The following is a 50,235-nucleotide window of genomic DNA, read 5'->3' on the forward strand; positions in this document are numbered from 1 at the left end:
ATCGGACTCTGGCTCAACGTGCGGCTGCTGGTCTTCTGCGCGCTCGCGGTGGACCCGGTCCGGGACGCCGGCGCTGACCCGGTACGCGATCGACCAGCTCGCGCACGGTGTGGTGCTCGATATCGGCCGGGCGCTCGCGCAGGGATGGCGCCCACGCCGGTCCTTCACGGATTTCCTCCCGCTCCTGCGTGGATCTCCCGTGGCGGACGGGTAGGACCGCCGGCGGCACTCGCGTCCGCGCGGGTAGCTCACCTTCGCCCGGTTCCCGCCGCCCGCGTGACGCCGTAGAGTTGGCACTGCGTTGCTCTGCGCCGGAACGGGGGACGGATGTCCCGACGCTCGACCGCCACCGCCGCACTCCTCATCGCCCTGGTCGCGCTCGCCTGTGACGGCGCCGCCCGTCCCGGACGCCCCCGGCCGTCGCCGCCGCCCCGTGGTGACCTGCCGTCGTCCATGGCCGCACTCGGCGATTCGATCACGGCCGGGTTCGGGTCGTGCCTCGCGCTCGCCACCTGCCAGCGAAACTCCTGGTCGACGGGGGACGGCGTGCGGGTGGAGAGCCACTACCGGCGCATCGTCGGGGTCAACCCGGGGATGCGGGGCAACGCGCACAACCACGCCGCGCCGGGTGCGCGGGCCGCCGACCTGTCCGGCCAGGCCACCGCCGCCGTAAGGTCCAAAGTGGAGTACGTGACGGTGCTGATCGGGGCGAACGACGCCTGCCGGGGACGGATCGAGGAGATGACCGGCGTCCCCGCCTTCCGCGCCGAGGTCGACCGGGCGCTCGGTGTGCTGCGCACCGGCCTGCCGCGCGCCCGCGTGCTGGTGGTCAGCATCCCCGATCTGCACCGGCTGTGGCAGATCGGCCGTACCAATGATCGGGCGGTCCGTGCCTGGTCGCACGGGGTCTGTCCGGCACTGCTCGGCAACCCGACGTCGACCGCGGCCGCCGACAGCGGGCGCCGGTAAACGTTCCGGGCCCGCGTCACCGCGTACAACACCCAACTCGCCGCCGCCTGCCGCGCGTACGGCGCGCGCTGCCGGTACGACGGTGGGGCGGCGCACCGGGTGCGGTTCAGCCTGGACATGGTCAACCCGCTGGACTACTTCCACCCGGACCGGGACGGTCAGAACAAGCTCGCCGAGGTGACGTATCCGCTCGCCCGGCTCGCCCGGTGACCCTCGCCCGCGCACGGACCGGGTGTGGATACGCCTTCGGTCCGGCTGCCGGAGCAGTCGGACCGAAGGGTGGCCGGCGGCGACCAGAGGGGTGGTCGCCGCCGGACCGGTCGTGGCGTTCGGATCAACCGGGAACGCGCGTCAGACAGCGGGGTTCTTCGCCGACAGGATCTCGTTGACCACCGTCTCCGCGTTGCCCTCGTGCTTCGCGTAGTGGTACGGGAACGCGGAGACCTGCACCCGCTGCGCGGCGTCGGTCAGCGCCATCTGCTCCCAACCGGGCACCGTGACCAGCACCTTGTAGAACTGCTTCGCGGCGAACTTCGGGTCCATCAGATCCTTGACCGGACCCCAGCCGGTGCTGCTGCGCTGCTGGAAGAGCCCCACCGAGTCGTGGTCCCAGCCGGTGCCCTGGTGCGGGACCTCCGTCGATTCCGCGAGCACGCCGCTGGCGAGGTTGCGCAGGGTGGATTCCTGCATCGCGGTGGCCACCGCGATGACCATTCCGCGACGCGGCACGCCGAGTTCCTGGCCGGCCTCGACGATGGCGGTGGCGTTCTCCATCTGCTGCTGGTCGAGCCCGGCCACCGGGCGCGGCTGTCGCGGCTCGGGCTTCTGCTCCGCCGGCTTCTGCTCCGCCGGCTTCTGGTCTGCCGGCTTCTGGTCTGCCGGCTTCTGGTCGGCGGGTGCGCCCTGCCGTGCCCCTTCGGTCACGGGTTGACGGTCGAAGGAACGGGTGGCGGCCTGGTCGGAGCGGTCGCGTCCGGGGATCTCCGTCTGCGCGACGCTGTTGAACCCGCCGGACTGACCGGGGCCGTCCAGCCCGGCGCCGCCGTACACGGCGAAGCCCATGGCGGCGATGACACCGCTGGCGACGATGAGCTTCGACCGGCTCCCCTTGCCGGACAAATCCTTGATCTGCGGAAGTGACCGCAGCTTCGTGAGTCGCGATAGCGAAAGGGCCCGCAGGTCCATGAGTTGATTTTGCGACAGGGTCCCCAGGCCCCTGAGTTGATTCCACATACGCCCAGATGTGCGGCGCTCGCCGTCAACCCGCTCGTCCGGCGTCGTATCGGCCGAACGGCTACCCGGGATTGCGGCGCCGTCCTCATGCTCAAGTGTGTGGTCGTCTCGCATTGCACGAGGCTAGGCAGACGGAACGGCCGCTACCCACCGTGATTTAGTGACGCTCACCACAGTGGGCTACTGAGTAACCGGTCAGTCAGTCTCAGGCGTAAACGCCCTGGTCGAAGCCGGGCAAGACGGGTCCGACGGCGTTGCTTCACATTCCGTCCCAGGCGGGCATTTACCTTCTAATCGTCGACCACAAAGAGTGACGTCGAGCATGTCAACCTTTCGGCCGATCCGGCATGGTCCCTCGGGTCGACCGAGCCTGCCACCACGGTCATCGGCGGCCATGAAGCGGTAACAACAAGTAGTAGTAATTGGACACTTCGGAGTCATCCTTCGGCGCCCGGTCTGACCGCCGCACGCCCCGCCCGGGCGACGGGGCGCGGTCGTGCGCCACCATGGGAGCGGGCGCGGGCGGTCGCCCGCCCCTCCATCGACGTTCCGCCGCCGACGCAACCGGACGGACCGGGCCGGGATGGAATGGAATGGCCGATCCCGGCGTTCGACCTTCGGGGCGAAGCCCCCGAACGGACATCATGAGGAGGTTGCGACCGGTGCTCGACCCGCACGAGCTCTACGAGCTCACCGACGACCTGCCCGATCTGGGCCAGCCGGTCTTGATCCAGGCGCTCACCGGCTTCGTCGACGCCGGCAGCGCGAGCCGAATCGCCCGCGAACACCTGCTCGCCAACCTGCCGGCCCGGACGATCGCGACTTTCGATCTCGACCAACTGCTCGACTACCGGTCCCGCCGCCCCACGATGATGTTCATGGAGGACCACTGGGCGGACTACGAGGAGCCACGGCTGGAGCTGCACCTGCTGCACGACGACGCGGGCGTCCCGTTCCTCCTGCTCAGTGGACCTGAGCCGGATCTGCAGTGGGAACGGTTCACCGCAGCCGTGACCGCCCTGATCCAGCGCCTGAACGTCCGGCTGACGGTGGGGCTCAACGCGATCCCGATGGCCGTGCCGCACACCCGGCCCGCCGGCGTCACCGCCCACGCCACCCGGCCCGAGCTGATCGCCGGCCACGAGCCGTGGCTGCAGCGCGTACAGGTTCCCGGCAGCGCCGGGCACCTGTTGGAATACCGCCTCGGGCGGGAGGGGCGCGACGCGCTCGGCTTCGCGGTGCACGTGCCGCACTACGTCGCGCAGACCGAATACCCCGCGGCGGCCGAGCTGCTGCTCTCCTCGGTGTCCCGCAGCACCGGGCTGCTGCTGCCGACCGACGCGCTGCGCTCCGCGGCCGAGACCGTCCGCGGCGACATCGACCGGCAGGTGGCGCAGACCGACGAGGCGAACGCCCTGGTCCACGCGCTGGAGGAGCAGTACGACGCCTTCACCCGCGGCCGGCGCGGCACCAACCTGCTCGCCGACGCGAACGAGGCTCTGCCCACCGCCGACGAGCTCGCCGCAGAGCTCGAACGCTTCCTCGCGGAGCAGGGCCGCCCCGGAGACGTGCCGGGGATCTGACGAACGTCCAGCCGCCCCCGCCTCCGCGGGGGCGGCTACGACCCGTCGCGGCGCGCCGAGACCAGCACGTCGATGCCGTCCAGCACCCGCCGCAGGCCGAACTCGAAGGCGTGTTCGGGCGCCGCCGGAGCGTTGTGCGCCTCCCCCGCCGCCGCGCCGACCCGCGCCGCGATCGGGTAGCGCTCGACGTCGAAGACCTTTTCCAGCAGCGGCGCCTGCTCGGCCCACCACTGCTCGTCGCTCATCCCGGTCTGCCGCTCCGCCTGGGCGGCGTCCACCGCACCCCGGGCCGCCCCGTGGACGTACCCGGAGATCAGCGCGATCACCGAGTCCATCTCCACGTCGGTCAGGCCCAGCCCGTCGACGGCGCGCAGCTCGTACTCGTACTTGGCCATCACGTTCGGCCCCATCGGCGGACGGTGGGCGGCGACCTGCAGGAGCCACGGGTGCCGGCGGTAGAGCGTCCAGTTCTCCCGCGCGATCCGCTCCAGCCGCCCCCGCCACCCGCCGGCGACCTCCTCCGGCCGGGCCTGCTCACCGAGGACCGTGTCGAGCATGACGTCGAGGAGCTCCGCCTTGCCCGGCACGTACGTGTAGAGCGACATCGCGCCGACGCCGAGCTGCTCGGCGACGCGCCGCATGGAGAGCGCGGCGAGCCCTTCGGCGTCGGCGACCTCGATCGCGGCCCGGACGATCTGCGGCACGGTCAGCCGGGGCTTCGGTCCACGCCGGGGCCGTTCCTGCATCCCCCAGAGCAGCTCCATGCTGCGCTTCGGATCTCCGCTGCCGCTGTACTCGGTGGTCACGGCGTCATTCTCCACATCCCCAATCCCGTACACCGTACGTTATTGTTTCCGTACGCCGTACCGACCGGATCGAGCTCACCGTCGCCGAGCGCGCGGCGCTCGGCGACGACCTGCGCCGGGCGGCGGACCTCGACGAACTGCTGCGCTGACCGCCCGCCGACGGAGTCCTTGTCGGTCCCGGATGGCACCCTGAGGAGATGCGCCTCGCGACCTGGAACGTCAACTCCGTGAAGGCCCGGCTCCCCCGGCTGCTCGCCTGGCTGGCCGACAGCGCCCCCGACGTCCTCTGCCTGCAGGAGACGAAATGCGCGGCGGACGCGTTTCCGGTCGACGAGGTCGCCGAGCTCGGCTACGCGACCGCCGTGCACGGCGACGGTCGGTGGAACGGCGTCGCGCTGCTCTCCCGGGTCGGCCTCGACGACGTGGTGACCGGGTTCCCCGACGAGCCGGGCTTTCCCGAGCCGGAGGCCCGCGCGATCTCTGCGACCTGTGGCGGCGTACGCGTCTGGTCGATCTACGTGCCCAACGGCCGCACCCCGGACTCGCCGCACTACACCTACAAGCTGGCGTGGCTGCGCGGGCTGCGCGACGCGCTCGCCGCGGAGCTGGGCGACGGTCGACAGCTCGCCGTCTGCGGCGACTTCAACGTCGCCCCCACCGACGCCGACGTGTGGGACCCGACGCTCTTCGTCGGCTCGACCCACGTGACGGCCCCGGAGCGGCAGGCGCTGACCGAGCTGCGCGATCTGGGCCTGCTCGACGTGGTGCCGCAGCCGATGAAGGGCCCCAACCCCTTCACCTACTGGGACTACCGCGCCGGGATGTTCCACCAGGACAAGGGGATGCGCATCGACCTGGTCTACGCGAGCGCCCCGTTCAGCGACCGGATCCGCACCGCCTACATCGACCGCGAGGCGCGCAAGGGGAAGACCCCGTCGGATCACGCGCCGATCGTCGTCGACGCGGACTAGACCCGCCTGCCCGGGCGCGTGCGCGCGCGGCCGTAGGGTGGAGCCATGGCAGTCGTCAAGATCAACGCTATCGAGGCGCCCGAGGGCGCGGGACCGGAACTCGAGCGGCGCTTCGCCGCCAGGCAGGGCGCGGTGGAGAAGGCCCCCGGCTTCCTGGGCTTCGAACTGCTCCGCCCGGTCGCCGGCGAGACCCGGTACTTCGTCTACACGAAGTGGGAGACCGAGGAGGCGTTCCAGGCCTGGTCCGGCGGACCGGCGCGGGAGGCCCATGCCGGCGAGCGCGCCAAGCCGGTGGCGACCGGAGCGAGCCTGCTCGAGTTCGAGGTCGTGCAGCAGGCTCCGCCGGCCGCGGGCTGACGGCGTCACGGGTCCCGGGTGCCGATCAGGGACGCGAAGACGACGACGTTGTCGGCGTAGCCGATGCCGCCGCCGACCCACTGCCCACCGCAGGTGATCAACCGCAGGCCGGGTCGGGTGAAGTCGCCGTAGACCCGCTCGATCGGCAGCTCGGCCTTGCCGAAACGCTCCACCGAGTTCACCTCGAAAACCGCGACCACCCGGTCGCGCCGGGTCACCTCGACGCGGGCGCCGGGCCACAGCCCGGCCAGGTCGTGGAAGATCGACGGTCCGGTACGCGTGTCGGCGTGCCCGACGATCACCGCCGGCCCGAACTGGCCGGGGGTGGGGCTGCGCTCGAACCAGCCCGCCTCGTGGTGCCGGCGCAGCGGGGGCACGGCGATCGAGCCGTCGTCGGCGAGCCCGAGGGCGTGCACCGGGGCGCGCACGTCGAGCGACGGGATCGCGATCCGGATCGGCCGGCTCGGCTCGAGCACCGGAAACTCCCGCGGCGGCGGGCGGCTCCCGCCGGCCAGCCCCGGCCAGCCACCCGATCCGGCAAGGCCGGCCGCGGTGGCGAGCACGCCGACCAGCACCAGGACCACGGCCAGTTTTCGGGTCGGCTCGCGGCCCACGCGGACCATGGCGACCCGTCAGGCCCGGCGCCGGCGCCGGGTCAGCAGCCCCAGCGCGAGCCCGGCGACGATGGCGGTCAGCCCGCCGGTGACGAGCAGCCCGCCGGAGCCGTCGTCGGCGCTGCCGCCGAAACCGGTGGCGGGTCCACGGCTGGGGCGGACGGCCGTGACCACGTGCAGCATCGTCGTCGCCGCACGGCCGTCCGGGCAGGCGAGCCGTACCCGGTAGCTGCGGGCCCGCGTACCCTCCGGCACGGTGGCCGCGGCGGTCAACAGGTCGTACTGCGGGCGCACGGTGACCGTGCCGAAGGCGTCCGACTCGACCGTGGCCGGGGCGCTGTTCGCCGTGCAGCTCGCCCGGATTCCGACCAGGTAGCCGGCCTCGACCGTGCTCGGGTTGACCTCGACGAAGACGTCGTCGGCCCGGGCGGGCAGCGCCGGCGCCAGCAGCGCGACGACGGCCACGGCCACGGACGCGAGCAGCGTGCCGGTGCGGCGACGGGTGCGGCTCATGCGCGCCTCCTGCCGTCGGGCGGTGGCGGGGCGGGGACGCCCGACGGGAGGATTTTCTCACCCATCGCCGCAGATCACACCCCGTGAATTGGGGGCGACGCTCCGCACCGACGTACGCTTTTCTCCCTGTGACCCTCATCGACGCGCCCCGGGCCGCCGCACTCCCGGCCGACAGGCCCCTGGCCGACACCGCCGCCGACGGCACCACGCCGGACGGGGCGACCCCGCCGATCCGCACCTTCCACCGGCGCGGCGGCCGGATGAGCGCGCGGCACGTCGACGCCCTCGACCACCTCTGGCCGGTGTACGGACTACTCATCCCCGAGCAGCCGGGGACGCTTCTCGACCCGGCCGCGCTCTTCGGTCGCCGGGCGCCCCTGGTGCTGGAGATCGGCTCGGGCATGGGCGACACCACCGCGGAGATGGCCGCCGCCGACCCGGGGCGCGACTATCTCGCCGTCGAGGTGCACACGCCCGGCATCGCCAACCTGCTGACGCTGATCGAGGAACAGGGTCTGACGAACGTCCGGGTGGGCAGCGGCGACGCGATGGACCTGGTCCGGGGGATGCTGCCGGCCGACAGCCTCGACGCCGTACACGTCTTTTTCCCGGACCCGTGGCCGAAGTCCAAGCACCACAAGCGGCGGCTGATCCAACCGGCACACGTCGCGCTGCTCCGCTCCCGCCTCACGCCCGGTGCCACGCTGCACTGCGCGACCGACTGGGCCGAGTACGCCGAGGCGATGCTCGCCACACTGAGCGCCGATCCGGGGCTGGTCAACACCGCCGACGGCTTCGCGCCGCGGCCGACCCACCGGCCGGTCACCAAGTTCGAGCGCCGCGGCGTACGGGCCCACCGGAGCATCTACGACCTGGTGTTCCGCCGCCGCTGACGGCTCCCCGTCGCGGCGGCCGCCGGCACGCCCCATGATCGTCCAGACTGGCGGTCGCGGCCCGATCCGGGCACCATGGACCAGCGATGACCCTCACCGACCAGCTGCCGCGCAGCGCCGACCCCGATTCCCTCTTCGACGCGTTCGCCGGCTGGGCCAAGGAGCAGGGACTTTCCCTCTACCCGCACCAGGAAGACGCCCTCATCGAGATCGTCTCCGGCGCCAACGTGATCCTCAGCACGCCGACCGGCTCCGGCAAAAGCCTCGTCGCCACGGGCGCGCACTTCGCCGCCCTCGCCGCCGACAAGGTCACCTTCTACACCGCGCCGATCAAGGCACTGGTCTCGGAGAAGTTCTTCGCGCTCTGCGACATCTTCGGCCCGGAGAACGTCGGCATGCTGACCGGAGACGCGAGCGTCAACGAGACAGCGCCGATCATCTGCTGCACCGCCGAGATCCTGGCCAACATCGCGCTCCGCGACGGCGAACGCGCCGACGTGGGCCAGGTCATCATGGACGAGTTCCACTTCTACGCCGAGCCCGACCGGGGCTGGGCCTGGCAGGTGCCGCTGATCGAGCTGCCCCAGGCGCAGTTCGTGCTCATGTCGGCCACCCTCGGCGACGTCACCCGCTTCGTCGACGACCTGTCGCGGCGCACCGGCCGTCCGACAGCGGTGGTCAAGTCGGTCGAGCGGCCGGTGCCGCTGATGTTCTCGTACGCCGTGACGCCAATGCACGAGACGCTCGAAGAGCTGCTCAGCACCCGTCAGGCGCCGATCTACGTCGTGCACTTCACCCAGGCCGCCGCGTTGGAGCGGGCCCAGTCGCTGATGAGCATCAACGTCTGCACCCGCGCGGAGAAGGACGCCATCGCCGCGGCGATCGGCAACTTCCGGTTCACCGCCGGCTTCGGCCGCACGCTGTCCCGGCTGGTCCGGCACGGCATCGGCGTGCACCACGCGGGCATGCTCCCCAAATACCGGCGCCTGGTGGAGACCCTCGCCCAGGCCGGGCTGCTCAAGGTCATCTGCGGCACCGACACCCTCGGCGTCGGCATCAACGTGCCGATCCGCACCGTGCTCTTCACCGGTTTGAGCAAGTACGACGGGGTGAAGACGCGACTGCTCAAGGTGCGCGAGTTCCACCAGATCGCCGGCCGGGCCGGGCGGGCCGGCTACGACACCATCGGCACGGTGGTGGTGCAGGCGCCCGAGCACGTCATCGACAACGAGAAGGCGCTCGCCAAGGCGGGGGACGACCCGAAGAAGCGCCGCAAGGTGGTCCGCAAAAAGCCGCCGGAGGGCTCCATCGGCTGGGGCAAGCCCACCTTCGAACGCCTCATCGAATCCGAGCCGGAGGCGCTGACCTCCAGCTTCGCGGTCAGCCACTCGATGCTGCTCAACGTGATCAGCCGACCCGGCGACGCGTTCGCCGCCATGCGGCACCTGCTCGAGGACAACCACGAGGACCGGCCGGCCCAGCGCAAACACATCCGCCGGGCCATCGCCATCTACCGGGCCCTGCTCGCCGGCGGCGTCGTGGAACGGAACCCCGAAGACGGCTCCGTCCGGCTCACCCAGGACCTGCAGCTGCACTTCGCGCTCAACCAGCCGCTGTCGCCATTCGCACTGGCCGCGATCGAGTTGCTCGACATGGAGTCGCCGACGTACCCGCTCGATGTCCTGTCGGTCATCGAAGCCACCCTCGACGACCCGCGGCAGATCCTCTCAGCCCAGCAGTTCAAGGCGCGCGGCGAGGCCGTCGCGCAGATGAAGGCCGACGGCATCGAGTACGAGGCCCGGCTGGAGCTGCTCGACTCGGTCACCCATCCCAAGCCGCTCGTCGAACTCCTCGACGCCGCCTACGAGATGTACCGCCGCGGCCACCCCTGGGTCGCCGATCACCAGCTCGCGCCCAAGTCCGTGGTCCGCGACATGTACGAGCGGGCGATGACCTTCGTCGAGTACGTCGGCTTCTACGGGCTCACCCGCTCCGAGGGGCTCGTCCTGCGCTACCTGGCCGACGCCTACAAGGCGCTGCGCCAGACCGTCCCCGAGGACGCCAAGACCGAGGAGCTCATCGACCTGGAGGAGTGGCTCGGCGAGCTGGTCCGCCAGGTCGACTCCAGCCTGATCGACGAGTGGGAGCGACTGCGCAACCCCACCGACGAGACCGAGGTGGTGATCGACGACCGACCGCCGGCGGTCACCGGCAACGTCCGGGCCTTCCGGGTCCTGGTCCGCAACGCCCTGTTCCGTCGGGTGGAGCTCGCGGCGCTGCGCCGTTACGACGAGCTGGGCGCGCTCGACGGCGAATCGGGCTGGGGCGCCGACGACTGGGCCGAGGCGCTGGAGCCGTACTTCGCCGAGCACGGTTCGCTCGGCACCGGGCCGGACGCGCGCGGACCGGCACTGCTGATGATCGAGCAGGGACGGGAGCGCTGGACCGTACGCCAGATCTTCGACGACCCGGCCGGAGACCACGACTGGGGGATCAGCGCGGAGATCGACCTGGCGGCCTCGGACGAGGCCGGCGCGGCGGTCGTGCGGATCCTGGAGGTCGGACAGCTGTAGCCCGGCTGACGCAGTTGGCGGACCGGCGGCGCATGGCGCGGCCGGTCCGCTTTTTGCTGGGCGAAATCGCGGCGGTCGATTAGAATGTATGTACGAAACACGCCGCTGACCTGGGAGGGAAAGCCGTGACGCCCGCCTCCGCCACCCAGTCCGCCTCCGCCGCCCCGCTCCCCTACGCCACCCTGCTCGCCTTCACCCGCTACGTCGGCCGCACCGGCCCGGCCAAGGCCACCTTCGTCGGCGGGCTGCGCCGCCAGCGGGAGAGCCGCTCCGGCTTCAACCCGCACGGGCAGCTCGTCAAGGCGCTCAAGGCCGACATCCGGTTCCGCACCGGCGGGACCCATCTCGCGCAGGTCGTCAACGTCGTCAAGCCGCGCTGGCGGCCGCTCTACACGGCGCTCGCGCCCGGTGCGACCGCCTACCTCGCCTCGCTCGGCGATCCGCACAGCGTCGAGCTCGCCCGCACCCGTGACGCGCTCGGCATGGTCGGCGCCCTGCCCGTGAAGATCAACCCCCACCTCGGGTTGCGCTACGACGACGGCCGCGTCGAGGCGGTCCGGCTGCACCTCGACGAGGAGCCGCCGGGCGAGGAGGCGCTGCTCGCCACCCTGCATCTGATGGCGCGGCACATGGAGCAGGTCCTCTCCGGCGCCGAGCCGGTGCTGGTCGACGTCCGTCGCGGTCACGTGCACCGCGCCGACCCGAAAGCCCGGCCCGACCAGATCGAACGCTGGCTCGCCGGTGAGGCGGCCGCCTTCTCCGCCATCTGGACCACCGCGGCGTAACGCACCCCGTCCCGCCCACCGCACAAGATCGCGCTATTCCGGCATGTAGTGGCTTCCCGCGACGTCGAGACCACTATTTCCCCGCGGTAGCGCGATCTTGCGGGGGCGCGCGGGGGAAACCGATGGGGGCCGACGGGGGGACGCGCCTATCCTTGGCGACGATATGCACACGCCGCCACCCTCCCCGTCCGTCGCTGACCTGCAGGCCCGCCTGCCCGAGCTGATGTTGCGCGACGAACGCCGCCTGCAGCGCCGCATCGACGGCGTCCGTAAGCTGCGTGACCCCGACGCCCGGCGCGGCGCGCTCGACCAGATCGCCGCCGAGATCGACGCCGCCGCTCAGCGCCTGGAGCGGCGCCGCGATGGCGTCCCGACGATCACCTACCCGCCCGCGCTGCCGGTCAGCGAGAAGAAGGACGAGATCCTCGCCGCGATCCGCGACCACCAGGTCGTGATCGTCGCGGGCGAGACGGGTTCGGGCAAGACGACCCAGCTGCCGAAGATCTGCCTGGAGCTGGGGCGGGGGGTGCGCGGGCTGATCGGGCACACCCAGCCGCGCCGGCTCGCCGCCCGGACGGTGGCCGACCGGATCGCCGAGGAGCTCGGCACGGAGCTGGGCGGCGCGGTCGGCTACAAGGTCCGTTTCCACGACCAGGTGGGCGACGGCACGCTGGTGAAGCTGATGACCGACGGCATCCTGCTGGCGGAGATCCAGCAGGACCGGATGCTGCGGCAGTACGACACGCTGATCATCGACGAGGCGCACGAGCGCAGCCTGAACATCGACTTCATCCTCGGGTACCTCAAGCAGCTCCTCCCCCGTCGCCCCGACCTCAAGGTCATCATCACCTCGGCCACCATCGACCCGCAGCGCTTCGCCCGGCACTTCGGGACGCCGAACAGCGAGCAGAGCGGCGGCCCCGAGCAGGCGGCGCCGATCGTGGAGGTCTCCGGCCGGACCTATCCGGTGGAGGTGCGCTACCGACCGCTGGTGCTGGAGGCCGAGGAGGAAGAGGACGACGGCGAGGACGTCGTCCGCGACCAGACGCAGGCGATCTGCGAGGCGGTCGAGGAGCTCTGCGGCGAGGGGCCGGGCGACATCCTGGTCTTCCTCAGCGGTGAGCGGGAGATCCGGGACACGGCCGACGCGCTCGGCAAGGTGGAGCTGCGCAACACCGAGATCGTGCCCCTCTACGCCCGGCTGTCGACGGCCGAGCAGCACCGGGTCTTCCAGCCGCATCCCGGCCGTCGGGTGGTGCTGGCGACCAACGTCGCGGAGACGTCGCTGACCGTGCCGGGCATCAAGTACGTCATCGACCCCGGCACCGCGCGGATCTCCCGCTACAGCCACCGCCTGAAGGTGCAGCGGCTCCCGATCGAGCCGGTGTCGCAGGCTTCGGCCAACCAGCGCAAGGGGCGGTGCGGACGCACCTCGGACGGCATCTGCATCCGCCTCTACGACGAGCAGGATTTCGCCTCCCGGCCGGAGTTCACCGACCCGGAGATCCTGCGTACCAACCTCGCCTCGGTCATCCTGCAGATGACCTCGCTGGGCCTGGGCGACCTGGCCGCGTTCCCGTTCCTCGACCCGCCGGACCGGCGCAACATCAAGGACGGCTTCGATCTCCTGCACGAGCTGGGGGCGATCGATCCGGCGCAGGACGATCCGCGCAAGCGGCTCACGCCGCTGGGGCGCAAGCTCGCGCAGTTGCCGGTCGACCCGCGGCTCGCGCGGATGGTGCTCGAAGCGGAAGGCAACGGCGCGGTCACCGAGGTGATGGTGATCGCGGCCGCACTCTCCATCCAGGACCCTCGGGAGCGCCCGGCCGACAAGCAGCAGGCCGCCGACCAGATGCACGCCCGCTTCGCCGACAAGGAGTCCGACTTCCTCGCCTTCCTGCATCTGTGGGAGTACCTGCGGGAGCAGCAGAAGGCGCTCTCCTCCAGCGGGTTCCGCCGCATGTGCAAGGCGGAGTTCCTCAACTACCTGCGGGTGCGGGAGTGGCAGGACATCTACAGCCAGCTGCGGCAGGTGGTCCGGGCGCTCGGCGTGACGCCGGGCGAGAACCCGCCGGAGCCGACCGCGATCCATCAGTCCCTGTTGGCCGGACTGCTGTCGCACGTCGGGCTGAAGGACAGCGCCAAGCACGAGTATCTGGGGGCGCGCGGGGCGAAGTTCGCGGTCTTCCCGGGGTCGGCGCTGTTCAAGAAGCCGCCGCGCTGGGTGATGGCGGCGGAGTTGGTGGAGACGTCCCGGCTCTGGGCGCGGGTGGCCGCGCGGATCGAGCCGGAGTGGGTGGAGGCGCTCGCCGGGCACCTGGTCAAGCGCAGCTACAGCGAGCCGCACTGGGAGAAGAAGCAGGGCGCGGTGATGGCGTACGAGAAGGTCACGCTCTACGGCGTACCGCTCGTGACGTCACGCAAGGTCAACTATGGCCGGATCGATCCGGCGCTCAGCCGCGAGCTGTTCATCCGGCACGCCCTGGTGGAGGGTGACTGGCACACCCACCACACGTTCTGGCAGGAGAACCAGCGGCTGCGCGACGAGGTCGAGGAGCTGGAGCACCGGGCGCGGCGGCGCGACATCCTGGTCGACGACGAGGCCATCTTCGACTTCTACGACCAGCGGATCGGGCCCGACGTGGTCTCCGCGCGGCACTTCGACAGCTGGTGGAAGCAGGTCCGGCGGGAGCAGCCGGAGCTGCTCAGCTTCGACCGGGCGATGCTGGTCAACCAGGGGCGGGGCGGCATCGACGAGGCCGACTATCCCGATGCCTGGCAGCAGGGCGAACTGCGGCTGCCGCTGACCTACCAGTTCGAGCCCGGCGCCGCCACCGACGGGGTCACGGTGGACATTCCCCTGCCGATGCTCAACCAGGTGACCGCGGAGAGCTTCGACTGGCAGGTGCCGGGGCTGCGTGACGAGGTGGTCGTGGCCTTGATCCGCTCGCTCCCCAAGGCTATCCGGACCAACTTCGTCCCGGTGCCGGACTTCGCCCGCGCCGTGCTGGCCCGGATCACGCCGGGGCAGGAGTCACTGGTCGACGCGGTGGCGCGGGAACTGCGCCGGATGACCGGCGTGACCATCCCGCGCGACGCCTGGGACCAGAGCCGCATCCCGGACCACCTGCGACCGACCTACCGGATCGTCGGCGAGGACGACCGCCCGGTCGCGGAGGGCAAGGACCTGCCCGCGCTGCAGCAGGAGCTCAAGGCGGAGGTACGGGAAACGGTCGCCGCGGCCGCGCACGGGCTGGAGCGGCAGGGGCTGCGCGAGTGGAGCTTCGGCGAACTGCCCCGGACCGTCGAGCAGCGCCGGGCCGGTTACGTGGTGACCGCCTATCCCGCGCTCGTCGACGAGGGCGACAGCGTCGCGATCCGGGTCTTCGACTCGGAAGCGGACCAGCGCAACGCGATGTGGGCGGGAACCCGCCGGCTGCTGCGGCTCACCGTCGCCTCGCCGGCGAAGTTCCTGCAGGGGCGCCTGTCGAACGAGGCGAAGCTGGCGCTGAGCCGCAACCCGCACCGCAGTGTGCTGGACCTGCTCGATGACGCCGCGGGCGCTGCGATCGACAAGCTGATGGCCGAGGCGGGCGGGCCGGCGTGGGACGCCGATGGGTTCGCGGCGCTGCGCGACCGCGTGCGGGCCGACCTCGTCGACACGGTGGTCGAGGTGGTCGACCGGGTGCAGCGCATCCTGGGCGCGGCGCACGCGGTGGAGCAGCGGCTGACGCGTACGTCCAGCCTCGCGCTGGTGGCGACGCTGGCCGACATCCGCGGCCAGCTCTCGGGTCTGGTCTACCGCGGCTTCGTCACCGACGCCGGTTGGGGCCGGCTCCCGGACCTGGTCCGCTACCTGACCGGGATCGAGCGTCGGCTCGACAAGGCGCCGCAGAATCCGCAGCGCGACCGCGAGCAGCTCAACCGGATCGAGCAGGTGCAGCGCGAATACCGCGACATGCTCGCCGCGCTGCCGCCGGCGCGACGGGCGGACGAGGCGGTGCGGGAGATCCGGTGGCTGATCGAGGAGTTGCGGGTCAACGTCTTCGCCCAGGCGGTGGGGACCCCGTACCCCATTTCGGAACAGCGGATCTACCGGGCGATGGATCTGGCGGAGGGGCGCTGACCGAACGCGGTGGATCCGGTGGCGGGCACGACGGAGGACACGCTGTGCCCGCCGTCTGGCCCGCCCGGGCCGGCGGCCGCGGTGGTGGCGCTGTCGCGTAGCGCGGTGAAGAGGAGCGTGGCGGCCAGCACGGCCACGACGATCACCATGACGAAGAGCGCCATCACCACGGCGAGCAGCCGGACGTTCCCGGCGAGCGAGCGGGGCGGGTCGAGCGGCGGATACGGCGGCGCGGCCGGGGTCACCGGGGTCGCGTCGTCCCACCAGGACGGATCCGGGTCGCCGCTCGCCGGATCGGGGGTGCCCGGGTCGGCCATGAACGGCGGTGCGGTGACCGGCTCGACCTCCGCCGGGACGGCGGGCTCGGGGTCGGCTGCCGGCGCCGCGGCTTGTGGCGAGTCGGTAGCGGCTGCCGGCGAGTCGGGCCCGGCTGCCGGCACGGCGGGTTCCGCCGGCTCGGCCGCTGCGAGCTCGATCGTCCCGCCCGTCTGCTGGGTGGTTCGTGCTCCGTCCATCCACTGCCTCCTCGGCGAACGTCGCACCGTCTCTGGCGGCGCGTCCACCAACGGGTACGGATCCCGCGCCGCTGCGGATCGGTGCCGCCCCATCGCCCGAAACGTCGTTGACGGTGATCATCGACCGGGATAGCGTGCGGTTTGACCGGGAAGAGCGTTTTTCGACGCGAGGTGGCCGGATGAGCGATCCGCAGACCGTGCCGCTTCCGGGCGGGGTCGGGCTGTCGCGCCTCTGCGTCTACGACACCGTCGCGCCGGATGGCGCGGTCGGGGGCACCCCGCACATGCACCTGTGCTGCGCGGAGGGGTACGTGGTGCGGGGCGGGTCGGGCCTGGTGCAGACGCTGACCCTCTCCGGCTACCGGGAGACCCCGCTGGTCCCCGGCGCCGTCGTCTGGTTCGCGCCGGGCACCATCCACCGGCTCGTCAACCACGGCGGGCTGGAGCTTCTCGTCCTGATGCAGAACAGCGGCCTGCCGGAGGCGGGCGATGCCGTGCTGACCCTCCCGCCGGAGGTGCTCGCCGACCCGCGGTCGTACACGGCGGCCGTCGCCCTCCCGCTCGGCGGCGCACCCGGCACCGACCTCACCGCGGCGTACGCGCGACGCGATCTCGCGGTCGAGGGGTTCGGGCGGCTGTGCCGGAGCGCGCAGGACGGGGACCTGACGCCGCTGCGCGAGTTCCACCGCGCGGCGGTGCGGTTGGTCCGCCCGCAGATCGAGCGGTGGCGGGCGCGGTGGGCGGCGGGGGCGTTGCGCGCGGCGGAGGAGACCGGTGAGCAGCTCGACGCCCTGGAGCGGGGCGAGGCGCCCCACCTGTCCCGCGCGGAGGTCTACGCGTTCGCCGAACCGGACGAACGGGGGCGCCAGGGGATGTGTGGGCTGCTGGACACGTACCCGGTGCGCTGACGCGCCGGATCACCGGCACCATCGCCGGCTTACTGGCGAGGGTAGCGGTTTATCACATCTTGGCAACGTGCCCGTGCGACACGAAGATCGAGACGGGAAAGCCCTTGCCTATGTGACGCAGATCCTTCTAGTGTCCCGAGAAAGCGCTTGCCAGACGCCTCCGCGAAACGGCACCGAAACATGGGAGGAGGCACGATGCCCAGCTCCGACCAGACCGCGGCCGCCACCCCGCCGGGACAGCCGCACACCTCGACGGCGCCGTCCTCGCCGCCGGCGCGAACCCGACCGCACGAAGGAGTGGCCGTGTCCGAACACGCCGTCGACCAGGACGTGACCAGCGGTACGGCAGCGACCGGCGGCGCCGCGGCGCCGGCCCGATCCGGGCGCCCGGCGCAGTCCGGCGGGCCGACGCGACGCGGTCGCCCGAGCCTGACCACCCGACTCACCCGGCTCGCCGACGCGCTGTGGCGTCCGGCGCTCGTGCTGGTGGCCATCTTCGCCGCCTGGTGGTTCGTCGCGGACCGGGAATACATCGCCAACTACCTCATCCCCACGCCGGGGCAGGTGTGGGAGAAGCTGACCTCCGAGTGGGACTTCCTGCTCGAGAACACCATGATCACGCTGTACGAGACGGTGCTCGGCTTCGTGCTGGCGACCGTGATCGGCATCGCCTCGGCCGTGCTCATCACCTACTCGTCCACCATGGAGCGCTCGCTCTACCCGATCGTGCTCTTCGCCCAGGTCATTCCGAAGATCGCCATCGCGCCCCTGCTCGGGGTCCTGCTCGGCACCGGGATGGCGCCGAAGATCGTGCTCGCGGTGCTGATCGCCTTCTTCCCCGTGGTCGTCTCCGGCGTGTCGGGGCTGCGCTCGACCGACCCGGAGCTGATCGACCTCTCCGCGACGATGGGCGCGGGGCCGTGGAAGACGTTCCGCAAGATCCGCTTCCCGAACGCGCTGCCGCATCTGATGTCCGGCATGAAGGTCGCCGTGACGCTCGCCGTCACCGGCGCCGTCGTCGGCGAATTCGTCGGCGCCAGCGAGGGGCTCGGCTACGTGCTGCTCCTGGCGAGCGGCAACCTCGACTCGGCGCTGCTCTTCGCCGACCTGATCCTGATGTCGATCATCGGCATCGTGCTCTTCGTTCTCGTCGAGATCGCCGAGGCGCTCCTCATCCCCTGGCACGCCAGCCGGCGCTCCGGCGTCCCGCTGACCACCGCCTGATCCACCCCGTTCCGATCCACCCCGTTCCGGTCCACGCCATTCCGATCCACCAGGTCACTTTCGCCCAAGGAGGCGCACCACCTATGAGACGTCTCGCAATCGCGGCCAGCGCGGCCGTCCTGCTGCTCGGATCGCTCGCCGCATGTGGCGACTCCGACGAAAAGTCCGGCGGCGACGCCGGCGGCAAGAAGAAGGTCAGCCTGACCCTCAACTGGGTCCCCTACGGCGAGCACGCGCCCTTCTACTACGGCATCAAGAAGGGCTTCTACGAGGCCGAGGGCATCGAGCTGACCGTCAAGCCCGGCGGTGGCTCGGGTAAGACGCTGCAGGCCGTCGCGCAGGACCAGACCGACTTCGGCTGGTCGGACACGCCGCCGCTGCTCAAGGCCGTCGCCACGGGCATGAAGGTGAAGAGCGTCGGCGTGTTCCTGCAGAAGGGCCCGACGTCGATCGAGTTCCTCGCCGACAAGAACATCACCAAGCTCTCCGACCTCAAGGGCAAGACCGTCGGCGGCACGCCGGGCGACGCGCTCTACGCCACCTTCCCCGCGCTGCTCAAGGCGAACGGCATGGCGCCGACCGACGTCAAGGTCGTCAACGTCGACGCCGCCGGCAAGATCGCGGCGCTCGCCGAGGGCAAGGTCGACGCCATCATGGGCTTCTTCCACGACCAGGCCCCGACGATCGAGGCGAAGACCGGCAAGAAGACGTCGTACCTGCTCTACGCCGACTGGGGCATGAACATGCTCGGCACGGGTCTGGTCGCCAACGAGGCGACGCTGAAGAAGGACCCGGAGATGGTGAAGGCATTCATCCGGGCCACCCAGAAGTCGTGGGCCGAGGCGGCGAAGGACATCCCCGGCGCGACCGACGCGATGGCCGAGCTGGCCGACAACGAGCCGGCCAAGGAGGTCCTGGTGAAGCAGCTCACCCTCGCGGTGCCGCTGCTGAAGCTCGACGCGGGGGCGCCCGGCGTCAACGACACCCAGGCCTGGACCGAGACGATCGACCTGATGTCGAAGTACGGCGACCTCAAGGACGCCGGCTCGCCCGAGAAGTACTGGGACAACACGTTCACCAGCAAGGGGTGACCTCGCAATGACCACTGCCCCATCAACCGTCGCCGCCACGCGCACGGCCGGACCCGCCGTCGAGATGACGGACCTGTCCGTGCAGTTCCGGTCGAAGCGGTCGCACACCGTCGCGCTCACCGACGTCAGCATGCGGATCGAACCCGGCGAGTTCGTGTCGATCCTCGGGCCGTCCGGCTGCGGTAAGTCAACACTGCTCAAGATCGTGGCGGGGCTGGTCAAGCCCACCACCGGTACGGCGTCGTTGATGGGGCAGCAGGTCACGCGGCCGCAGAAGAACATCGGCTTCATCTTCCAGCGCGCCGCACTGCTCGAATGGCGCGGCGTGCGCAAGAACATCCTGTTGCAGGCGGAGATGCGCGGCCTGGACCGCAAGGCGGCCACCCGTCGCGCGGACGAGCTGATGGAGATGACCGGCCTGACCGGCTTCGAGGACGCGCTGCCGCACGAGCTCTCCGGTGGCATGCAGCAGCGCGTGTCCCTGTGCCGCGCGCTGCTGCACCAGCCGCCCGTGCTGCTCATGGACGAGCCTTTCGGAGCGCTGGACGCGCTGACCCGGGAGACGCTCAACACCGAGCTCAACCGGATCTGGCGGGAGACCGGCACGACGATCCTGCTCGTCACCCACTCCATCGCGGAGGCCGTCTTCCTCGGCACCCGCGTCGAGGTGATGAGCGCCCGCCCCGGCCGGATCATCCGCACCCTCCCGGTCGACCTGCCGGCGGAGCGCAACTACGCCGACGTCATGGCCGACGAGCGGTTCGACCGTCTCGCGGCCGAGCTGCGCGGCCTGCTCGGCTCCGGAGCCAACCACTGAGCACTCCCGACGCCCGCGGCGGTGGACCGCCGTTGCGGGCGCGTGGCTCGGGCTGGGGGACGCCCCCGCCGCGCTGATCCTCGGCACCGGGATGGCGGACCGGCACGGCGGCGCGGTGCCGCTGGTGGGGCTCCTCCGCCGGGACCGTACCCAATTGCTCCACCGACCCCTGCGTCTTCCAGGGAAGCAGAGCGAAGGTCCGTGCTCGGTTGGGCGGGCCGGGGGGGGAGGCCCGTGCTCGCGTCCGCGACGCTATCGCAGGTCCAGCTCGACTCCGGCCGGCAACTCCCCGGCCTGCGCCGAGGCGCGCAGGTGGGTGAAGAGGGTCTCGCGCAGCGCCTGCGCGGCGTGGCTGGGAACGATCTCGCGCCGCTGGGCGAGCGCGATGGTGCGCTGCACGCCGGGTCGGGTGAGCGGAGTGGCCCGAAGCCGGGGCCGCCCCGCGAGGACCACGCTGGGCACCAGCGCCACGCCGAGGCCCGCCTCGACGAGGCCGAGCACGGCGTCCATCTCGCCCCCCTCGACCGCGAACGACGGCGTGAAGCCGGCCCGCCTGCACGCCTCCAGGGTGGCGTCGCGGAGGTCGTAGCCGGTGCGGAACATGACGAGCGGGTGATTGTGCAGGTCGGTGAGGTGCAACTCGCCGCCGGAGGTGGTCGCGGCGAGCGGCTCGACCGAGGCGACCACGAGGTGCTCACGCAGCACGGGTTCGGCGCGCAGCGCCGGGTCGGTGCCCTGTTCGGGCAGGACGATCAGCGCCAGGTCCAGCTCGCCGCGGGTGAGGTTGCGGACCAGGTCCTGCGAGCCGCTCTCCTCGATGTGCAGGTCGACGCCGGGATAGGCGTCGCGGAACCGGCGCAGCACGCGTGGCACGAGCGAGGCGCAGAGGCTGGGGGTGGCGCCGAGGCGTACCCGGCCCCGACGGAGTCCGACGAGCTCATGCACCTCGCGGCGGGCGGTGTCGACGTCGGAGACGATCCGCTGGGCGAGCGGCAGCAGCGCCTCCCCGGCGGCGGTGAGGGCGATGTCACCACGGACGCGCTCGAAGAGCGGCGCGCCGAGATCGGCCTCCAGGTTGTGAATCTGCTTACTCAACGACGGTTGCGAGATGCCCACATGACCGGCAGCTTGGGTGAAATGTCGTAATTCAGCCACCGCGACGAAGGACCTGAGCTGATGGATCTGCACCTCGATAGCGTATAGCTATTGAGACTGCTGCCGCGATGCATTGGACGACTGATCACTTCGCTTCTAACGTCGTCCGACGTGGCTGTAGCGACCGCGTCGCCGATGCGCTCCACCGTCGGCAAGAAGGCTCTCATGGCGGTGACGGGCATCCTTTTGGTGCTCTTCCTCGTACTGCACATGGTGGGCAACCTCAAGATCTTCTTTGGGGCCAACTCCTTCGACCACTACGCCCACTGGCTGCGCAGCATCGGCAACCCGCTGCTGCCCGAGGCGTGGTTCCTGTGGATCCAGCGGGGGGTGCTCACCTTCGCCGTGCTGGGGCACATCTGGGCCGCCACGTCGCTCGCGCTGCGCGCGCGGGCCGCCCGGCCGGTCCGGTACGCCCACCGCGGCAAGGTGCAGGGCAGCTACGCCGCCCGCACCATGCGCTGGGGCGGCGTGATCATCCTGCTCTTCGTGATCTACCACATCCTCGACCTCACCACCGGGCACCTCAACCCGAACGGTGACCCGGCGCACCCGTACGCCAACGTGGTCGCCGACTTCGCGCCCGAGCGCTGGTACGTCACTCTCTTCTACACGCTGGCGATCCTCGCCGTCGGCTTCCACCTGCGGCACGGCATCTACAGCGCGGTCCGCACCCTCGGACAGCAGACCCGACGCGGCGAACGGCGGGCCCGGGCCATCGCGCTCGGCATCGCCGTCGTGCTCTGCGTGGGCTACCTGTCCGTGCCCTTTGCCGTTCTCACCGGATTGGTGGGCTGAACATGCTCTACACCGAGGGCGACCCGGTCGCCGACACCAAGGCCCCCGACGGCCCCGTCGAGACGCGCTGGGAGCGGCGCCGGTTCTCCGCCAAGCTGGTCAACCCCGCCAACAAGCGGAAGCTCAGCGTCATCGTGGTCGGCACCGGCCTGGCCGGCGGCTCGGCCGCCGCCACCCTCGGCGAGCTCGGCTACCGGGTCCGCTCCTACTGCTACCAGGACAGCCCGCGGCGGGCGCACTCGATCGCCGCGCAGGGCGGCATCAACGCGGCGAAGAACTACCGCAACGACGGCGACTCCGTCCACCGGCTCTTCTACGACACCGTCAAGGGTGGCGACTTCCGCTCGCGCGAGTCGAACGTGCACCGCCTGGCCGAGATCTCCGTCGAGATCATCGACCAGTGCGTGGCGCAGGGCGTGCCCTTCGCCCGCGAGTACGGCGGCCTGCTCGACACGCGCTCGTTCGGTGGCGCCCAGGTGTCCCGCACGTTCTACGCGCGGGGCCAGACGGGCCAGCAGCTCCTGCTCGGCGCGTACCAGGCGCTGGAGCGGCAGATCGCGGCCGGCAACGTGGAGATGAACGCCCGGCACGAGATGCTGGAGCTGATCATCGTCGACGGGCGGGCCCGCGGCATCGTGGTCCGCGACCTGGTCACCGGCGAGATCACCACCGACTTCGCCGACGCCGTCGTGCTCGCCTCGGGCGGCTACGGCAACGTCTTCTTCCTCTCCACCAACGCCAAGGGCTGCAACGTCACCGCGACGTGGCGGGCCCACCGCAAGGGCGCGCTCTTCGCGAACCCCTGCTACACGCAGATCCACCCGACCTGCATCCCGGTCTCCGGCGACCACCAGTCGAAGCTGACCCTGATGAGCGAGTCGCTGCGTAACGACGGCCGGGTGTGGGTGCCGAAGAAGGGCGGCGACGACCGCGCCCCCGGCGACATCCCGGAGGACGAGCGGGACTACTACCTCGAGCGCATCTACCCCGCGTTCGGCAACCTGGTCCCCCGCGACATCGCCTCCCGCGCCGCGAAGAACGTCTGCGACGAGGGGCGCGGCGTCGGTCCGGGTGGGCTCGGCGTCTACCTGGACTTCGCCGACGCGATCAAACGGCTCGGCCGCTCGGCGGTCGCCGCGAAGTACGGCAACCTCTTCGAGATGTACGAGCGGATCACCGGCGAGGACCCGTACCAGGTGCCGATGCGCATCTACCCCGCCGTGCACTACACGATGGGTGGCCTCTGGGTCGACTACGACCTGCAGTCGACCATCCCGGGTCTGTTCGTGATCGGTGAGGCGAACTTCTCCGACCACGGCGCCAACCGGCTCGGTGCCTCGGCGCTGATGCAGGGCCTGGCGGACGGCTACTTCGTGCTCCCGAACACGATCGGCGACTACCTCGCCGCCGGCCCGTTCGAGAAGCTCGACGAGAGCCACCCCGAGGTGGTCGAGGCGCGTAGCCAGGTCGAGGACCGGGTCGCCCGGCTGCTCGCGATCGACGGCGACCGTACGGTCGACTCGTTCCACCGTGAGCTCGGCCGGATCATGTGGGAATACTGCGGCATGGAGCGCACCGACGAGGGACTGCGCAAGGCGATCGAGCTGATTCGCGGCCTCCGCGACGAGTTCTGGCGCCGGGTGAAGGTGCCGGGTGAGGGCGAGGGCCTGAACCAGGCGCTGGAGCGGGCCGGCCGGGTCGCCGACTTCTTCGAGCTCGCCGAGCTGATGTGCATCGACGCGCTGCACCGCACCGAGTCGTGCGGCGGTCACTTCCGGGCCGAGAGCCAGACGCCCGACGGTGAGGCCGCTCGCGACGACGAGCAGTTCAGCTACGTCGCCGCCTGGGAGTTCACGGCTGCCGGCGAAGCGCCGGTGCTGCACAAGGAAGACCTGAATTTCGAGTACGTCCACCCCACCCAGCGGAGCTACAAGTGAACCTGAACCTGCGCATCTGGCGCCAGCAGGGCCCGCAGGACAAGGGCCGGATGGTGACCTACCAGGTAACGGACGTCTCGCCCGACATGTCGTTCCTGGAGATGCTCGACGTGCTCAACGAGCGGCTGACGCTCGAGGGCGAGGAGCCGGTGGCGTTCGACCACGACTGCCGCGAGGGCATCTGCGGCGCGTGCAGCATGGTCATCAACGGCGCCCCGCACGGTCCGCAGAAGTTCACCACCACGTGCCAACTGCACATGCGGACCTTCTCCGACGGCGACACGATCGACATCGAGCCGTGGCGGGCGCGGGCGTTCCCGGTCGTCAAGGACCTGGTGGTCGACCGGACCGCGTTCGACACGATCATCCAGGCCGGTGGCTACATCTCGGCCCCGACCGGCAGCGCCCCGGACGCCCACGCGGCCCCGATTCCGAAGGTCGACGCCGACGCCGCGTTCGAGGCGGCCGCCTGCATCGGCTGCGGCGCCTGCGTCGCGGCCTGCCCCAACGGCTCCGGCATGCTCTTCACCGCCGCGAAGATCACCCACCTGGGCCTGATGCCGCAGGGCCAGCCGGAACGGAACTCCCGGGTACTCGACATGGTCGCCGCGCACGACGACGCCGGCTTCGGTGGGTGCACCAACGCGGGCGAGTGCACGCCGGCCTGCCCGAAGGGGATCCCGCTCGCCACGATCGGCCGGCTCAACCGCGACTTCCTCAGCGCGTCGAGGAAGCGGAGCGACGCCCCCGCCGCGGGCTGACACGGCACGCCGATCGCGTCGACTCCACCTCGGCGCCGATCCGACGAGAAATGTGCGGTTCACTACGCGCTCCGCGGATTGTTGGCGGGGCGCGTAGTGCCGCAATAGGCTGGGCCCGCGCCGGCGACCGAGCGCACGAGGCGAGCCCCACCAGCGCGGGTGAGCTGAGGTCGAGCCGCGTGACTCCCCCGGTACGGAAGGAAGCCGTCCTGCCCGAGCCGCATCCCGCTGCCCGGCGGCTGCCTTCGCTGACCGGACTGCGCTTCGCCGCCGCCCTGCTCGTCTTCGCGGTCCACGCCTACTCGATGATCCCGCTCGCCGATCCGCAGCAGAAACGGATCGCGCAGGTGCTCTGCGACCCCGGCGACCTCGGGGTCTCCTTCTTCTTCGTGCTCTCCGGCTTCGTGCTCACCTGGTCGGCCCGCCCGGGGCAGCAGGCCCGGCGGTTCTGGCGCGGCCGCGTCGCGCGGGTCTACCCCGCCCACCTCGTGGCGCTCGGCTTCGCGGTGGTCGGCCTGGCCGTCACCGACCGCATCCCGCCGATCATCAACGAACTGCTGGTCAGCACCGGCCTCCTGGTCCAGTCCTGGGATACCCGCGACATCGTCTATCTCGGGCTCAACCCGGTCACCTGGTCGCTCTCCTGCGAGATGGCGTTCTACCTCTGCTTCCCGCTGCTCTACGCCGGGCTGCGCCGGCTCGGCACCGGCGGTCTCCGCTTCCTCCTGATCGCCCTGGTCGCGGCGGTCTGGCTGATGCCGACCCTCGCCGACGCCGTCGTGGCGGCGGAACACCGGCGCTGGTTCGTCTACATCTTCCCGCTGACCCGGATGCTGGAGTTCGCGGTCGGGATCGTACTGGCCCGTCTGGTGGCCACCGGGGCGTGGCGCGGCCCCGGACTCCCCCTGGCGATGCTGATCTTCGCCGGCAACTACCTGATCGTCGACTGGCTCCCCGCGCCGACCCGGGACACCGCCGGCACCATCGTCGCCACCACGCTGCTCATCCCCGCTGCGGCCTTGGCCGACCTGCACGGCCGCCGGTCGATGTGGCGGGGGCGCGTCGTGCAGCATCTGGGCGAGGTGTCGTACGCCTTCTTCCTGATCCATCTCGTCGTCGTCGTCACCGCGATGGAGCTGATCGGCCGCGACCGGATGTGGTCGCTGCCGGCCGCGCTCGGCCTCGCGGCGCTCCTGCTGCTGGTGTCGTACGGCCTCGCGGTCCCGCTGCACCGCTGGGTCGAGCTGCCCGCGATGCGGCTCCTCGCCGGCCGGCGTCCCACCCGGGCGCACCCGCGGCCCCAGCAGGCCGCCGCCGCGCAGCGGGAACCGGTCCCGACCGCCGACCCCCGCTGACGGTCGCCCGGGTGCCACGGTCGCCGGGGTGCCACGGTCGCCCGGGACGCGGACGATCAGGCGAGACGTCGCGCCTGCGCGATGACCATCGCCACGAAGTCGAGGGCGTCACGTCGGCGGGCGAGCGGGTCGCGGTAGCCGCGATCGTCGTCGGCGCCGCGCCGAAGCCGCAGGCACTCGTCGATGATCCGCCGCCAGCGCGGGTCGAACGCGGTGCGGGCGTACCGCCCCGCTCCGGACTTCGACGTGATCCCGCCGGTGGCGAGGGTGTAGTGCAGCCGGGCGACCCCGAGCACCCCCCAGACGGGGGCGGTGCCACCGAGGGCGGCCAGACCGGACGGGGAGAGCAGCCGGGAACGCCGCCGCCACCACGGACCCCAGTATTCGTCGAGGTTGTGCCGGGTCCAGCCGGCGAGCTCCGCCCGGTCCGTCGCCACCTCGAACTCGCCCGGCCGCGGTCCGCGCACCGCGACGCCCTGCCGGGCCACGGTATGCCACGTCACGGGGATGCGTTCGCTGGTGGAGGCCGGGCAGAACCGGGCCTGGAAGGCGTTCGGGCCGGGCTGTGCGTGCCGCGGGGCGAGGGCGAGCTCCGACCAGGTCACGTACGGCCCGTCGAAGAACGGTCGTGGGCACTGGCGGGTGAGCAGCGCGTGTGCCCGGCGCAACCCGTGTACCTGCTGATCGTCGGGCTTCGCCGCGGTGACAGCGACGAAGTCGACGTCACTGACGCCGACGTGGAAATCGTCGAGCGCGACGGAACCGGTGAGGTAGAGCCCCTGCACCAGCCCGGGCACGGCGTCGTCGACGGCGCGGAGGTAGGCGTCGAGCACCTCGCGCACGACTGGATGCAGTGTCACCGGGGGCGGCGTCGCCGGGGGAATACTCATCGTCGACGATCCTGCCCGAGCGGCTTCACGATCTCCAACAGCGGCGCCGCCGACCCCGCCGGTTAGGCTCGGGTCCGCAGCTTCACGAAGGGTGGCACAGTGCAGACAATCGACGGACTGGGCGGATTCGCGACCACGCTCGGACTGGACATCGAGGAGGCCTCCGGCGACGGGGTCGTTATCCGCTTCGAGGCCAAACCCCACCTCCTGCAGCCGTACGGCATCGTGCACGGCGGTGTCTACAGCTCCGCGGTCGAGACCGCCGCGAGCATCGGGGCCGCGTTGTGGCTCGCCGATCGCGGGCAGGTCGTCGGCGTGTCCAACCAGACCGATTTCCTGCGGGCGGTGCGCACCGGCGAACTGACCGCGGTCGCGTCCCCCATCCACCGCGGGCGCAGCCAGCAACTCTGGCAGGTGGAGATCACCGACGCCGAGCAGCGGCTGGTCGCGCGTGGCCAGGTCCGACTGCAGAACCTGCAGTCGGCGGACGGGCTGGGCTGACCCAGCCCGTCGCACCCCATCAGGTGGATCGGCTCACCGGCCGGATCAGAACGCGGACCGCCGGTGAGCCGATCGGTATGCGTTACGGCGTGCGCGCGATTTCAGCGAGTACGTCGATGGGCACCTCGACCACCGTCTCATGTGCCGGGATGTCGAGTTGAGATAGCGTCTCCTGGTCGCTGACCCGCCATCCCTGCACGACAAAGGTATTGCGGTCGGTGCGATAGAGCGACGGACAGTTCGTCTGGTTCGACAGCGCTGTCTTGCGGATGAAGGTGAGCTTCAATGCCCCGCCTCCTGCCTCCTCATCAGACGCCACTCGGCCGATTGCCGGGCGACTTTGCCCGGAGTATGCGGGTGGATGTCGGCGCGCACCGACGTTCCGACCAACTTCCGCAAGGTCTGGAGTTTGGAGTCACTACCCGTAACCCCTGGTCCGAGCGGCTTTCACATCCATGGCTTACGATGTGTGGCGGAGCGGCGGATCGAACGTGACCGAAACATTTCCGGTGACCGAACCCGAATGCGACCGCCATGCGTATATGTGAGCGGGAGGCGATTGACGATGGGCATCATGGTCACAGCTCAGCGCCGCGAAGAAACCGGCCCCGACCCCTATTTCCTGCGCGGCCTGCTCCACTGCGGCGAACGACGGCTGGTCCCCGTCTACTCCACGAAAAGCATCCGCTACTACGCCTGCACGAATCTGCGCTGCCGGCGGCTCCTCGTGCTCGCCGAAGAGATCGAGCAACTGGTCTGGACGCGGTACGTGCAGCTCAACGCGGGGGCCGCCGACGGCGTGTGCCGGGACGCGCGACGCGACGCCCTGATGCGGGTGGTGCGCCGCATCAGCATCGGCGCCAGCCTCAACGATCTCGACTTCACCTGGCGCGATTGACCGGGCGGACGCCCCCCTACAGCACGAAAGCGTCCGTCCAGAGCTGACCGGAGCGCCCGGAGAGGGCGTCGAGCAACGCGACCGCCTGGCTGTCGGTCAACGAGGCGACGTGGTCGATGATGGCGCGGCCACGCGCCATCATGTGCCGCTCCGGCGTCCCCGCCGGAAGCTCGGCCTCAGCGAGTTCGACGAGGTCGTGCAGGCGGCGCGGCAACCGCGACTCCTCGTCCGGATCGAGCAGCCACGCGAGGAGCGCTTCGACGAGGGTCGCCAGCAGCCCGGCCTGCCCGCGCTGGTGCAGTGCGAGGTCTGGCCGGGCGAGCACGAACCGGTGATGGACGAACTTGAGGACCTGCACCTCGTGCCACTGGGGCACCGGCAGGCGGACGTGCCCGGAGCGCACCGGCGGCTCGGCGACCACTTCGATGGCGTCGACGAGGCGCCGGGTCCAGCGGGCCGAGAAGCCCGCCACGTACTGCTCGGCCTCGATCGACCCGTCGAAGGGCGCGACCAGCAGCCCGTCGACCAGTTCCCGCCGGACGTGCTCGACCGCCGCGGCGAACGCGTCGTCATCGCTGATCCAGCCGTCCTTGCGGTGCAACTGCCGACGCAGCCGTTCGATCGAGCGCCCCGGCCGCCGCGCGGCCACGTCCAACGCGGGGTCGGGCAGGCGCCGCAACTCCCCGGCCTCGCGCTGCCACGCCATCAACTCGCCGGCCACCGAACCCTGCTGCAGCACGCCGACCCGGTGAAAGTCCTCCACGTCGTGGATCGCGTACGCGATGTCGTCGGCGGTATCCATGATCGACGCCTCGACCGTCTGCTGCCAGTCGGCGATCCGGCCGGCGAACGGCTCCCGCGCCTGCCGCATGTCGGCCGCCTCGGTCGTGTAGGCGCCGAACTTCAGCGATCCGCTCTCCGGGTCCTCCGGCGGCGCCGCCGCACCCCGTGGCGTCGGATCGAGGTGGCGCGGATGGGGCTGCGGGTAGGTGTGCCGGGTCCACGGGTACTTGAGCATCGCCGCGCGCACGGCGGCCGTGAGGTCGAGCCCGATCGTCGAGTCACCGCGGATCTCCGTGCTGGTCACGATCCGGTACGACTGCGCGTTGCCTTCGAACCCGTCCGGCAGACCGAGCCGCTCGCGGGCCAACCGGTCCAGCACCTGCTCGCCGAGGTGACCGAAGGGCGGATGCCCCAGATCGTGGGCCAGCGCGGCGGCCTCCACCACGTCCGGATCGCAACCGCCGAGCTTGTCGAGCAGGTCCCGGTAGCGGTTGTCGCTGGTCAGCCGCTCGGCGACGGCCCGCCCCACCTGCGCCACCTTCAGGCTGTGGGTGAGCCGGTTGTGCACCAGCAGACCCGAGCCGCCCGGGCTGATCACCTGGGTCACGCCACCGAGCCGGGCGAAGAACGGCGACGCCACGATCCGGTCCCGGTCGACGCGGAACGGGCTCATCGCCAGATCACCACGGGCGGTGCTGCCGTCACCGAAAAGGCGGCGGGCGCGGGGGTCATCCGGCCGAATCATGATCTGACGCTAGCGCAGCGCCCGCCGCCCACCCGGCAGGTGTACCCGACACACGGTCGTGTGGTCATCGGGCGGGCAGCCGCGCGACGAGCGTCCGGCCCAGCGCCGGCCCCGCAACCCCGGTTCGTTCCGGCGCGGATCGGCCGACCGGGCAGCGCCGCGCACCGGTAAGGTCGCTGCGTCATCCAGACGCGCACCGCGGGAGGCGCTCGATGCCCAGTGCCGACACGGGTTCGGAATTCACTCTCGCCGAGGAGTTCTTCCTGATCGCGCACGACGACAGCAGCGGGAAGCCCCTGGTCAACGCCGATCTGCTGACCATCGGGCTCGCCGGGTCCGTGCTCGCCGGTCTGGTGCTCGCCGGCCGGGTCACGGTGCTGGAACAGGCGATCGCGCTGATGGACGAGCGACCCGTCGGTGACCCGTTGGGCGACCCGCTCATCGCGGCGCTGCGCCTGCGTGGCGACCGGCATCCGGTGCGCGCTTGGATCGATTACCTGCGCGACGGCCTGACCGGCGCGGTGGCCGAGGACCTGGAGTCGCGCGGGCTGATCCGCGTGGTGCTGGTGCGCCGGCCGCTCACCCGCCGTCCCGCGGCCCGCTATCCCGCGGTCGACCCCGTGAAGGCCGTCGGCCCACGAGTGCGGTTGGGGCATGCGCTGGGGCGGGCCGTGCCGGTCGACGCCCGCACCGCCATGCTGGCCGAGATCGTCCGCGCGACCCGGATGGACGGCTGGTTCGTCGACGTCTACGGCCCGACGGTGCGCGAGCAGTTGACGCGGATCAGAGGCAACCTTCCGCGCACCCTGCGCACCCTCGTCACGGGCATCGACGAAACGGTCGCCGCGGTCGCACTGACCGTCCGCCGCTGACCGACCGGCGCCGGAGCACGCCAACCCTGCCGCACAGCGGGCGGCGGGCTCCTGACGGGAAGCCGCCGCCCGCGCCACTCGGGCGGCCTCAGCCGGCCACCGGGACGTACCCGGCCTCGTCCTCCGTGACCGGGTGCACCGCGCTGCGTCCGATCCCGGCGTAGACGTCTGGGCGGATGCGGCGCAACATCACACCCCAGATCAGGCCGGCGACCGCGGCGACCCCCACCAGCCCGGGGAGCAGCCAGGTCAGGTAACCCGGATTGGTCGGGGCGAGCAGGGCGTCGAAGTTGTAGACGAGGAAGAACAGCACGGTCGCGAGCAGGATCGACGACAGCGCCGGCGCGACCAGCCGCTGCCACACCGTCTCCTCGGTCTGCCGGTTGCGGAAGTAGCCGACGACGGCGATCGAGGTGCCGGTCATCAGGAGCACGATCCCGACGGCGGCGAGCCCGCTGAACCAGGTGAAGAGATCGACGACCGGATCCCGGTCGGTGGCGGCGAAGAGCAGCACGACGGCGAAGGCGAGCAGGCTCTGTGTGACGGAACCGGCGACCGGGGCGGCAGACCGGGTGCCGGTGCGGCCGAGGAAGTCCGGCAGCACCCGCTCACGTCCCAACGCGAACAGGTAACGCGCCACCCCGTTGTGGAACGAGAGCAGGGCCGCGAAGACGCTGGTGATGAAGAGGACGTTGGCGAGGTCGGCGACGAGGGCGCCGGCGTACTGGCCGAGCGGGCCGAACGCCGCGCCGGCGCCCTGCTCCGCGATCACGCCCCCCACGTTGTCCGGCCCGTGCACGACGGAGAGCGCCCAGGCGGAGAGCGCGTAGAAGGCGCCGGTGAAGGCGACCGCGATGTAGCTCGCGCGGGCCACGGTACGGCGTGGGTCGATGACCTCCTCGCTGTAGATGGCGGCGGACTCGAAACCGGCGAAGCAGGCGATGCCGAGCGCCAGCACCGCCCCGAAGCCGGGGACGAAGAGGTTCGCCGGGTTGAGCCCGGCGAAGCTGACCGATCCACCGGCCGGATTGGCGACGGCCACGATGTCGAACACGGCCACCACGACGCACTCCAGGATCAGCAGCACGGCGAGCACCTTGGCGTTGAGGTCGACGCGCAACACTCCGAGGAGACCGATGAGCGCCATTGCCGCAAACGACCAGACCCACCAGGTGACGGCGATGCCGAAGCGGTCCGCCATGAAGTTGCCGAAAATAGCGCCGAAGAGGCCGTACAGCCCGAAGTTGATCGCGTTGTAAGCGGTGAGTGCGACGAACGAACCTGACACGCCGGCGGCCCGCCCCATCCCGTTCGCGAGATAGGAGTAGAAGGCGCCGGCATTGGAGACGTACCGGCTCATCGCCGCGTAGCCGACCGCGAAGATCGCTAGCACGGCGGCGAGGACGATGAACGAGATCGGGGTGCCGATGTTGCCGGTGACGAGAAACGCGGTGGTGATGCCGCCACCGAGCACGGTCAGCGGCGCGGACGCGGCAACGGTGAAGAACACCAGGTGAACGACGCCCAGTCGACGCTTTGCCAGTCCACTGTGGCTCGTTCGATGGCTGCTGGACATACCGTCTCCTCAACGCGAGGGGGGTGAACGTTGATCGGGAGAACAACGCCAAGATCGTACGGTCGCGCGGAGCCACACATCAAGGTCCGTCTACCCGTCATAGTCTCCGAGTGACCGCCGAAATCAACCGGAAACAATTCACGGCTGCAGCGAACTCACCGGTCGGATAACCATGTCGGTCCAATCTCGACCGATGGCTTGAAACGGCGGACCGGGATGCCGTACCGTGCGGCGACGAAACAGGGCGACCCCCTTGTCGATGTGCACGCTCACACCGGAAAACCATGGTTTTCCGCCCGGCCACCCAGGAAGGCCATGAGCACTTTTCGCCTCGCCGACGAGCTTTTTCTCATCGGCCACGACGCATACACCGGCAGGACGGCGGTGCAGAGCGACGTCTTCGACACCGGGCTCGCCGGAGCCGTCCTCGCCGAACTGCTTCTGGACCGACGGATCAGCTGCGCCGACGGCAGGGTCGGGGTCGCGGACCCGCGCGCGTGGGGCGAGCCGGTCTCGGACGCGGCGCTGCTGGAGCTACGGCGACGCGGCCCGGGCTACGTGATGCGGGCGTGGGTGGAGCACCTGCGCCCCACCGCCCGGGACAGCGTCGGGCGGCGCCTGGCCGACGTCGGCGTCGTCCGGCGCGAAGAGGTCAGAGGGTTGCTGGCCCGGCGGACCCGGGTGCGCTATCCGGGGGTGGACCCGACGACGTGCACGCTGCCGCAGGTGCGGCTCAAATACCTGCTGGAACGGCCGGGCTCGATCCACCCCTACATGGCGACGCTCGCGGCGCTGGTGCTCGCCACCGGGCTCGACCACCAACTCGCGGTGACGATGTCCCGGCAACAGGTCCGCGCCCAACTCGCGGAGATCACCGACCGCCTGCCGGCCGAGCTCCGCGCGCTGATCGGCGGGGTGCGAACCGCTGTCGCGGCGATTGCGCTCACGGTCCGCCGCTGACCGGGGTGATCGCGTAGGTTCAAGCCATGATGATCACGAAGTACAGCCACGCGTGCGTACGGCTCGAGCACGAGGGGCGTGTCCTCGTGATCGACCCCGGCACCTGGAGCGAGCCGGCAGCGCTCACCGGCGCCGAGGCCATCCTCGTGACGCACGAGCACGCCGACCACATCGACGTGCTCCGCCTGGCCGGGCTGGGCGTGCCGGTCTACGCTCCCGCCGACGCCGACATCCCCGGTGTCGAGGTTCCCGGGCTGGACGTGACCCGGGTCAGCTCGGGCGACGAGTTCACCGCCGCGGGCTTCCGGGTCCGGGCGGTCGGCGGCCGGCACGCCTTCATCTACGGCGGGCAGCCGGACTGCGCCAACCTCGGCTACCTGGTCGACGACCGCCTCTACCACCCCGGCGACGCGCTCCACATTCCCGACCAGCCGGTCGAGACGCTGCTGGTGCCGGTGCACGGGCCGTGGATGAAGCTGGACGAGGCGATCGACTTCGTCCGCGCGATCAACCCCGCGCGCACCTTCCCGATCCACGACGCGATGGTCAACGAGAAAGGGCTCGCCAGCATCAACGGCTGGTTCGGCCACGCGACTGCCAACGGCTACCGGTGGTTGGCCCCCGGCGAGACGGCCTGACCGTCAGCCGCCGGCGCAGTGCCGGGCGGTACTCGCCGGCACGTCGAGTGTCGGATTGCGGTCGAAGAAGCCCGCGGGCTTGAGCGTGAAGCCGCAGTAGTCGACGGGCATCACCGGCCAATCCTCGGCGCGCGGGAAGTGCGTGGTCCCGAAGGTGTGCCACAGCACGATGTCGGCCCCGTCGATCGGACGGTCCTGCGCGACGAAGGCCGGCAGCCCGGCCCCGCCCGCATGCTGGTTGACCAGGTCACCGGCGGGATAGCGCTCGGCCGGGTCGTAGCGGGTGACCCAGAGGTGCCGGGTCGCGAACGCCGCCCGCCCGGCGATCGACGAGGCGGGGTCGGCGAGCAGGGTGGGTTGGCCCTCCGGGCGCAGCACGTAGCCGACCGGCTGGCGGAGCCGGTTCGTGCGCTCCGGATTGACGATCCGCCACACCCGGCCGCGCCCCGGATCAGCGCTCCGGGACGCCTGTGATTCCGACGCCAGGCGGGTCTCGGAACGGGTGAACGTGTTGCCGTACGGGTTGTCCGGGCCGATCGGGAGCGGACGGACGTCGAGTTCGTCGACGGCGTTGGTGACCCCGTCGACCGTCATGTCGAGCCGGGCGTTGAACAGGTGCTGGTGGTAGGGGGCACCCAGCCCCGGCGCGATCTCGGTCGCGTACGGGCTGCCGGCGACGTAGGCGGAGGTGAAGACCACGCCGGTCGCCTTGACCTCCAGTTGGATCGTGCCGTCGAGGTAGAGGTACCAGTAGAACCCGTAGTCGTAGTTGCCGACCGTGACGAAGAACGAGATCACGAGCCGGCGCTGGCGGCGGGTCTCCGCGGAGCCGGTGAAGAGGTCGGTGTGCTTCCACAGCACGCCGTGGTCCTCTTCGTGCATGCAGATCGCGTTGGGCACCTCGCGGGGCTGGCCGTCGCCGTCGGCGAGGACCGCGTCGAAGTAGTGGATCTCGCCGAGGCAGTCGCAGCCGAGCCGGAGCGAGTTGACCTGCTGACCGAGGAGGTACTCCCCCGCGTCGAAGTAGTTCTGCCAGAACCGCACCGGGCTCGGATCGGCGTAGGGCACCACCATCTCGGCGATCGAGGCCCGGTAGATCAACGGACGGTCGCGTTCGCCGTCGCGGATCGAGATCTGGTGCAGCACCAGCCCTTCGCGCGGGTCGAAGCCGACCCGGAAGCGCCAGTTCTCCCAGCGCACCACGTCGCCGTCGACGCTGAAGCTGGGACCGTCGGGTTGGGTGATCTCAATCGGCTTGAGGGTGGTGCGCGGCGGTCCGGTGTATGCCGGGTCGTCGAAGTTCCCCTCCTCGGTCGGCACCGGGAGCAGCTCGTGGTCGATCAGCTCGACGACCCGGCGCTCGACGAGATCGATGTAGGCGACCACGCCGTCGATGGGATGGGCCCAGCAGTGGTCCTCGGGGCGGTGGGCCAGGAAGGAGAGCACCCGCAGCATGCGACGGCCCCGTTCGCCGGGGATGTCGAAGTCCCCGGCGGAGAGCGGGCACGGCCGCACCAGCGCCAGGTCGGTGATGCCGCGGCGGGCCATCGCCGCACGCCACCCCGGGTCGGCCTTGACGATCTCGTCAACGGCGACGAACTCGTCGAGCAGGATGGGCGGCTGGCCGTCGATCACCGGATCGAGCTCCACGACCGAGTCGATCGTGGCGCGGGTCAGCGACGCCACGACGGTGCGGCAGCGGCCGGTGGTGACGTCGAGCAGCACCGCGCGGACGCGGCGGTCGACCGGGTCCCCGTCGCGGTACGCCAGCACCACGTCCTTGGGCGGCTCCTCCAGGGCGAGCAGCGGAAAGCGGGTGGTCGGGCTCAGCAGGTCGTGCGCGGCGAGGAGCGCGCGGGCCGCGCGGATCTCGTCGGCGGAGAGCCGCTGCAGCGGGTGGCCGGCCGCGACGCCCTGGAACTCGCCCGACTGCTCGCCGACTTCGACTGTCATCGCACCCACCCCGCAGAGTCCCGAATCGATCACTCTGACCTAACCCGATACGCCGCAAGGTGTCCAGCCTTATCGATTTAGTACAGGCCGTGCTCGCGGCCGACCCGCCGACCTCGCCGACGGGGGTGAGCGGCACGTCACATCCCCCGGGTCCGCCCGTTCACGCCCCGCGCGACGAGGGTCGACGACGGTGGGGGCGACGCCCGGCGCGCCGGGCGGGCCGCGCGACAAGCAGGGGGCAAACCCTGCACAATGCAGCGCGTACCCCAGGCAGAAGGTGGAACAGGATCGTGAAGACGGCTATCCATCAGCAGATCGCGGAAGAACTCGGCGTACGCGAGGGGCAGGTGACAGCGGCGGTCGAGCTGCTCGACGGCGGCGCGACCGTCCCGTTCATCGCCCGTTACCGCAAGGAGGTGACCGGCACCCTCGACGACGCGCAGTTGCGCACGCTGGAGGAGCGGCTGCGCTACCTGCGCGAGCTGGAGGAGCGGCGCGGCGCGATCCTGGAGTCGATCGGCAGCCAGGGCAAGCTCGACGAGGCGCTGACCGCGCAGATCATGGCGGCCGACTCCAAGGCCCGGCTGGAGGACATCTACCTGCCGTACAAGCCGAAGCGGCGGACCAAGGCGCAGATCGCCCGCGAGGCCGGGTTGGAGCCGCTCGCCGAGCAGCTCCTCGCCGACCCTGGTCTGGACCCGCGGACGATCGCGGCCGGCTTCGTCGACGCCGAGAAGGGCGTCGCCGACGCCGCGGCCGCGCTGGACGGCGCACGGGCGATCCTGGTCGAGCGCTTCGCCGAGGACGCCGACCTCATCGGTGAGCTGCGCGAGCAGATGTGGTCGCGGGGCCGGCTCAGTGCGAAGGTCCGCGACGGCAAGCAGGACGAGGGGGCGAAATTCGCCGACTACTTCGACTTCGCCGAGCCCTTCACCAAGCTCCCCTCGCACCGCATCCTGGCCATGTTCCGCGGCGAGAAGGAGCAGGTCCTCGACCTGACCATGGAGCCGGAGGAGCCCCCGGCGGAGACCGTGGTCGGGCCGAGCAGCTACGAGCTGCGCATCGCGCAGCGGGTCGGCGTCGCCGACCGGGGCCGCCCGGGCGACCGCTGGCTGACCGACACCGTGCGCTGGGCCTGGCGTACCCGGATCCTCATCCACCTCGGCGCGGACCTGCGCATGCGGCTGTGGCAGGCGGCCGAGGACGAGGCGGTACGGGTCTTCGCCACCAACCTGCGCGACCTGCTGCTCGCCGCCCCCGCCGGCACCCGCCCCACCATGGGTCTCGACCCGGGGCTGCGGACCGGCGTGAAGGTGGCGGTGGTCGACGCGACCGGCAAGGTGGTAGCGACCGAGACGATCTACCCGCACGAGCCGCGACGGCAGTGGGACCAGTCGATCGACGTGCTGGCCCGGCTCGCCAAGGCGCACGGCGTGGAGCTGATCGCGATCGGCAACGGCACCGCCTCCCGGGAGACCGACAAGCTCGCCGGCGAGCTGATCAAGCGGCACGCCGAGCTCAACCTCACCAAGGTCGTGGTCTCCGAGGCCGGCGCGTCCGTCTACTCCGCCTCGGCGTACGCGTCACAGGAGTTGCCCGGCATGGACGTCTCGCTGCGCGGCGCGGTCTCCATCGCCCGCCGGCTGCAGGACCCGCTCGCCGAACTGGTCAAGATCGACCCGAGGTCGATCGGGGTCGGGCAGTACCAGCACGATCTGGCCGAGACGAAGCTGTCCCGGTCGCTCGACGCGGTCGTCGAGGACTGCGTCAACGCCGTCGGCGTGGACGTCAACACCGCCTCCGCGCCGCTGCTCACCCGCGTGTCCGGCATCGGCGCCGGCCTCGCGGAGAACATCGTGCTGCACCGCGACGCCAACGGACCGTTCCGCTCGCGCAGCGCGCTCAAGGAGGTGGCGCGGCTGGGCCCGAAGGCGTTCGAGCAGGCCGCCGGCTTCCTGCGCATCCCCGGCGGCGACGACCCGCTCGACACCTCCAGCGTGCACCCGGAGGCCTACCCGGTGGTGCGGCGCATCCTCGCCGCCACCGGCGCCGACATCCACACGCTGATCGGCAACACCGCCGCGCTGCGCACGCTGAAGCCCAACCAGTTCGTCGACGACACCTTCGGCCTGCCGACCGTCACCGACATCTTCAAGGAGCTGGAGAAGCCGGGCCGCGACCCGCGTCCGGCGTTCAAGACCGCGACCTTCGCCGACGGCGTGGAGAAGCTCAGCGATCTTGTCCCCGGCATGCTGCTGGAGGGCGTGGTCACCAACGTCGCCGCCTTCGGCGCCTTCGTCGACGTCGGCGTGCACCAGGACGGCCTGGTCCACGTCTCGGCGCTCTCCCACACCTTCGTGAAGGACCCGCGCGACGTGGTGAAGCCGGGCGACATCGTCCGGGTCAAGGTTCTCGACGTCGATGTCCCCCGCAAGCGCATCTCGCTGACCCTGCGCCTCGAGGACGAGGTCGACGCCGCAGGGCAGCGCGGCCCGTCCGGCGCCGGGCGCCCGGAGCGCGGACAGCGCGGCGGCGGCCGGGAGGGCGGCGGCCAGCGCGGCGGTCAACGGGGCGGACAGGGGCGCGGCGGGTCGGGTAACAGCGGCGCCGGTGGCGGCAACGCCGGCGGGGGCGCGCTCGCCGACGCGCTGCGCCGGGCCGGCCTCGCCTGAGCCGGACGTCGGGCGTACGGGGAGCCACCTCGGTCCCCGTACGCCCGACGCCGGTCAGAGCCGCGGGGAGCAAGGTCGCGCCTGCCGTGAACTCGGAAACCCCGCGGCCTTATAGCGGCGTGCCCACCACCCGCGGTGTACCCAATGTCGTCCCCGGCACGGTCCAGGCTGGACACGATCCACGTCCATCGGTAATGCCGGTCGTCGACGTCCGTCATCGGGGGCAACCGCGCGCTCCGCGATCCGTACATCGACGTTGACCTGCCCGCGTGGAGGGACGCCGTTCTCTCGTGCCATTGACAGCGCTGATCGCGCGGATCTACCTTCGTGGAGTTACTGGCCGGTTAACATCCACATCGGACGCCGCCCATCACGGCGCCCCGTCCCGGAGGAGCCGCCATGCGGACACGGCCCCCGCGTCTTCCACGCCGACTCCTCGCCGTCACGGCAGGGCTGGCCCTCATCGCCGGTCTCGCCGGCGCCGCACCGGCCCACGCCCACGGGGTCCCGGGCGACCGGCCGTTACCGGGCTACACGATCGACAACCCCCCGCTCCCGCCCGCGCTCGTGCACGGTCAGCCGTCACGGGTACGTCAGGGCGTGCACCGGCACGCGGCGTACACGATCGAGGTGCCGCCGCGCTGGAACGGCGAGCTGCTCATGTGGGCGCACGGCTACCGCGGGCAGGGCAGCGTGCTCACCGTCGACCCGCCCGGCTTCGGGCTGCGGCAGCGGGTGCTCGACCAGGGGTACGCCTGGGCCGCCTCGTCGTACTCCGGCAACGGCTTCGACATCCGCGCCGGCGTGCTCGGCACCCGGGAGCTCGCCCAGCTCTTCGGCGAGCTCGTCCGACGTCCCCACCGCACCTACCTCGCCGGCGTCTCGATGGGCGGATACATCATCGGCCGGTCGCTGGAGCAGTATCCGGGGTTCTACGACGGCGCGCTGCCGATGTGCGGCGTGATGGGCGATCAGACGCTGCTCGACTTCTTCCTGGACTACAACCTCGTCGCGCAGGCGCTGGCCGGGGTGCCCGCCTACCCGCTCCCCGCCGACTATCTGTCCAACGCCGTGCCCCGCATCCAGGCGCGGCTCGGACTGGGCGGCATGACGCCCACCGCCCCCGAGCCCGCCAACGACCTCGGCCGGCAACTGCGGGCGATCACCGTCGAGCGCAGCGGCGGTCCCCGTCCCGGCGCGGACGCGGCCTTCGCCGTCTGGAAGGACTTCCTCTTCGGCATCAGCGCCACCGCCGCCGGGCAGACACCCGCGCAGCGACCCGGCCAGCTCGCGACCAACGTGTTCACCCGCTACCAGCCGAACTCCCCGGTCAACGTGAACGCGGCGGTCCGCCGGGTCGCCCCGGAGAACCTCCGGGAACGGCTCTCCCCCGCGCTCACGCAGGTGCCCCGCATCGACGGCCGACCGTCGGCGCCGGTGCTCTCCCTGCACGGGCTCGGCGACCTGTTCGTGCCGTTCTCGATGGAGCAGGCGTACCGGACGGATGTGGCGCGGCACGGCCGGAGCGGGCTGCTGGTGCAGCGCGCCATCCGGACGGCGCAGCACTGCGAGTTCTCCGACGCGGAGGTCGGCACCGCCTGGGAGGACCTGGTCCGCTGGGTGCGGTCCGGGCATCGACCGGGCGGCGATCCGGTCGCCGACCGCGCCGTCGTGTCCCGACCGGACTACGGCTGCCGGTTCAGCGACCCGGCCGCCTACGCGGGCGGCGTCGGCACCCGCCGGCTCTACCCCGCGTGCCGCTGACGCGACCGCTCGACGCACGACCCGCCGGTTTCGGCGCGCCCCACTATGCGACCGGACCCGCCCCGACCGTGCGGAGTTACGGTGGACCGGGATCGGATCTCCGGCAGGGCACGACGGATCGGGAGCAGCGCGATGAGCAGCTACAGCGACGTCCACCGCAGGAGCCTGACCGACCCGGACGACTTCTGGCTGGCCGCCGCGAAGCTCATCGACTGGGACCGCGCCCCCTCGCGCGCGCTCGACGCGACGAATCCCCCGTTCTACCGCTGGTTTCCCGACGGGGCGCTCAACACCTGCCACAACGCCCTGGACCGGCACGTGACGGCGGGGCACGGCGGGCGCACCGCCCTGATCTACGACTCCGCCTACAGCGGGGAGCAGCGCTCGTACAGCTATGCGGAGCTGCGCGACGAGGTCGCGCGCTTCGCCGGGGTGCTGCGCGGCCTGGGGGTGGTGGCGGGCGACCGCGTGGTGATCTACATGCCGATGGTGCCGCAGGCGGTCATCGCGATGCTGGCCTGCGCGCGACTCGGCGCCGTCCACTCGGTGGTCTTCGGCGGCTTCGCCGCGAAGGAGTTGGCGAGTCGGGTGGAGGACGCGACGCCCCGGGTGCTGCTCTACGCCTCCTGCGGCATCGAACCCCACCGCGTCGTGGAATACAAGCCGATCGTCGACCAGGCGCTGGGCCTGTCCCGGCACCGCCCCGAGGCGGTGGTCGTGCTGCAACGCCCGAGCGCTCCCGCCGAGCTCGGCCCGGCGGAGCTCGACTGGGAGACCGTGACGGCCACCGCGGAACCCGCCGGCTGCGTCCCGGTCGCCGCGACTGATCCGCTGTACGTGCTCTACACCTCGGGCACGACCGGCGGCCCCAAGGGTGTGGTGCGCGACAACGGTGGACACGCGGTCGCCCTGGCCTGGTCGATGGCGAACATCTACGACATCGGCCCCGGTGACGTCTGGTGGACCGCGTCCGACGTCGGCTGGGTCGTCGGGCACTCCTACATCGTCTACGCGCCGCTGCTGGTCGGGGCGACCACGGTGCTCTACGAGGGAAAGCCGGTCGGCACTCCGGACGCCGGCGCCTTCTGGCGGGTCATCGCCGACCACCGGGCGAAGGCGTTGTTCACCGCCCCGACGGCGCTGCGGGCGATCAAACGGGTGGACCCGGCCGGCGCCGAGCTCGACCGGTACGACCTGTCGCGGTTCCGCACCCTGTTCCTCGCGGGCGAACGGCTCGACCCGGAGACCTACCGGTGGGCGAGCGACCGGCTCGACGTACCGGTGATCGACCACTGGTGGCAGACCGAGACGGGCTGGCCGATCGCGGCGAACCTCCGCGGCCTCGCCCCGATGCCGATCAAGCCCGGCTCCCCCACCGTCCCGGTGCCCGGCTACGACGTCCGGATCCTCGACCCGGCCGGGCTGGAGCTACCACCGGGCGTCGAGGGCGCCATCTCGATCAAGCTGCCGTTGCCGCCCGGCACGCTGCCCACCCTCTGGGGCGACGACGAGCGCTACGTCGCCTCCTACCTCTCCCGCTACGAGGGCTACTACCTCACCGGGGACGGCGGCTACGTCGACGAGGACGGCTACCTGTTCGTCATGGGGCGCACCGACGACGTGATCAACGTGGCCGGTCACCGCCTCTCGACGGGCGCGATGGAGGCCGTGCTGGCCACCCACCCGGCGGTCGCCGAGTGCGCGGTCATCGGGGTGCACGACCCACTCAAGGGGCAGGTGCCGCGCGGCCTGGTCGTGCTCAAGGCCGGCGTCGACGTGGATCCGGCGGCGCTGCGCGCCGCACTCGTCGCCGCGGTCCGTGCGCAGATCGGTCCGGTCGCGGCGTTCAGGGACGTCGACGTCGTCGCCGGGCTTCCCAAGACGCGTTCCGGGAAGATCCTGCGCAAGTCGATGCGCGCCATCGCCGACGGCCGCGACGAGCCCGTCCCGTCCACAATCGAGGATCCGGCGGTGCTCGACGCGCTCCGTCCGGTCCTGCGTCAGCAGACGTGACGACATGGGGATCCCGGGATCACGGCTGGCCTCGACCGCCCGTACGACTCTGGTCCTCGTCGACCACGACAACCTGTCGCCGGCTCGCGTCAAGCCGGGACCGATGGCCGTGATGCGCCTCGCGCATGAGGAGGCGCGAGACGCATCACGGTCAGAACCAGACGCGTCCGAACCGCGCCGCCATATCGACGGGGGCCACTAGCCGGCTGGCGCCACACGACTCACGGCGAGCGCACGGTCGCCCCGCCACCCGGCCGGGACCGCGGCCGGCCCGGAGGAACGCGCAGTCAGAGCAGCAGCAGCGGCGTCTTCCAGATGCCCCGGCCGTGGGTGGCCGCGTACAGGAAGCCGTCGGCGCTGACATGCAGGTCGAAGACGGCGGTCAGCGGCAGCGAGAATGGCGTCGAGCCGGACGGGAGGCCGACCCGCCGCCAGCGGACCGTCTCCGGCGTCGCCCGCCGGTCCGCCACCAGCACCCCGAGGTCGGTGCCGACCACGAGCTTGTCGCCGACGACCACCACATCAGTGGCCGGAACGTCCGGAAAGCCGACCGACAGATCGGTCCAGGAGACGTACACGCCGCCGACGCTCTTGGTGAGCTTGCCGCGGTAGACGTGCTTGACCCCGGCCCCCGGCCCCTCGATGAAGCGCCGGTTGAACCCGTTGAACACCAGGTAGACCGTCGAGTTCGTCGGGTCCGACGGGTCGAAGGTCACCGCGTCGGGATAGCGGTTGGGCAGACCGGTCAGGTCCAGCTCCGTCCACGTGCCGCCCCAGTTGGTGGCGACGCCACGGGTGAATCCGGCGCTGTTGCAGTTGGCCTGGCCGCACCAGGACGCGATGTAGGTGTCCTTCGTCGGGTCGGTCGGCGCCTTCCGATCCGCCACGGCGTCCACGCCGACGATCAGTCGGGCGCCGGTCGCGTCGAGCGTGTACTGCTTCTGCCAGCCCTTGTTCGGGTCGGCCGCCGCCTGCTGCCCGGTGTAGCTGAACCCGTGATCGTGGCGCCAGAACGAGTTCCCACCGGCGACCCAACGCTCGCTGGCCCCGTCTCCGACGTTCTTCGAGCCCCGCACCACCCGGAACGGCGCGGTGAAGCGCGCGTTGACGTCCGGCACGGTGATGTCGAAGATTGCGCTCGTGTCGCCCTTGCTCTGGCCGCAGGTGGTGGTCAGCCAGAGGGCGAGGAAGACGTACTCGTCGAGGATCTGGCAGCCGTTGCGCGGGTTGACGATGATGTCCCCACCGTCGCCGCCGAACGGACCGACCTGCTTGCGCGCGCCGGCCCGCAACAGCGAGCCGCCGTTGTCCTGCAGCCCGCCGGCGACCGCGAAGCCCCGTCCGTTCGGGTCGCGGCCGGTGCCGACGGAGTAGTACTGCAGGACGTGGAGGCCGGCGTTGTGGTTGGACCAGTCGGTGGCGTGCCCGGCGGCATCCTCGGTGCTCGTCGCCGGCGCGAGGGGCCGCGAGTAGACCCCACCGTCGTTGCCGATCAGCACCGTGCCGTCCGCGATGGCGATGGAGTGCTGGTCGGGGTGGGTGGTCGACGGGCAGCCGCCACTCGGGACGGACGGATCGAAGCAGTCGGATCCGACGTTCCAGTACGGGCCGATGGTCTTCCAGGTCGCCCCGCCGTCCTCGGTCTCGTAGACCTCTTCCAGACCGACGTAGACATGCTGCGGGTTCGTCGGGTCGACCGCGATGAAGTTGTTGTACCAGGTCTGAACGCCGGGCGGATATCCCTCATCGGCGCTGATGGCCGAGCCGGAGTTCTCCAGCTTCACGGAGTCCGCGATCCTGGTCCACGGCCCGCTCACGCCGTCCGTGGAGGTGAACACGCCGGCCAGCGAACTGGCGCCTGCGGCCAGCCCGGCCGGGCTCTCCTGCACCAGGTAGAGGCGACTGCCGTCGGCGGAGGCGGCGAACTCGGCGTTGCCGATGTCGGCGTTGTCGATGTCGCCGGTCAGCGTGGCCCGGCCGAACGAGCCCGGCCCACCGCCCGTGGTCGAGACGTAGTAGCCGTTGTAGGCCGCACCCGACCGCCATGCGACGTTCGCCAGCACGGTCCGGCCGTTGGTGCCGGGCTGGATCAGCACGTCGTTGACGATGTTGTCGTACGGCTTGGTGATGTCGGCGTCGGACGCCGGGTTGGGCAGGAACACCTGCTCCCATGGTTCGGCGTGCCGGCCCGGGTCCGTCGAGTGCCGCCAGAGCCCGCGGCTGGTCGCCGCGTAGACGGTGCCGGCGCCGTCAAACCGGATCTTGTTGATGCTGCGCGACTCGAGTTCCTCGCCGCCGACCCGGTCGTCCTTGCTGAACCCACCGGCCCGGCGGGCGTCGCGCAACCGGTAGACGCCGGCGCCGGTGTAGGACGTGGCGCCGGTGTTGGCCTCACCGGTGGCGTACCAGAGGGTGTCACGGGCGGTCTCGTAGGCGAGGTCGCCGGTGGAGAGCGCCAGGATCCGGTCGGAGATCGGTTTCCACTCCCCGCCGGGAGCGAGCTTCTTGCGGAACACGCCGCCGTTGGCCCCACCCGCGAAGACGTATCCGTTCCCCGCTGCCAGCCCGGTGACCCGGCCGGCGACATTGCCCCAGCCGCTGCCCGAGTTGGAGTAGAACGGGTCACGGTAGCTGGGGTCGTCGGAGTCGTACGGCTGGCCGGTGACCTCCAGCCACGGGCTCAGCGTTCCGCGCAGCCCCTGCAGACCCGCGAGCGCCTCGCCGTACTCGCCGGGCTCGACCGCGCCGTAGGGGGCGAGTCGCGCGCCGGCCTCCTGCGCGGCGAAGGTCTTGAGCCCCGCCTGACCGGCGTGCGCGCCGGCCACCGGCTTCGGACGGTTGATCGGCCGGTCCACCTCCGCGTAGGCGGGGGTGGGGGTGGCCGTGGCGGCAGCGATCACCGCGACGACCGCCACCGCCCCCCACCGACGCCGCGCGCGACGATCGTGAAGAACAGAGAGCATCGGGTTCCTCTCCACGCCGGGCTCCCCCGTGAGGCGCACCCATTGGCGCCCCGGCCTGTACCGGACGGTAGCCGGACGGAGACGTAACCGGAAGATGGCGTTCGGACAGTCCACCCTGGCAGAAAAGAACCCCGATGCCCAGCGTTACATGGAGGTCATCGCCCCACGGATCTGGACGAGGACGGAATCGGGGATCTCCGCGATCTGGTGGTCCTCACGGGCGTGCACGGCAGCGGCCGCCAGGATCTCGGTCTCGTGACCGGTGAACACCGACTGGCAGCCCGGCATGACGTCGCCGCAGCGGAACTTCTTCATGGGTTTCCCTTCGGGTCGACCGCCCCTGCACCCGGGACAGGGGTCGGTGGCTAACGGTTGGCGGCGGCCAGTGTGGCGTCGACCAGCTCCCCCAGATCGAGGATGCCGATGACCTGGCCATTCACATCGGTACAGACCAGCGGCGCGCCGCGTTGCCACGCGGGACGGCCGAGTGCCCGCCGGGCGACGTCGCGCGGAGCAGAGGAGGGCGCCACGGTCATGGCCGGGACGACGTAGAGCAGGTCGTCCGGACCCGGGACCAGCACGCTGAGCGGCCGTCCGTCCACGTCGATCAACACGGTCGTCGCGCCGAAGCGGTCCGACGTGCCGGATGCCCGGTCGGCCACATCCGACACGACCGCGCAGTCGCGGACCAGGTGCGCGATGTGGTCGGTGAGGCTCACCCGCAGCGCGCAGTCGCGCAACAGCGCGACGACGTCGGGGGCGAGGCGCGGCCAGCCGGGCGCGGGTCGACCGAGCAGCCAGCCCTGCACCAGCGGCACCCCCAGGGAGGTGAGAGTGCGCAGTTCCGCCTCGGTCTCCACGCCTTCGGCGAGCACCCACCCGTCCATCCGGCTGGCCAGCTCACCCATCATCTCGACCATGCTTCGGCGGACCGGGTCGCGGTCGATTCCCGTGACGATCGCGCGATCCAGCTTGACGATGTCGGGTCGCACCGACATCAGCTGTTCCAGACCCGAATAACCGGTGCCGGCGTCGTCGACGGCCACCAGGCCACCGAGCGCGCGCACCTCGTCGAGAACGGCGTGCAGTGCCGCGTCGTCCGAGGACCGCACATGTTCGGTCAGCTCGACGACGACGCCGTCGAGGCGACCCCCGGTCAGCAGCGCGTCGCGCACCTCGGGGTGGGCCACCAGGTGGGGTTCGGCGTTGACGGTGACGAAGGTGTTGGGCGGCAGTCCGGACCGGAGCGTCAGCGCGCGTTGGACCACCCGCGCGGTCAGGGTGGGGGCGAAGCCGAGCTGGTCGGCGCGGGCGAACCAGCGGTCGGGTGTCGCGGCGGGCTCCGTCGGAAAACGCGAAAGCAGCTCGAATCCGGCCACGGTTCCCGCGCCGAGATCGACGATCGGCTGGGCGACCAGCGACGGCTGGTCGGCCACGGCGAGCACGCGCCGCAGGGCTGCCGACCAGTCACGGTCGGCAGCCGCGAGGTCGGCGTCGGCACCGGGCGGAGGTGTCGCGCTCACGGTGGTGGTATCGGCGGGGACGGGGGCGAGTTGAGTCGTCACCGCCGCGATCGTCGAGATACCCGTCACGGCAGCCCGGCACGGACTCTCACGGTTCCCGGGCCCGCACCGGCGAGCCCGGGAACCGCGCTAAGGCGTGAGGGCGATGGCCTGCTCCGGGCAGGCGAGCGCGCCACGTTCGGCGGCCCGTTGGCGCTCCGCGGGGACGAATTGGGCGTCCGCGATTGCGTAGCCCTCCTCGTCGAGCTGGTAGACCTCGGGCGCGAGCGCGGCGCAGCGGACGTGGCCACTGCACCGTTCGCGGTCGACGGTGACGCGCACGCTGACCCCTTACGCCGGCAGTTCCACGCCGCGTGGTTCGCTCGGCGTGAAGGTGGCCGGCATGTTGACGAAGCCGTTGATGATGCCGATCGAGTCGTTACGGCGGGCGGCGCTGCGGTCGATGGTGTAGTCGGGCATCCGGTCCAGCACGCCGCGCAGCATGATCTGGAACCACGACCGCGCGTAGTTGGAACCGATGCACCGGTGGATGCCGAGCCCGAAGCTGGTGTGCGGGTTGGGGAACCGGTCCAGCTTGGCCTCCGCCGGGTCGTCGAAGACCTCCGGGTCGCGGTTGGCGGCGGCGAAGGACATCAGCACCCGGTCGCCCGCGCGCATCCGCTGCCCGCCGAGCACCACATCCTCGGTGGCGGTACGGGCCAGGGCGGGCACCGGCGTGAAGATCCGCAGGAACTCCTCGGTCGCGTGCTCCATCAGCGACGGATCGTCGATCAGCCGCTGCCGCTGCTCCGGGTGGTCCTGCAGCCACCACAGCGTGTTGGAGAGCAACGCGGTCGTGGTGTCCACGCCGCCCTGCATGACCAGCAGCGCGATGAGCACGATCTCGCCGTCGGAGAGCCGCTCCCCGTTGACCGTGGCCTTCGCGAGTCCACTGAGCAGCCCGTCAGCCTCCTCGTCGCGCAGCCGTGGCACCAGTGCGCCGAGAGCGCCGCCGAGTTGTTGCAGCGCGTTCATGCAGCGCAGGTATTCCGGGCCGCCGGCGGGGTTCGAGACGATGCCGTGCATCGGCTCGGCGAACGTCTGCCAGTCGTCGAGCGGCAGACCGGCCAGCTTCATCGTGGCGAGCGCCGGCACCGGGTTGCCGAGGTCCAGCACGAAGTCCATCCGCCCGGTCGCGCAGACCTTGTCGAGGAAGGCGTCGACGGCCTGGCGGACGAACGGCTCCAGCGCGCGGGCCGCGGTGGGCGAGAAGTACGGGTTGAGCATGCGCCGGTAGACGTTGTAGAGCGGGGGGTCGAACTCCATGGGGACCTGGAGCATCGGGTTCGGCGGGATCACGATCCCCTGGCGGGGGTCTTCCGGGTCCTCCATGTTGTGCGTGGAGGTGAAGGTGGCGTCGTCACGGATGACCCGGCTCACGCTGGCGTAATCGGACACCAACCAGAAGCCGCCGTAGGTGCTGGAGTGGGCAACGGGGCACTTCGACAGGTTGGTGTCGGAGATCTCGCGCCAGTTGTCCCGGTATTCAGGGGTGTAGTGGTCAAATTCGATGCTCGGGGGGGTGCCCGCACCGGTCTCCACGGACGGATCGACAGACATGGGGCAAACTGTACTGCCCCGGACGTTCCGGCGGGAGTGGGAAAATCGACGACGGCATCAGCGTTGGGCCCGCCGGATCAGCTCCTCCATGAAACGTATCAGCACCTCCTTTGTGGAGGAACGGTCGCGTGCGTCACAGAGCATCACCGCCACCTCGTCGTCGAGGTTGAGCGCGATCCTGATGTCGGCGGCGTCGTAACGGCGGGCACCGTCGAAGCAGTTCACCGCGACGATGAACGGGATGCTCCGCTTTTCGAAGTAGTCGATCGACGGGAAGCTGTCCTCGAGCCGTCGCGTGTCGACCAGTACCACCGCCCCAAGCGCCCCCAGCGCCAGCTCGTCCCAGACGAACCAGAACCGGTCCTGTCCCGGCGTGCCGAACAGGTAGAGGATCAAAGTCTCGCTGAGGGTGATCCGGCCGAAGTCCAGCGCGACCGTGGTCGTGTGCTTACCCTCCACACCGGAGAGATCGTCGATGCCGATGCTCTCGGTCGTGATCAGCTCCTCGGTGCGCAACGGCTCCACCTCGCTGACCGAGCCGACCATCGTCGTCTTACCGACGCCGAACCCGCCGGCGATCAGGATCTTGACCGCCATGGGCATGGCCCGCGCCGTCGTACCGCCGGCGACGCTGTCGTCAGAGTGCGCGTAGGCCATCGGCCACCGCCTTCAGGATCTTGAGATTGGGTGTGGAGGCCTGACTGGTCGCGGAGCGCACGATCAGCGCGCCCCGGCCCCGCAGGTCGTCGAGGAGAACACGGACCACGCCCGCCGGCAGGTTGACGCGGGCGGCGATCTCCGCCACCGATACCGGGTGTCGCGCGTGCTCCAGGATGGACAGGTGTTCGGGTTCCCATGCCTCCTCCGGTCGCGGCGGCCGGGCCGCGACCACGAGGGTGATCAGGTCGAAGTCGGCCGAGGCGCGGGTGCGCCCGTGCGTCATGGCGTACGGACGGACGAGCGATTTCCGCGGCTCCTCCTCCGCCTCCGGCTCGGGCCGGCTCATCGCGGCTCCAGCCGACCGCGGACCTGCATCACGCTCTCCCCTGCTGGAAGAGCCGGTCGGCGGCGGGTGCGGGAGCCTGGTGCGGCGAGGATCGCGAAACGGTCGCGAGGCTCTTTCCGACGCGCTGGATGAGCAGGTTCATCTCGAACGCCACCAGCCCCACGTCGCAGCCGGCGATCGAGACGACCGCGAGGTTCGCCCCGTAACCGGCGGCGGTCACGAACAGGAAGCCGGTGTCCAGTTCGACCACGGTCTGCCGCACGGCACCGCCCTCGAAGTGCCGCCCGGCGCCCCGGGCGAGACTCTGAAACCCGGACGCCACGGCGGAGAGATGCTCAGCGTCGGCGCGCTCCAGCCCGGCGGAGGCTGCGATCAGCAGCCCGTCGGCGGACAACAGGATCCCGTGGCGGATGTCCGCCACCCGCTGCACCAGATCCTCCAGCAGCCAGTTCAAGTCGCCTACCGCGCTCGTACGCTGGATCATCAGTTCTCCTCATCGGCGTGCTCGGCCGTCGCCGGGTTCGTCGTGTCCGGTGTGGACGGTAGGTCAGCGTCGTCGGTGACCTGCTGCCGCCCCCTCGCTGTGCCGCTCTGGTAGGCGCTCATCATCTGGCGGATCTCCTCGGGCGACCGCGCGGGCCGCAGCGGCTGGTCCACCGGCGCCGGCGCGACCGCCTCGCGCAGCCCCGGCGCGAGCCGTGCCTGGCGGACCCGGACCGGCAGTCCGAGATGCGTCTTCCCCGCCGAATCGGCGTCGTCGGTGGATGCCGCGTCGGCGGCGCCGTCCGCCCGCGCCCGCGTGCAGCACAACAAGGTCGGGGCCTGGATGGACGGCCCGATGACCAACTTCACGATCCGCAACAGCCGGATCCTCGACCAGTCCGCGGACGGGGTG

The 50,235-nt window shown here is 71.1% G+C and carries 40 protein-coding genes and 4 pseudogenes; 24 read left to right on the top strand and 20 right to left on the bottom strand.

Going from position 1 to position 50,235, the window contains the following annotated elements; all coding sequences use genetic code 11:
- The first annotated feature begins 453 nt into the window (after nucleotides 1-453).
- Nucleotides 454-1,179: pseudogene (locus tag AB0J06_RS22075) on the top strand (SGNH/GDSL hydrolase family protein).
- 141 nt (nucleotides 1,180-1,320) lie between these two features.
- On the opposite strand, the gene AB0J06_RS22080 reads toward AB0J06_RS22075, so the two are convergent.
- Complete coding sequence (locus AB0J06_RS22080) at nucleotides 1,321-2,154, bottom strand: peptidase M23 (RefSeq protein WP_357430840.1); 834 nt, start codon at nucleotides 2,152-2,154, stop codon at nucleotides 1,321-1,323.
- A gap of 710 nt (nucleotides 2,155-2,864) precedes the next feature.
- Here AB0J06_RS22080 and AB0J06_RS22085 point away from each other — a divergent pair.
- Nucleotides 2,865-3,785 (top strand): PAC2 family protein, encoded by a 921-nt coding sequence (locus AB0J06_RS22085; protein ID WP_357430841.1) that lies wholly within the window; start codon nucleotides 2,865-2,867, stop codon nucleotides 3,783-3,785.
- Between the two features lie 35 nt (nucleotides 3,786-3,820).
- Here AB0J06_RS22085 and AB0J06_RS22090 read toward each other — a convergent pair whose 3' ends face one another.
- Nucleotides 3,821-4,531, bottom strand: a complete 711-nt coding sequence (locus tag AB0J06_RS22090; protein ID WP_357430884.1) for a TetR/AcrR family transcriptional regulator — start codon at nucleotides 4,529-4,531, stop codon at nucleotides 3,821-3,823.
- Between the two features lie 257 nt (nucleotides 4,532-4,788).
- Between AB0J06_RS22090 and AB0J06_RS22095 the strand changes: the two genes are divergently transcribed.
- Both AB0J06_RS22095 and AB0J06_RS22100 read left to right on the top strand, forming a co-directional pair.
- The gene (locus AB0J06_RS22095; protein ID WP_357430842.1) at nucleotides 4,789-5,562 is read left to right on the top strand and encodes an exodeoxyribonuclease III; all 774 of its coding nucleotides are present in this window, start codon (nucleotides 4,789-4,791) and stop codon (nucleotides 5,560-5,562) included.
- 45 nt (nucleotides 5,563-5,607) lie between these two features.
- Nucleotides 5,608-5,919 carry an antibiotic biosynthesis monooxygenase gene (locus AB0J06_RS22100; RefSeq protein WP_357430843.1) on the top strand — a complete coding sequence of 104 codons (312 nt, stop codon included), beginning with the start codon at nucleotides 5,608-5,610 and terminating at the stop codon, nucleotides 5,917-5,919.
- Between the two features lie 5 nt (nucleotides 5,920-5,924).
- Here the strand turns inward: AB0J06_RS22100 and AB0J06_RS22105 are convergent.
- Together AB0J06_RS22105 and AB0J06_RS22110 are read right to left on the bottom strand one after the other, a co-directional pair.
- A pseudogene (locus tag AB0J06_RS22105) lies at nucleotides 5,925-6,425 on the bottom strand (class F sortase); the annotation flags it as partial.
- A gap of 126 nt (nucleotides 6,426-6,551) precedes the next feature.
- Nucleotides 6,552-6,950: pseudogene (locus tag AB0J06_RS22110) on the bottom strand (hypothetical protein); the annotation flags it as partial.
- A 356-nt stretch (nucleotides 6,951-7,306) separates the two neighbouring features.
- Between AB0J06_RS22110 and trmB the strand changes: the two are divergent.
- From trmB to hrpA, 4 genes are all read left to right on the top strand, one after another.
- Complete coding sequence (trmB, locus tag AB0J06_RS22115) at nucleotides 7,307-7,939, top strand: tRNA (guanosine(46)-N7)-methyltransferase TrmB (protein WP_357430886.1); 633 nt, start codon at nucleotides 7,307-7,309, stop codon at nucleotides 7,937-7,939.
- An 86-nt stretch (nucleotides 7,940-8,025) separates the two neighbouring features.
- Nucleotides 8,026-10,512 carry a DUF3516 domain-containing protein gene (locus AB0J06_RS22120; RefSeq protein ID WP_357430844.1) on the top strand — a complete coding sequence of 829 codons (2,487 nt, stop codon included), beginning with the start codon at nucleotides 8,026-8,028 and terminating at the stop codon, nucleotides 10,510-10,512.
- A gap of 125 nt (nucleotides 10,513-10,637) precedes the next feature.
- Entirely contained in the window at nucleotides 10,638-11,297 is a 660-nt protein-coding gene (locus AB0J06_RS22125; RefSeq protein ID WP_357430845.1) for a hypothetical protein, read from the top strand.
- Nucleotides 11,298-11,460: 163 nt separating this feature from the next.
- On the top strand, nucleotides 11,461-15,423 hold the full coding sequence (gene hrpA, locus AB0J06_RS22130) for an ATP-dependent RNA helicase HrpA (protein ID WP_357430846.1): 3,963 nt from the start codon (nucleotides 11,461-11,463) through the stop codon (nucleotides 15,421-15,423).
- On the opposite strand, the gene AB0J06_RS22135 is transcribed toward hrpA, so the two are convergent.
- Nucleotides 15,390-15,938, bottom strand: a complete 549-nt coding sequence (locus AB0J06_RS22135; RefSeq protein ID WP_357430847.1) for a hypothetical protein — start codon at nucleotides 15,936-15,938, stop codon at nucleotides 15,390-15,392. The genes hrpA and AB0J06_RS22135 overlap by 34 nt on opposite strands.
- Nucleotides 15,939-16,117: 179 nt before the next feature.
- On the opposite strand from AB0J06_RS22135, the gene AB0J06_RS22140 reads away from it, so the two are divergent.
- The 4 genes from AB0J06_RS22140 to AB0J06_RS22155 all read left to right on the top strand — a co-directional run bounded on the left by AB0J06_RS22140 (nucleotide 16,118) and on the right by AB0J06_RS22155 (nucleotide 19,978).
- The gene (locus AB0J06_RS22140) at nucleotides 16,118-16,846 is read left to right on the top strand and encodes a cupin (protein WP_357430848.1); all 729 of its coding nucleotides are present in this window, start codon (nucleotides 16,118-16,120) and stop codon (nucleotides 16,844-16,846) included.
- Between the two features lie 303 nt (nucleotides 16,847-17,149).
- Nucleotides 17,150-18,070, top strand: coding sequence for an ABC transporter permease (locus AB0J06_RS22145; RefSeq protein WP_357430849.1), 921 nt, complete (start codon nucleotides 17,150-17,152; stop codon nucleotides 18,068-18,070).
- Nucleotides 18,071-18,153: 83 nt separating this feature from the next.
- Nucleotides 18,154-19,161 carry an ABC transporter substrate-binding protein gene (locus AB0J06_RS22150; RefSeq protein WP_357430850.1) on the top strand — a complete coding sequence of 336 codons (1,008 nt, stop codon included), beginning with the start codon at nucleotides 18,154-18,156 and terminating at the stop codon, nucleotides 19,159-19,161.
- Nucleotides 19,162-19,168: 7 nt separating this feature from the next.
- Nucleotides 19,169-19,978: an ABC transporter ATP-binding protein gene (locus AB0J06_RS22155; protein WP_357430851.1), complete on the top strand. Its 810-nt coding sequence runs from the start codon at nucleotides 19,169-19,171 to the stop codon at nucleotides 19,976-19,978.
- Nucleotides 19,979-20,230: 252 nt separating this feature from the next.
- On the opposite strand, the gene AB0J06_RS22160 is transcribed toward AB0J06_RS22155, so the two are convergent.
- Complete coding sequence (locus tag AB0J06_RS22160) at nucleotides 20,231-21,172, bottom strand: LysR substrate-binding domain-containing protein (protein ID WP_357430888.1); 942 nt, start codon at nucleotides 21,170-21,172, stop codon at nucleotides 20,231-20,233.
- Between the two features lie 96 nt (nucleotides 21,173-21,268).
- On the opposite strand from AB0J06_RS22160, the gene AB0J06_RS22165 reads away from it, so the two are divergent.
- The 4 genes from AB0J06_RS22165 to AB0J06_RS22180 all read left to right on the top strand — a co-directional run bounded on the left by AB0J06_RS22165 (nucleotide 21,269) and on the right by AB0J06_RS22180 (nucleotide 25,984).
- Nucleotides 21,269-21,931, top strand: coding sequence for a succinate dehydrogenase cytochrome b subunit (locus AB0J06_RS22165; protein ID WP_357430890.1), 663 nt, complete (start codon nucleotides 21,269-21,271; stop codon nucleotides 21,929-21,931).
- A 2-nt stretch (nucleotides 21,932-21,933) separates the two neighbouring features.
- A complete protein-coding gene (locus AB0J06_RS22170) occupies nucleotides 21,934-23,868 on the top strand; it encodes a fumarate reductase/succinate dehydrogenase flavoprotein subunit (protein ID WP_357430852.1) in 1,935 nt (644 codons plus the stop codon).
- Nucleotides 23,865-24,629 carry a succinate dehydrogenase/fumarate reductase iron-sulfur subunit gene (locus tag AB0J06_RS22175; RefSeq protein WP_357430853.1) on the top strand — a complete coding sequence of 255 codons (765 nt, stop codon included), beginning with the start codon at nucleotides 23,865-23,867 and terminating at the stop codon, nucleotides 24,627-24,629. The genes AB0J06_RS22170 and AB0J06_RS22175 overlap by 4 nt, the downstream gene beginning before the upstream one ends.
- 179 nt (nucleotides 24,630-24,808) lie before the next feature.
- A complete protein-coding gene (locus AB0J06_RS22180; protein WP_357430854.1) occupies nucleotides 24,809-25,984 on the top strand; it encodes an acyltransferase in 1,176 nt (391 codons plus the stop codon).
- A 56-nt stretch (nucleotides 25,985-26,040) separates the two neighbouring features.
- Here AB0J06_RS22180 and AB0J06_RS22185 read toward each other — a convergent pair whose 3' ends face one another.
- Complete coding sequence (locus tag AB0J06_RS22185; protein ID WP_357430855.1) at nucleotides 26,041-26,874, bottom strand: aminoglycoside adenylyltransferase domain-containing protein; 834 nt, start codon at nucleotides 26,872-26,874, stop codon at nucleotides 26,041-26,043.
- A gap of 99 nt (nucleotides 26,875-26,973) precedes the next feature.
- Between AB0J06_RS22185 and AB0J06_RS22190 the strand changes: the two genes are divergently transcribed.
- Nucleotides 26,974-27,375: a PaaI family thioesterase gene (locus tag AB0J06_RS22190; RefSeq protein WP_357430856.1), complete on the top strand. Its 402-nt coding sequence runs from the start codon at nucleotides 26,974-26,976 to the stop codon at nucleotides 27,373-27,375.
- A gap of 82 nt (nucleotides 27,376-27,457) precedes the next feature.
- Here AB0J06_RS22190 and AB0J06_RS22195 read toward each other — a convergent pair whose 3' ends face one another.
- Nucleotides 27,458-27,661 carry a hypothetical protein gene (locus AB0J06_RS22195; RefSeq protein ID WP_357430857.1) on the bottom strand — a complete coding sequence of 68 codons (204 nt, stop codon included), beginning with the start codon at nucleotides 27,659-27,661 and terminating at the stop codon, nucleotides 27,458-27,460.
- A 288-nt stretch (nucleotides 27,662-27,949) separates the two neighbouring features.
- On the opposite strand from AB0J06_RS22195, the gene AB0J06_RS22200 reads away from it, so the two are divergent.
- Nucleotides 27,950-28,273: a zinc ribbon domain-containing protein gene (locus AB0J06_RS22200; RefSeq protein WP_357430858.1), complete on the top strand. Its 324-nt coding sequence runs from the start codon at nucleotides 27,950-27,952 to the stop codon at nucleotides 28,271-28,273.
- Between the two features lie 16 nt (nucleotides 28,274-28,289).
- Here the strand turns inward: AB0J06_RS22200 and dgt are convergent, their stop codons facing one another.
- Nucleotides 28,290-29,801, bottom strand: a complete 1,512-nt coding sequence (gene dgt / locus AB0J06_RS22205; RefSeq protein ID WP_357430859.1) for a dGTP triphosphohydrolase — start codon at nucleotides 29,799-29,801, stop codon at nucleotides 28,290-28,292.
- Nucleotides 29,802-30,013: 212 nt separating this feature from the next.
- On the opposite strand from dgt, the gene AB0J06_RS22210 reads away from it, so the two are divergent.
- The gene (locus AB0J06_RS22210) at nucleotides 30,014-30,673 is read left to right on the top strand and encodes a GPP34 family phosphoprotein (RefSeq protein ID WP_357430860.1); all 660 of its coding nucleotides are present in this window, start codon (nucleotides 30,014-30,016) and stop codon (nucleotides 30,671-30,673) included.
- Nucleotides 30,674-30,761: 88 nt separating this feature from the next.
- Here AB0J06_RS22210 and AB0J06_RS22215 read toward each other — a convergent pair whose 3' ends face one another.
- Nucleotides 30,762-32,249: an APC family permease gene (locus AB0J06_RS22215; protein ID WP_357430861.1), complete on the bottom strand. Its 1,488-nt coding sequence runs from the start codon at nucleotides 32,247-32,249 to the stop codon at nucleotides 30,762-30,764.
- A 315-nt stretch (nucleotides 32,250-32,564) separates the two neighbouring features.
- On the opposite strand from AB0J06_RS22215, the gene AB0J06_RS22220 reads away from it, so the two are divergent.
- Nucleotides 32,565-33,209 (top strand): GPP34 family phosphoprotein, encoded by a 645-nt coding sequence (locus AB0J06_RS22220; protein WP_357430862.1) that lies wholly within the window; start codon nucleotides 32,565-32,567, stop codon nucleotides 33,207-33,209.
- A 26-nt stretch (nucleotides 33,210-33,235) separates the two neighbouring features.
- The gene (locus tag AB0J06_RS22225) at nucleotides 33,236-33,847 is read left to right on the top strand and encodes an MBL fold metallo-hydrolase (protein WP_357430863.1); all 612 of its coding nucleotides are present in this window, start codon (nucleotides 33,236-33,238) and stop codon (nucleotides 33,845-33,847) included.
- 3 nt (nucleotides 33,848-33,850) lie between these two features.
- On the opposite strand, the gene AB0J06_RS22230 is transcribed toward AB0J06_RS22225, so the two are convergent.
- The gene (locus AB0J06_RS22230; RefSeq protein WP_357430864.1) at nucleotides 33,851-35,800 is read right to left on the bottom strand and encodes a primary-amine oxidase; all 1,950 of its coding nucleotides are present in this window, start codon (nucleotides 35,798-35,800) and stop codon (nucleotides 33,851-33,853) included.
- A gap of 290 nt (nucleotides 35,801-36,090) precedes the next feature.
- Between AB0J06_RS22230 and AB0J06_RS22235 the strand changes: the two genes are divergently transcribed.
- The 3 genes from AB0J06_RS22235 to AB0J06_RS22245 all read left to right on the top strand — a co-directional run bounded on the left by AB0J06_RS22235 (nucleotide 36,091) and on the right by AB0J06_RS22245 (nucleotide 42,249).
- Nucleotides 36,091-38,472, top strand: coding sequence for a Tex family protein (locus AB0J06_RS22235; protein ID WP_357430866.1), 2,382 nt, complete (start codon nucleotides 36,091-36,093; stop codon nucleotides 38,470-38,472).
- A 399-nt stretch (nucleotides 38,473-38,871) separates the two neighbouring features.
- A complete protein-coding gene (locus AB0J06_RS22240) occupies nucleotides 38,872-40,236 on the top strand; it encodes a hypothetical protein (RefSeq protein ID WP_357430868.1) in 1,365 nt (454 codons plus the stop codon).
- Nucleotides 40,237-40,368: 132 nt separating this feature from the next.
- Nucleotides 40,369-42,249, top strand: coding sequence for a propionyl-CoA synthetase (locus tag AB0J06_RS22245; RefSeq protein WP_357430870.1), 1,881 nt, complete (start codon nucleotides 40,369-40,371; stop codon nucleotides 42,247-42,249).
- Nucleotides 42,250-42,536: 287 nt separating this feature from the next.
- Here the strand turns inward: AB0J06_RS22245 and AB0J06_RS22250 are convergent, their stop codons facing one another.
- The 9 genes and pseudogenes from AB0J06_RS22250 to AB0J06_RS22290 form a co-directional block, all read right to left on the bottom strand.
- On the bottom strand, nucleotides 42,537-45,227 hold the full coding sequence (locus AB0J06_RS22250; protein WP_357430872.1) for a glycosyl hydrolase: 2,691 nt from the start codon (nucleotides 45,225-45,227) through the stop codon (nucleotides 42,537-42,539).
- A 129-nt stretch (nucleotides 45,228-45,356) separates the two neighbouring features.
- Nucleotides 45,357-45,527: a DUF1059 domain-containing protein gene (locus tag AB0J06_RS22255; RefSeq protein ID WP_357430874.1), complete on the bottom strand. Its 171-nt coding sequence runs from the start codon at nucleotides 45,525-45,527 to the stop codon at nucleotides 45,357-45,359.
- Between the two features lie 50 nt (nucleotides 45,528-45,577).
- Nucleotides 45,578-46,777 (bottom strand): EAL domain-containing protein, encoded by a 1,200-nt coding sequence (locus AB0J06_RS22260; RefSeq protein ID WP_357430876.1) that lies wholly within the window; start codon nucleotides 46,775-46,777, stop codon nucleotides 45,578-45,580.
- Nucleotides 46,778-46,864: 87 nt separating this feature from the next.
- Nucleotides 46,865-47,056 carry a ferredoxin gene (locus tag AB0J06_RS22265; RefSeq protein WP_357430878.1) on the bottom strand — a complete coding sequence of 64 codons (192 nt, stop codon included), beginning with the start codon at nucleotides 47,054-47,056 and terminating at the stop codon, nucleotides 46,865-46,867.
- Between the two features lie 9 nt (nucleotides 47,057-47,065).
- Nucleotides 47,066-48,334 (bottom strand): cytochrome P450, encoded by a 1,269-nt coding sequence (locus AB0J06_RS22270; protein ID WP_357430880.1) that lies wholly within the window; start codon nucleotides 48,332-48,334, stop codon nucleotides 47,066-47,068.
- Between the two features lie 57 nt (nucleotides 48,335-48,391).
- A complete protein-coding gene (locus AB0J06_RS22275) occupies nucleotides 48,392-48,937 on the bottom strand; it encodes an ATP/GTP-binding protein (protein ID WP_357430892.1) in 546 nt (181 codons plus the stop codon).
- A gap of 34 nt (nucleotides 48,938-48,971) precedes the next feature.
- Entirely contained in the window at nucleotides 48,972-49,340 is a 369-nt protein-coding gene (locus tag AB0J06_RS22280; RefSeq protein WP_357430882.1) for a DUF742 domain-containing protein, read from the bottom strand.
- Nucleotides 49,341-49,368: 28 nt separating this feature from the next.
- On the bottom strand, nucleotides 49,369-49,827 hold the full coding sequence (locus AB0J06_RS22285; RefSeq protein ID WP_357430894.1) for a roadblock/LC7 domain-containing protein: 459 nt from the start codon (nucleotides 49,825-49,827) through the stop codon (nucleotides 49,369-49,371).
- A pseudogene (locus tag AB0J06_RS22290) lies at nucleotides 49,824-50,235 on the bottom strand (hypothetical protein); the annotation flags it as partial. The pseudogene AB0J06_RS22290 and the gene AB0J06_RS22285, both read right to left, overlap by 4 nt.

This window comes from Micromonospora sp. NPDC049679, from assembly GCF_040659735.1.
GTDB lineage: Bacteria > Actinomycetota > Actinomycetes > Mycobacteriales > Micromonosporaceae > Micromonospora_I.

Bases quoted from the DNA above. Each gene is read 5' to 3' on its own strand.
- AB0J06_RS22080 (WP_357430840.1), bottom strand. From the start codon at position 2,154: ATGGACCTGCGGGCCCTTTCGCTATCGCGACTCACGAAGCTGCGGTCA.
- AB0J06_RS22090 (WP_357430884.1), bottom strand. From the start codon at position 4,531: ATGCAGGAACGGCCCCGGCGTGGACCGAAGCCCCGGCTGACCGTGCCG.
- AB0J06_RS22095 (WP_357430842.1), top strand. From the start codon at position 4,789: ATGCGCCTCGCGACCTGGAACGTCAACTCCGTGAAGGCCCGGCTCCCC.
- AB0J06_RS22100 (WP_357430843.1), top strand. From the start codon at position 5,608: ATGGCAGTCGTCAAGATCAACGCTATCGAGGCGCCCGAGGGCGCGGGA.
- trmB (WP_357430886.1), top strand. From the start codon at position 7,307: ATGAGCGCGCGGCACGTCGACGCCCTCGACCACCTCTGGCCGGTGTAC.
- AB0J06_RS22120 (WP_357430844.1), top strand. From the start codon at position 8,026: ATGACCCTCACCGACCAGCTGCCGCGCAGCGCCGACCCCGATTCCCTC.
- hrpA (WP_357430846.1), top strand. From the start codon at position 11,461: ATGCACACGCCGCCACCCTCCCCGTCCGTCGCTGACCTGCAGGCCCGC.
- AB0J06_RS22135 (WP_357430847.1), bottom strand. From the start codon at position 15,938: ATGGACGGAGCACGAACCACCCAGCAGACGGGCGGGACGATCGAGCTC.
- AB0J06_RS22140 (WP_357430848.1), top strand. From the start codon at position 16,118: ATGAGCGATCCGCAGACCGTGCCGCTTCCGGGCGGGGTCGGGCTGTCG.
- AB0J06_RS22150 (WP_357430850.1), top strand. From the start codon at position 18,154: ATGAGACGTCTCGCAATCGCGGCCAGCGCGGCCGTCCTGCTGCTCGGA.
- AB0J06_RS22155 (WP_357430851.1), top strand. From the start codon at position 19,169: ATGACCACTGCCCCATCAACCGTCGCCGCCACGCGCACGGCCGGACCC.
- AB0J06_RS22165 (WP_357430890.1), top strand. From the start codon at position 21,269: ATGCGCTCCACCGTCGGCAAGAAGGCTCTCATGGCGGTGACGGGCATC.
- AB0J06_RS22170 (WP_357430852.1), top strand. From the start codon at position 21,934: ATGCTCTACACCGAGGGCGACCCGGTCGCCGACACCAAGGCCCCCGAC.
- AB0J06_RS22185 (WP_357430855.1), bottom strand. From the start codon at position 26,874: ATGAGTATTCCCCCGGCGACGCCGCCCCCGGTGACACTGCATCCAGTC.
- AB0J06_RS22200 (WP_357430858.1), top strand. From the start codon at position 27,950: ATGGTCACAGCTCAGCGCCGCGAAGAAACCGGCCCCGACCCCTATTTC.
- dgt (WP_357430859.1), bottom strand. From the start codon at position 29,801: ATGATTCGGCCGGATGACCCCCGCGCCCGCCGCCTTTTCGGTGACGGC.
- AB0J06_RS22210 (WP_357430860.1), top strand. From the start codon at position 30,014: ATGCCCAGTGCCGACACGGGTTCGGAATTCACTCTCGCCGAGGAGTTC.
- AB0J06_RS22215 (WP_357430861.1), bottom strand. From the start codon at position 32,249: ATGTCCAGCAGCCATCGAACGAGCCACAGTGGACTGGCAAAGCGTCGA.
- AB0J06_RS22220 (WP_357430862.1), top strand. From the start codon at position 32,565: ATGAGCACTTTTCGCCTCGCCGACGAGCTTTTTCTCATCGGCCACGAC.
- AB0J06_RS22225 (WP_357430863.1), top strand. From the start codon at position 33,236: ATGATGATCACGAAGTACAGCCACGCGTGCGTACGGCTCGAGCACGAG.
- AB0J06_RS22230 (WP_357430864.1), bottom strand. From the start codon at position 35,800: ATGACAGTCGAAGTCGGCGAGCAGTCGGGCGAGTTCCAGGGCGTCGCG.
- AB0J06_RS22240 (WP_357430868.1), top strand. From the start codon at position 38,872: ATGCGGACACGGCCCCCGCGTCTTCCACGCCGACTCCTCGCCGTCACG.
- AB0J06_RS22245 (WP_357430870.1), top strand. From the start codon at position 40,369: ATGAGCAGCTACAGCGACGTCCACCGCAGGAGCCTGACCGACCCGGAC.
- AB0J06_RS22255 (WP_357430874.1), bottom strand. From the start codon at position 45,527: ATGAAGAAGTTCCGCTGCGGCGACGTCATGCCGGGCTGCCAGTCGGTG.
- AB0J06_RS22270 (WP_357430880.1), bottom strand. From the start codon at position 48,334: ATGTCTGTCGATCCGTCCGTGGAGACCGGTGCGGGCACCCCCCCGAGC.
- AB0J06_RS22275 (WP_357430892.1), bottom strand. From the start codon at position 48,937: ATGCCCATGGCGGTCAAGATCCTGATCGCCGGCGGGTTCGGCGTCGGT.
- AB0J06_RS22280 (WP_357430882.1), bottom strand. From the start codon at position 49,340: ATGAGCCGGCCCGAGCCGGAGGCGGAGGAGGAGCCGCGGAAATCGCTC.